Raw genomic sequence first — 57,671 nt, 5'->3', positions numbered from 1 at the left:
ACTTCCCTGGCCCGCGGGTCGACTGATCGCACGCTGGTGTCCAGGAGCAGATCCACTCCGTTCTCGGCATACCAGTCCTCGGGGTGCACGAAGATCGAGTCGCGCTCCTCCTCGCCCAGCAGGTACCCCTTGGAAAGGGGCGGGCGGATGTAGGGCCGTTCCCGTTCGTCGCCGATGACGAGAAGCGGACCGGTGTGGCCGTGCTCCCGTAGCGCCTGCGCCGCCCTGCCCGCGGCGAGGCCGCCTCCGACCATCACGAAGGTGTTCACTGGTGACACGGTGTTCCTCTTCTCGGAAGTCGCATGCTGAGAACAGCGGGCCCTCGCTCAACTGACCGGGAGTCCATGTCTTCTGTGACATCCGTAGGCCGCCCCGGTCGCCAGGGCCCGGACCGACCGCGCCCACCTGTCCCGCTCCGGGCGGCGGCGGGCTCGGCCGGTCCGGTCCTAAGGAGCCAGCGTCACGGTCGCCGGCGTTCCCTCACCGGCCATCCTGGCGTAGGGGCACAGCGAGTCCGCCTTCTCGATGAGCGGCTTGGCGACATCCGGTGCGACGCCGGGCCACTTGACCACCAGATCGACGCGGAGCAGATATCCGCCGTCTCCCGGATCCCGGCCGAACGCCACGGTCGCCTCGATGGAGATCACGGACGGATCCAGCGCCGCCTGCCTCGCCACAAGGCTCAAGGCCCCGTGCAGACAGGCCGCGAAGCCGGCGGCGAACAGTTGCTCGGGATTGGTCCCGTGCCCGTCACCACCGAGTTCAGCGGGCATCCGCAGGTCGAGGTCGAGTACCCCGTCGTCCGACCGCGCCCGTCCGGAAGCACGCCCGTGGGAAGCCACGCCGCCATCGACGGTCACCGTCGTTGTGTAGATGGCGGAGAAGGCCTCGCCGTCGAAGTCCTTGTCCGTGGACAGGTCGGGAAGCCTGATGCGCTCGGTCACCCGGAGACTCCCGTACCGAGAGTCCCGCCCTGCCCGGAACAGCCGTCCACGCGGTCGGGGTCGGGGCCGGGCGCATCACTCATCACTGTCGTCACGTCGCTTGTCCTTCTGATCTGAGGTTGCCGCGCACTTCGCACAACCAGCCGACCGACAAGGGGCCGCACTTGTGACACCGGGCCCCTGGAGGCTTTCCCCGGCGTCCCACGGGAGGCGTCCGACCGGACGGACCGCGGCGAGGAGCGTAGGACGGGCGCTGCTACGACCGCTCCCTGACCACCGCGAGGACGGCCGGATCCTTCCGAGGGGGCAAGGGGGCGAAGCCCTGCCGGGCCAGTTCACCGAGCACCGTGGCACGAGTGGCCGGCCACATCCAGAAGGTCTCCGTGTGCTGTGTGAGCAATTCTTCCGCTTCCCGCACCCAGTAGTGGCAGCGGGTGCGGATGCGGTCGTCGACGGCGGACATCACCATGTGCCCCCCGTAGACGTGCCTCCCGATCGTCTGCTCGGGGAAAGTCCGTACGACGTCACCGTCCGGAAGGCGGGAGGGTGGGAGCTCAAGGACCAGCGAACCGCCGGGAACGAGCGCCCGGGCGAGGGCCGGCCACAGTGCCCGCCGCGTCTCGGGTGGGAGACAGGCGATGGTGTTGTGGCAGATCGCAACGTCCGCCACCTCGTGCAGCGCCGCTTCCTCGAGCACATGGGGGTGCACGGTGACCCGCTCCCTCATGTCCCGTGACAGTGCGGTCAGACGCGTCATCAAGGACGCGCGCATGGCTCGCGCGGGCTCGACGGCGTGCACACCCACGTGGGACTCGCCCAGGCTCATCACCGTGACCCGTCCGGTCCCGGCCCCGACATCGAGTACTCCGACCCGTGCGTCGGCCACGTCGCGACCGTAGAGGCCTCGGACGCGTGTCTCGTCGTGCTCGGCCTGCAGCACGTCGTAGAACTCCGCGGTGACCGCGTAGTCGTCATGCAGCGGCCCGCGGGTCGGTGCTTCTGAAATGGCGGAGTGCATGTCCACCAGACCGACCACAAGCCGCGTCCGTGACACAAACGGACCGGTACGCGGTCGCAGTGGTCCGGTGCGGCGCACAGTACGTCCACCGGCGCTCGTCGCCGTCCTGCGACAAGGCTCGCTCCGCCGCCGAAGGGCGTCTGCGAGCAACCGGGCCGCCGGGGCCGAGTCCCGCTGCCGCACGTGGCCGTGGTCTCGGACTTCCGCCGGCCCCTGTCGGGGAGTAGCGGCCGGTGCCTGCGTGGCGGTGACGGTGGACACCACGCCCCCACCACCGGCACGCGTCCGCCCGCAGTGCTGCAGCGACCTTGTGCGTCCATGGCCGGGGGTGTCACAGATCAGCCCCGTGTCCGGTCAACGCGGAGGAACCCATTGGGAGAATGACGGAAGGTGCACCACAGTGTCCGAGAACCACGCAGCGCACACGCACGGAGCCGGTGATCACGAGGAGGGGGCGAGCTGGATGACCGCGGCCAGGATGCTGCAGGACGCCTCCCCGATCACCGTTCCCGAAGGCGCTTCGGCGATGACCATTGAGGTCGAGTGGGAGCCGGGCGACCCGGGCACCCCGCCGCACCGCCACTCGGGACCCGCTTTCGGGTACGTCATCGAGGGTGCGGTCCGCTTCGAACTCGAGGGCGAGCCCGAGCGCATCGTCGAGGCCGGCGGCACGTTCTGGGAGCCGGGCGGTGACGTCATCCACTACCAGGACGGCAACGCGCTGACGGACGCTCGCACCCGGTTCGTCGTGACCATGATGTGTGCGCCCGGCAAGCCCATGCTCGAGCTGGTCGATGAGGAGGAACTGGCCCGGCGCGCGCACCTGCGCGCACCTCGCCCCACCGCCTGACCCGCGGCCCCACCCGTACGGACCGGTCGAGGTGCGAGGTTCATGAGTGCCACTGACACCGTGTACGGCATGCTCAGCGTCCTGTTCGCGGCGGTGGCGGTCCGCGAACTGCGGCAGGCCGTCCGGTCCCGGTGCCCGGGGTGGCGCCTGTGCGTCGACCACCTTCTGCACGCCGCCATGGCCACGGCCATGGCGGCGATGCCGTGGAGCTGGGGTCGCGGACTCCTGGAGCCGCCGCAGGTGGTCTTCTTCGCGGCCGCCGCGCTGTGGTTTCCACTGTCCGAGGCCGCCGGCCGCCGGCCGTTCCGGCCGGGCGCGATCGCCGGACGGCTGCCCCCTGCGGCCGGGATGGCCGCGATGGCCTGGATGACCCACACCATGACGGCCTCGTCGTACGGGACACCGGCCGGTGGGGTCCCGGCGGTGCACCACGCCGCCCATCCCGGCCACCTCGCCGGGAAATCGGCAGCGGGGGAGGGCGTCGTCGCGGCGCTCGCACTGTTCCTGCTGGCGTACGCGCTGTGGCTACTGACCCGGGACATGCCCGGGCTGCGCGGTGCCGAGCCGACGTCACACGGCACCGGCGCCTCGGCCATGCGGCAGATCTACGCCCGCTTCTGGGAGGGCTCGATGGCTCTGGGCACGTTCGTCATGCTGCTGATGCCGCACTGAAGGCGCCTCCGGTGCCACGCCGCAGACGCCGGGCAAGGCCGTCATGGGGGACCGATGACGGCCTTGCTCCGCATCAGGAAGTCCGACAGATAGCCGTCGTGGGGCACGCCCGGGGCCATCCAGTAGGTCGGATGCCCGCCGAGATACACGTTGGTGATAGTGGGTTCCGCGAGCAGCCGGTCGACCAGAGTGCCGTCACCCGTCAGAGCCGACAGAACCAGCGTGTCACGCAGCGGGGCGATGCCGTCCGTGCGGCTCCAGGGAGCCACCCACACGCAGGGAAAGGGAAGTTCGGTCCTCAACTGGGGCGCGCGGGCGTGGGCGACCTGGTGAACGGCAGGGCGGAGCACCGCACTGCCGTCCCCGAGATCGTCGACGATCCCTTCCCCGCCGAGCAGTGCCCGGGTCCCCTCGGCCACCGCGCGCAGGTGGGCGTCGAGAGCGCGGGCCCGGTCCAGTGGCTGGACGGGCAGCACCGCGCGCTCGTCCTGCGGAGGCAGGCCGGGCAACGCGGACAGACGGGACGCCAGGGCCTCGGCCAGCGGCGCCGGGTCGCCCTCGACGAGCACCGCGGTGGCGTTGACGCACGCAGTGCCACCCTCGTCGGCGACCGACCCGGTGATCATGTCCAGATGATCACGCCAATCCGTGTCAGCGGTGACGAGGATCTTGGTCCGGCCCGGTCCCTGCGGAAGAACCCGTGGGTCGTGCGCGAACCGGGCCACGACGTCGTCGCCGCCGTACACCACGGCGCGGTCGGCTCCGCGCACCAGGGTCTCGGCGCCCCGGTGGTCCGTGGGCAGCAGCACGAGCCGGTCGTCGGGCACGCCCGCTCCGCGCAGCGCCGCGACCAGCCGGTGCGGGGTGAACGGCTCGCGCCGGGAGGGACGGACGGCGACACGGTAGCCGAGCGCCAACGCCTCCAACCACAACCGGTGGACGCCGGGGTGGTTGCCGGAGGCGTTCACGGCGAAGACGTCTCCGCGACGTGTCCAGACGGCACCGCCCTCCCGCACGGCCGGGTCACGGCGGTCGGCGGCGGCACCCACCGGCCTGCCCCGGCCGGCGGACCTACGGGCCTCCTGCACGAAACGAGCCGTTCCCCGGGTCGAGGCTCTCACCACCGGCAGGGGAGTGCCCGAGGTGCGGCTCACGAGCGACTCGTACTCCCGCACGCCCAGGCCGCCGACCGTGTCCGAGACGAACGCGTCGGCCGCCGCGGCCAGTATCGCGTCGAGGTCCGCGGCCGGGACCGGCCCGGCCTTGCGCAGGGCGGCCAGGCCACGCGTGACGAACACCGGGGGCACCGTGCTCAGCCGTGCCACCTCGGCGCCCGTCACGTCCGTCACCACGTCCGGCACGCGGGTGCGACAGGCACCCCGGGGCCCGAGCGCGTCCAGGTGCACCGTGCCGGAATCCGGTACGGCCGCCATCAGTACACGCCCTCGATCACCGCTTCGCCCGCGACCGTGGGAGCCGGAGCCACGTCCGCGACGGCGTCACCCGTCTGACCCTCGGCCGGCCGGACCCGCAGTGCGGTGTCCCGCTCCGCGTTGTTGGGGATCAGCATCGACCTGCTGACATGGCTGACCACGACCCGACCCCGCTCGCCCACCTCCACCCGCTCTCCGGTGACCGGGTCCACGACCGACAGGAAGACGTAGGGCGAGACCGGATCGAAGACACAGGGGTCGGACGCCGCCGAACCGACCCGCTCCAGCAGTGCGGTGAGCATCATGGTGTTGCCGTACATGCCGATCAGCCGCACGTCGGGGAAGACCTCGGTGCTCAGCAGGTCACGTGTGTCGGGATCCATGTGCGTACCGCCCCACACGATCGCCTCCACCTTGCCGTTGATGATCTCCAGCAGGTCGTCCTCGCGCGCGAACCGCTCCAGGAGCGGAGTGGTGGCCGCGAGGACGCGGATGTCCTGACTGAGCAGGACACGTCGGCACTGCTCGACGAGGTGGTCGGTGTAGGCCTCGGCCTCCTCGGTCCTCCCCGCCGCGATCAGGCTCCTCACCCACCGGGGGTCCATGTCGATGCTCAGTCCCGGGCCGCCCAGGCCGGCCGCCGCACGCTGAAGCACGTCGCCCACCAGGTGCGGACCGGTGGGGGCGACGGTCAGCCAGTGGGCACCGACGGGCAGGCCGTGTGCCCTGAGCCGGCCGGCGACCTGGTCCGAGCTGTGCCGCATCCAGTCATCGAGCTGGACGACCCGCTTGGGCGCTCCGGTCGTTCCGCCGCTCTCGAAGACGTTCAGCACCCGGGCCCGGGTGCCGTAGCCTCGCGGGACCAGGTCCGTGGCCCGTACGTCCCGCAGCTCGTGCGTCAGGTCGGGGAAGAGCGCCAGATCCGCCACCCCCCGGACGTCCCGACGCGGGTCGAAGCCGAGTCGCCCGGCCCGGTCCAGCCAGTACGGGGAACCGGTTTCGGGGTCGAAGTGCCACCGCACGGCGGCTCTGACGAACTCGTCCGGATCCACTCCGTCCGCGGGGCCGGCGTCAAGAACAGCGGCAATCTCATACGGCATGGACTCATGTCCCTTCTGACGAGTCGCCGGTCGGTCCCCGAAGCACGAGTCGTGCTCCTGCGGGAACTCGGCGCGTTCCTCGTCCGTGGCGTGGACCAGCCTCGTCCGTCCTGGAGACGGTGAGGCTAGGCTTCCTTCTGCGGGGACTCACCGGTCCGGGTTTCCGGACGGCCCGGCTCGCCCCAGTGGGTGTGGAACGTGCCGGGGCCGTCGACGCGCTCATAGGTGTGCGCGCCGAAGTAGTCCCGCTGGCCCTGGATGAGAGCCGTGGGCAGACGCTCGGCACGCAGGGTGTCGTACGCGGCCAGTGCCGCCGTGAAGGCCGGGGCGGGGACGCCGCGGCGGGTGGCGGTGACGATCGTCTCCCGCCAGGGCACCTGTGTCCGGGCGATCTCCTCGGCGAAGTCCTTCTGGACGAGCAGGCTGCTCATGCCCGGGTCGGCGGCGTAGGCGGAGCGGACCCGGTCGAGGAACGCCGCCCGGATGATGCAGCCGTCCCGCCAGATCCGGGCGACCGTCGAGAGGTCGATGTCCCAGCCGTACTCGGCGGCCGCGCTCTGGATCATCGTCCAGCCCTGGTCGTAGGCGATGACCTTCGAGGCGTACAGGGCGTTCTCGACCTTGGAGACGAACCGGGCGGCCTCGGTACGACTCAGCGGTACCCTGATCCCGCCGGGCAGGCCTCGGTAGGCCTCGCGCAGGGACTGCCGCCCGGACGCGGCGCGGGTGAAGGTGGCCTGCGCGATCGCGGTGACCGGTGCCGCCAGATCCAGCGCCGTCTGCACGGTCCAGCGGCCGGTGCCCTTCTGGCCCGCCTCGTCGACGACCACGTCCACGAACGGGCCGCCGGTGTACGTGTCGGTGTGCGCGAGGACCTCCGCGGTGATCTCGACCAGGTAGGAGTCGAGGCGGCCGCGGTTCCACGCCCGCAAGACGTCCGCGATCTCGTCCGGGGTGTAGTCCGCGACCTGGCGGAGGAGGTCGTAGGCCTCGGCCAGCAGCTGCATGTCGGCGTACTCGATGCCGTTGTGCACCATCTTCACGAAGTGCCCGGCGCCGTCGGTGCCGAGATGGGCGCAGCAGGGTTCGCCGTCGACCTTCGCGCTGATGTCCTCCAGCATCGGACCGAGGACGGCGTAGGCTTCCGCGGAGCCGCCCACCATGATCGACGGGCCGTTGAGAGCACCCTCCTCGCCGCCGGAGATGCCGGCGCCCACGAAGTGGACACCGCGTTCCCGCAGGGCCGCCTCGCGGCGGCGGGTTTCGGTGAAGTGGGCGTTGCCCCCGTCGATGATCATGTCTCCCGGATCCAGGAGCGGAGCGAACTCCTCGATCACGGCGTCCGTGGCCGCGCCGGCCTGGACCATGATCATCAGACGTCGGGGGCGCTCGAGCGCCGCGACGAACTCCTCGGCGGTCGAAGCCGGGACGAACGCCCCCTCGTGGCCGAAGTCGTCGATGAGTGCCCGCGTGCGGACCGCGGTGCGGTTGTGGACGGCCACGGTGTATCCGTGGCGTGCGAAGTTACGGGCCAGGTTGCGGCCCATCACGCCGAGTCCGGTCACGCCGATGTGTGCGGTTGCCTGCATGGTGGTGCTGGTCCTTGGGTTGTCGATGGAGGGGGGTTCCGGCCCGGACCGGTTCGTCAGCCGAACTGTCCGGGCCGGTAGCTGCCGGCGGGCTGCTGGTTGATCACGTTGATGCGGTTGTAGGCGTTGATGAGGGCGATGAGGGGGAGCAGTGCGATGAGTTGCTCCTCATCGTGGTGCTTGGCCGCGTTCGCCCAGGCCTCGTCGGTGACGCCGCCCGACGCGTCCGAGACGCGGGTGCCTTGCTCGGACAGTTCCAGCGCGGCACGTTCGGCACCGGTGAAGACCGTGGCCTCCCGCCACGCGGCGACGAGGTTGAGCCGCTGCCGGGTCTCACCCGCTGCGGCGGCGTCCTTGGTGTGCATGTCCGTGCAGAAACCGCAGCCGTTGATCTGGCTGGCGCGGATCCTCACGAGCTCCTGAGTCGCCGTGGGCACGCCTGACTCCGAGGCGGCCTTGCTCGCCGAGTTGATGTGCTTGAGTGTCTTTCTGCGAAAGGGCTGCCGAAGAAGTCGAGACGCGGTTCCATTACGTCCTCCTGGCCGAGTGACGGTCCCTCCAGGAGACCGAGCACTCGGCGGATATGTGACAACTACTACGCCGGGACGGGCCACATGGCGCCTCCGCCTCGGTGCCGCGCATCGGCAGTCCGGGCGAGTCCGGTGTCGCGCGCGGGCGCCGCCACCAGTCGCCGGTCCAGCCCCGCCCTTCACGGATCCCCAGGCGGTGGGCGACGCAACACAGTGTGACAGAGTGTCTTTCTTCGCAGTAGGGTCGAGTGCGACGCTTCGTCACTTGGTCGCCGCTGCTCCCGTGATCGATCAACGGTGAAGGAGTTCTCCCATGCCCGCAGTGCTCATCCACGGCGTCCCTGACACACACCGCCTGTGGGGCCCGGTCCGTCGGCACCTCTCCCGGACGGACGTGGAGGCCTGGGACCTGCCCGGCTTCGGCGCACCGAGACCTCAAGGTTTCGGCTCCACCAAGGAGGAGTACGTCGACTGGCTCGTCGAACGGCTGGAGCGGATCGGTGAGCCGGTCGACCTGGTCGGCCACGACTGGGGCTGCATCCTCACCGCCCGGGTGGCTTCCGTGCGACCGGATCTGGTCCGCACCTGGGCGGGGGGAAGCGGCCCCGTCAGTTCGGAGTACGTCTGGCATCCGCTCGCCGCGACATGGCAGGACCCGGTCGAGGGCGACCGCTACATGGACCGACTGGAGGCGGTGCCTCTCGCCCGTGACCTGACGCGGGGTTTCGACCTGCCCGCCGAGGAGGCGAGGGAGACGGCCGCGCGGATCGACGCTCCGATGAAGGACAGCATTCTCAGGCTCTATCGTTCCGCCCTGACCGTGGGCGCGGAATGGGAACCCGGGCTCGCTCGGGTCTCGGCGCCGTGCATGGTGTTCTGGGGGGTGCTCGACCCGGCCTGCCAGGTCGAGTTCGGCCGGAAGCTGGGTGAAGCACTGCACGCGGTCAAGGTCGTCGAACTGGACTGCAACCACTGGACCGTGCTCCAGCGGCCGGCTCATGTGGCGGCGGCCCTGGAGTCGCACTGGAGCGCGCACGCGGGCGTCTGAACCGTGCGACGGACTGCTGGTCACCGCCGGTCGTGTCCCCGCGGAAGAGCGGGCGCTTACGGGTGGCTGCGCTTCTCGTCGTCCCGGGCGGGGGCGGAGTTACGGAGCTTGTACAGACTGTCCGACACCACCCTGATACGGGTGTCGACCTCGTGCAGTGCCTCGCTCAGCATGCGCAGGCGGGCCTCGAGCAGGGCCGCCTCAGCGGCCAGGGAGACGCCGACGCCGGCTGGATCCGTATGGCCGTTGCGATCGTCACGAGCAGTTGACATGCCTGTTTCCCTCTCACTGAACAAGGTGCGCTCAGATGCCGTACGCACCACCGAGGAGCTGACAGGGCAGCCAAGGGATTTGTGACAGGTCCGCAGGAACAGCGATCGGCGGTCTCCGGGCGGCCCGTCGAGTGGAGCCCCCTCACGCCGCCTGTGGGATGCGAAGTCCGCCCGGAGAGCGTTCAGAGGTGATGGCCACGGGCGACACCCGTCGACGCCGTCGGCACGTCCCTCACCGATGTTTCCTCGTACGGGCAGCTCCGGTCACGGCGTGAAGAGTCAGATGTCACAACATCTTGTTCCATCCGGTCTAGCTGTCGAACCGACGGAGGAGACGACACCATGAGAACCCGTGCGGTGTGGAGGTTGCCGATGGGAGCGATGATGTGTTGGGGTCCTCGTACTCTGGATGTACACGGCGACGCATGCTCCGGCGCCAATGGGGGAGGACGCTGTCGGCTGCTGCGCTAGGACCGGATCGCCCGGAGGACTGCCGCGGGGGCGTGTGAGGCGGTACCGGACGAGAGGAGGGAAGCCACATGGAGGACCGCGCCGAGGACGCAGTTCCCATTTCGGAGTTGCTCGACGAGCGGAAACACCTGCTGAACATCGCCTACTGGATGCTGGGCAGCGGCGCTGCGGCGGAGAGCGTGGTCGATGAGACCTACCGGCAGTGGTACCGGTTGGCGGATGCCGAGCGGGCACGGATCCCCTCTCCGCGTTCATGGCTCGCCAAGGTGGCCGGTGGCATCTGTTTGGCCCGGTTGGCCGTGCCGGATCCATCCGCGACCGGTGACCCGGCGGCCGGGCTCGCGGATCACAGTCAACTGGAGGACGAGATCAGCGAGGTGCTGCTCAACGCCTTGGATTCCCTCTCTCCGGTGGAGCGGGCGGCGTTCGTACTCAACGGGGTCTTCGGTATGGAGCCCGGCACGGTCGCCGACGTCACGGGGCAGACGGAGCCGGAGATCGCCGAACTGACCCTTCGGGCCCGGGAGAGCCTGCGGGCCAGACGCGCCAGGCCCACTTCTCCGGCGGAGTACGACGCGGTGGCGCGCGCGGTGCGCCGGGCATGCGCGACGGAGGACGACGCGCTCCTGTCCTCCCTGATGGCGGCCGATGTCACGGCGTTCTTCGACGGCGGTGGCAAGGTCCGGGCGGCCATCAAACCAGTGCACGGCAGGGGAGAGGTGGCCCGCAGCCTGATGAGGCTGCTGGACCGGCGCTCACCTGCAACGTTGCTGACCCGGTCCGTGAACGGCCGGCCCGGTCTTGTGGTGCGCTACAACCGGCAAGTGGTCGCAGTCATCAGTCTCGATATCGCTGATCACCGCGTCGTCCAGGTCTGGGTCGTCCTCAATCCCGACAAACTTCGCTCCTGGAATCAGCCCAGCGCCACGCATCCGTGACCTGTCGAGTGTCGCAGCACCGGTGACACCTCGCCGGCCCTGGCGCGGGCCGATTCGTCCGTGGCGACGCCGGCGAACGCGTCGGTGAAGGCTCTCATCCCGTCGACACGCCGGGGGTGAGTACGGCCTCCAACTCGGAGGTGTTCCCCGTCCGGGCCGCGGAAAGGAAGGCGTCGAGGAGCTGCCGGTGTTCCTGCGTCTCCACGGCCGCCCCGTGGTCGGCGTAGACGTGTCTGCGGGCCCTGCTCACGATCTTCCGGACATTGACCGGAGTGAGCTGGAGAATGTCCGCGATGTCGGTGTAGGCGTAGTCGAACGCCTCACGCAGCACGTACGCGGCTCGCTCGGTCGGGGTCAGCTTCTGCAGGATCAGGAGGAGGGCGAACGCCAGATCCTCCGCACGCTCGGCACCCAGCGCGGGATCGTTGTTCGTGTCGATCGGTTCGGGAAGCCACGGCCCGATGTAGGTCTCTCGACGGAACCGGGCGGACTGCGCCACATTGAGGGCCAGTCGAGTGGTGGTGCTCGACAGAAAGGCCACAGGACTGTTCACCGTCGAGTGATCGGTCCTCTGCCATCTCAGCCAGACCTCCTGCATGACGTCTTCGGCCTCGACCACGCTGCCGAGCACGCGGTAGGCGATGCCGAAGAGGCGCGGACGGAGCTCGACGAAGACGGAAACAGCCTCGTCCAGGTTGCTGTTCGCGGGGGGCGTTGGGGGGTGCATGCGCCGCTGACTCCGTTCCTCCGGATACCGATGCTCAGTGGAGGTGATCACACGGTGCCTTCGCGGACAGTGTTCCATCGCAATGACGGAGGGCTTTGTCACCGAACGACACGTTTGCTTCGATCGCTTCCGCCCTCATAGACCCTGCAGCTTGTTGTTGTGTGACAGGTTTTGCTTACCGACTTCGGGGAATCGGGTGTTCGGTGTGTTGTCACAACAACACGCCGTCCGTCGTGGAGATCCTGTCGAACGGACCGGACCTGACGGGGAGTGACGGGGCGGTCCTGAAGCCGGTGAAGCCGGGCGGGGCGACGCATCGGCGGTCGGCCTCATCGTGCGAGTCGCGCTCGTCACACCCAGCGGTTCTGAACGGTCCTTGCCATGGAGGGCCTTTTTGGCCGGGCAGCCCAGAGGGACAGGGGACACTGTGCGTGAGATCTTGATCGTGGGTGGTGGTTACGCGGGCTTCTACACCGCGTGGGGCCTGGAGCGGAAGCTGCGGCCGGGCGAGGCGCGCGTCACCGTTGTCGACCCACGTCCCTACATGACGTACCAGCCGTTTTTGCCCGAGGTGGTCGCCGGATCGGTGGAGGCCCGGCACGCGGCGGTGTCGCTGCGGCGGCATCTGCACCGCACCCGGCTGATCGCGGGCTCGGTGACGGAGATCCGCAACGCCGCGCGCACGGTCACGGTCCGCCCGGATGCCGGGCCGGACTTCGACCTGCACTACGACGTACTGGTCGTGACGGCGGGTGCGGTCACCCGCACGTTTCCCATCCCGGGACTGAGCGAGGAGGCCTTCGGACTGAAGCACGTCGAGGAGGCCGTGGCGATCCGCGACCGGCTGCTCACGTCGTTCGACCGTGCGGCGACTCTCCCGCATGGCCCCGAACGCCGGAAGCTGCTGACCATCACGGTCGTCGGCGGCGGCTTCTCAGGGGTGGAGGGCTTCGGTGAACTGCTGGCCCTGGCGGGCGCGCTGCTGAAGCACTATCCGGAGATCGGTAGGCAGGAGCTCTCCTTCCACCTGGTCGAGGCGCGCGGACGGATCCTGCCCGAAGTCACCGACAAACCCGGCGAGTGGGTGGTGCGGTCACTGGAGGCGCGAGGTGCGTGGGTCCACCTGAACACCCAGCTCGTCTCCGCGAAGAACGGGCACGTCGAACTCTCCGACGGAGTCGCGTACGACTCGGGCCTGATCGTATGGACGGCGGGCAACGCGTCCAACCCGATCGTGCACAACCACACGGACCTCCCGGTGGACGAGCGGGGCCTGCTGACCGTCCGCGCGGACCTCCGCGTCGGCACGGACGCCGAAGTCGTGCCGGACGTCTGGGCGGCGGGCGACGACGCGTCGGTGCCCGACCTCGCGGCGAGACCGCCCGGCGCCCGCACGGTCCCCAATGCCCAGCACGCCGTCCGGCAGGGCAAGCGCCTGGCGAAGAACATCGTGGCCTCGCTGCGTGGTCGGCCGACGAAGGACTACGTGCACCACAGCCTGGGAGTGGTCGCGACTCTGGGCCTCGGCCGGGGCATCTTCCAGTACCGGCGCCTGGTGATCAAGGGCTTCCCCGCCTGGCTGATGCACCGGGGCTACCACGTCCTGGCCGTGCCGAGCTGGGAGCGCAAGGCCCGCGTCCTCGCCGTGTGGATCACCGCCTTCCTGTACGGCCGGGACATCGTCTCCCTCGCCTCGGTCGAGCACCCTCGGGAGGCCTTCGTCTCCGGTGGTGCCGTTCGACACGGAGAGGAGCCCTCGGCAGCCGTCGTCGAATGAGCCGGCCGACGCTGCTCGCTCGCCGCCGCTTCGCTCCCGTTGCGGGTGACGTGAGCGAAGCGGCGGTCTCCGCGAGCCCGCGCGTCATCCATCGGGCGCCCGGACAGCCGACCGAGGCCATCGACCCGGTGGTCACGTGGGCGGTGGAGTGTCGGTTCCCGTCACGGGCGCCACCTCCGGGGTACGGGCGGCACGCCCCTGCGCCGTGCGGACGGTACGGCCCTCGCGAACCGGGAGGCGACGCCCACCGTCGGGACCCGCGCCGGCACCTGCGCCATGTCACACATGCGTCGCCCGCCCGGTCGCTTTCTGTGTACCGTCACGTCCACGGCCCAGGAGGAAGAATGCCCCACCACACACACCCCGACGGCCGGCCGACGGCGATCGGCGCGGGACCGGACGACGCCCGCGGGGGCGGCCTCGTGGCGGAGTTGGCGGCTCTCGGCAGTGCTGCCCTGGTGGACGCCATGGGCCGCGTCCACCGTCACCCAGCCCATGTACTGCCGCTGGTCAGCCCGGATCCGGAGCGGGTCCTGTTCGGGCGGGCCGCGACCGTGTCCTTCATGCCCTGGCGCGACGACGTGGAAGAGGCGTCTAAGACCTTCGCCGACTTCTTCTACGAGGCGGTCGGCGCGGACCCGGCCGGAAAGGTGCTGGTGCTCTCCAGCGGTGGTCACCCGCAGGTGTCCCATGGAGGCGGTACGAAACTGTCCCGGGTCGCCAACCACCGTCTTGCCGGAGTGCTGGCCGACGGCCGGCTTCGGGACTTCCGGCAGCTACGCCGTTACGACTTCGCCACCTGGTGCAGGGGAGAGTCCACCCGCTGGGGCGGCGACACGGTGATGCCGTACGCCGCGAACAGCACCGTCGAGTTCGCGGGGGTGTCCGTGGTCCCGGGGGACTACGTGTTCTGTGACGCCGCCGGCGCCGTGGTCGTGCCGGCCGGGAGCTGGCAGGTCGTGCTCGAGGCGGCCCGCGCGGTCGACGCCGAGGACACCCGGTTCCTGCGGCGGATTCGAGAGGAACCCGTGCCTCGCACGGCACGGGTGCTCTGACCGTGGTCCGCCCTGTACCGCGCGGCGCGCGTACGGTGTCGTTCGTCCCTGAGCCGAGGTCTTGCCGGGCGAGGCGCGTACGACCTCCGAGTAGGCGCGGCCGACGACGCGTCACACCCGCGGCGTCTGTCCGGTCGTAGGGGAGACGGCAGCCCGCGAACTCCGCCCGGCGGTTCCGGAGAGCCGCTCGAGCGATGCACGAGAATGCGCACCGCAGCACCCCTCGACCGTGGCTCGCCACCACCACCGCCGGCGTCGGCTCAGCCCTGGGGATGCACCGGATCCGCGACGCCGTGCGACGCCTGCACGTGTCGCCAGGACTGCGCGCCCCTCCAAGTGCCACCCTCCTGGAGGACGGGCCGGACGCATCCGACGGCATCGAACGAGTGGGTCGGGGCCGCCTACCGGAAGGCATGGTCCCGGCCCGTGGGCGCGGAGACCGCGAGCGCACATCATCGAATCGATCAAGGTGATCATCATGGCATCCGAAAGCGTCCTGCACCCGAGCCTGATCGTGCCGGTCGGGCACGTCGAACCCGTACCGCGCCGCATCCGAGGGCTCATCCGCGGCCGTGTCGCCTTCGACACCCGTCGCGCACTGTACGTATGGGAATGGCAGGCCTACCCTCAGTACAGCATTCCGATCGAGGATCTGGTGGACGGTGTGCTCCACGACGACAAGCACACGGAGCAACTCGGAGCCGGTCCCGCGCACCGGCACACACTGCAGGTCGGTTCCGAGGTCCGCACGGGCGCGGCATGGGTGTGGGGTGAGCGCGCTCCGAGGCCCCTGCACGACACCGTGCGCTTCGAGTGGGAAGCGTTGGACTCCTGGTTCGAAGAGGACGAGCCGGTCTTCGTCCACCCGAGGAGCCCGTATTCACGCGTGGACGCCCTGCGCTCGGACAGCAGGATTCGAGTGGAGGTGGACGGTGTCGTGCTGGCGGAGGCCCCCGGCTGCGTGAAGCTGTTCGAGACCGGCCTTCCGACCCGCTACTACCTTGACCGCACGCACGTCGACTGGAGCTCGCTGCGGCACTCGGACACGGTGACCCGATGCCCGTACAAGGGGACGACGAGCAGCTACTGGTCCTTCGACGGTGACGTCGCCTCTCACGAGGACATCGCCTGGACCTACGATTTCCCGACCGTCCAAGCCAACCGCATCGCCGGGATGACCGCGTTCTACAACGAGCACGTCGATCTGTACGTCGACGGTGCCCTGCTGCCGAGGCCCGCGGACGACTGAAGCGGAGCGTGTGAATCCGCGGTGACGGTACCCACCCCCGCACCGGCCTGGTCGTCCCGCGCCGGGAACGGCCGGTCCGATCCCCCGTGAGGGGCGAGCAGGAGGAAGCGCGGTCCACGGCAACGGTCGCGCCCGCGCGGTACGCGTTCTCCCACAGGAAGAACAACGACACCCTCCACAGCCCCCGTTCCGCGCGGAGGTCATGTCGACGGCCGTCGGCCGTGCACCGACACGTCCCCTCGCGGGCGTCCCCCGGCACCGACGCGAGCAGGGACGACCGTCACCGGATGGCCGCTCCCTCGCCCTTCGGGCACCGACTCCGTCCCCGTGCGCGCCGACAGCCGGCCGGCGAGCCCGGCTGTTCGATGGCAGAGACCCCTTCAGTCCGGCCATTTGGCCGGTATACCTTAAGGGCCGACTGCCTGGCGAGTCATCCGAGAGTCACTCGACCGATGTCGCCGGGACACGACGCATGCTAGGGATCGCCGGAGTCTCGACGCTCTTGCACGTGGCGCGAGATGTGGTGCTATGGGGGACGTTGAACGTGATCGACTGGGAACACCCGGCCGGGTCAGTGCCTGCGCCGCCGGTGCGGATCCGTGATGCCGGGCGCCGTGCTCACGGCACGCGCCGGGGGCCCGCCAAGGACACGCACCTCGGACGCCGGTGGCACTCCGGGCCTGGTCGACGGGTGCCGAGCAGTGTGCGGGGACTGGTAGGGGAGTGCAGGCGGTGATCGGCCGCGACGGGGAAATGCGCGTCCTCCACGGGCTCCTGCGGAACACCGCGGGCGGGCAGGGCACCGCGCTGCTCGCGTACGGCTCCGCGGGGGTCGGCAAGTCGACTTTGTTGCGTGCCGTCGCGGACGAAGCCACACGGCGTGATTTCCGGGTGCTTCGCACCTCCGGGGTCGAGACCGAGCAGTGGTTGCCCTACGCCGCGTTGCAACTGCTGCTGCAGCCCGCCTCTCGTGGCATCCGGAACCTGCCGGACCCACATCAGCGGGCCCTGAACGGCGCCTTCGGCGCCACGGAGGCTGATCCACCCGTCCACCGGGTCGGACTCGCCGTACTGGAACTGTTGGCCGACGCGGCCGACCGGCAGCCCCTCCTGCTGCTCGCCGACGACCTGCAGTGGGTCGACTCCTCCAGCCGGGACGTGCTCCGGTTCGTCGCCCGGCGTACGAGCGACCTGCCGATCCTGCTCCTCGCCGCCGCCCGTGTCGACTCCGCTGCGGAGTACAGCATGGGTGTCCGTCCGGACATGCGTCTGGACCCACTGGGCCCCGAAGCCGCCGCCGAGCTGCTGGACGCGGAGGCGCCGGACCTGCCGGTCTCCTTGCGCACGCTCGTCCTGGACCGCGCCGTGGGGAACCCGCTCGCTCTGGTGGAGCTGCCCAAGGCGGTGCGACGCAGTCCGGGGCAGACGGGTGACCTGCCACTGACTCAGCGATTGGAAGCCGCGTTCGCGGCACGCACCGACTCGGCCAGCAGGGAGTGCCGGTCACTGCTGCTGACGCTGGCCAGCGAGCCGACGGCACCGCTCAGCACCCTTCTGGACGTCTCCAGCGGTCTTTGCGGCTCGCCGGTCACCCTGCACGCGCTTCAAGAAGCGATCGACGCCGGCCTTGTGGTCCTGAACGGGCGTACGCCTGAGTTCCGGCATCCGCTGATGCGCTCGGCGGTCTACACGCGGTCCCCGCTCGCCGACCGTCTGGGGACGCACAGCGCCCTCGCCGCAGCGCTGGACGACGCGCCGGACCGGCAGCTCGTCCACCAGGCGGCAGCAGCCATCGGGCCCGACGACGCGCTCGCCGGCCGACTCGAGCGTTTCGCCGACACCTCTCAGGCCCGAGGAAAGATAGCGGCCGCGGTTCCGGCCCTGCGCCAGGCGGCCGATCTCGTGCGGGACGCGCGTCGACGGACGGGCATCTTGATTCGAGCGGCGGAGCTGGCCGACGAGATCAACGACCGCATCACGGCCCATCTGCTCCTGGACCGCGCCGACATGGACGCGCTCGGGCCAGTGGAGCGGGCCCGGCTCATGGTGGTCACCGACAGTGCCGCGTTCGAGCCGGGCGCCCCCGAACGGCGCATCGAGGACATGGTCAAGGCCGCCGCGGGTGCCTTCGACGCCAAAGCCGAGGACGTCGCCAAGGACCTGCTGTGGCGTGCTGCGGCGCGGTGCTTCTTCCAGGACGGCGACGCGCGGGTACGGGCCCGGGTCACAGCCGAACTCGACCGCTGGGACTCCGAACCCGACGCCCCGCATGTGCTGACGGTACGGGCCTACGCGCAGCCTTACCGGTACGGGGCGGAGGTGCTGGCGCGGCTCGATGCCCTGGAGCCGGCTCACAAGGACGGCCGGAGCATGCATTTTCTCGGTAGCGGGGCCATGGGCCTGGGCGACGTCACCCGCGCCGTCGGTTATCTGTCCCCCGCGGTGACGGCCTGGCGGTCGCAGGGTCGGCTCGGACTGCTCGCCCGTTCCCTGGCCGCCAGTTACTCGAGGTCCTATCTCGGCCAGCTCAGTCAGGCGCGTGAGGAATCGGCCGAAGGTCTCGCTCTGGCCGAGGAAACAGGCGAATGGATCATGTGGCTCAGTCTCAAGGCGAACGTCGGTCTGGTGGCCGCCCTACGCGGCGAAACCGAGGACTCCGCGCGGACGATCCGCGAGATGCGCGCCCACCGCCTTTTTCCCAGTATGCCGTTCGCCGCCGCGAGAGCCCAGCAGGTCGACGGTCTGCTCGCGCTCTTCGACGGCCGTGTCACCGAGGCGTACGAGATCCTGGCAGCCGCGTTCGAACCCGGTGACCCGCATTATCACTCCGTCTGCCGCTGGCTGCTGGTCTCGGACCTGGCGGACGCCGCCGTCGCCGCCGGTACGGTCGAACAGGCCCGGGAGCTGCTCGCCGACCTGCCGGAGCTCGCCCGCGAGCTGCCCTCGGAGATGATGACGGTCGCACGGACCTACGCCGCCGCCGTGCTGAGCCCGGACGAGACCGCCGAGGAGAACTACGTCGCCGCGCTCGGCGCGCTCCCCGCCGGCTGGACGCTGACCAGGGCCAGACTGCAGCTCCATCACGGTCGCTGGCTGCGCCGTCGGCGACGCAGCGTGGAGGCCCGCAAGCCTTTGCGCCTGGCCCGGGACGAGTTCCAGCGGATCGGAGCCCGGCCCTGGCTGGAGATGGCAGGTGAACAACTGCGTGCCGCGGGTGAAACCGGCAGACAGCGGTCCGCGGACAGCAGTATCCACCTGTCGGCACAGGAGATGCAGATCGCGGTCATGGCCGCACAAGGACTGAGCAACCGGGAGATCGGACAGCGCTTGTTCATATCTCACCGCACCGTCGGGGCTCACCTGTACCGCATCTACCCACGTCTGGGGATCACCAGCCGCCGTGCACTGACGGCAGCGCTCGCCACGCTGGGAGAAGGCCCCGCACCTACCGGAGCCGGCCTTCCCGAGCGGAGCGGTCGCGCCGTTCCCGGAGCAGTCGATTGACTTAATATCCGCCACCCGGGTCTTCACGCATCGGCGCGTGCCTCGGAGACCGGCGCTTCGAGGCCGCCGCACCCCGGGGGGCTGCTCGCTTTCCGCCGTCGTATGACTGATGCGCACGGGACCCTTCCCGAACGACAGTGGGTCCGGGTCGGAAGCACGGCCCTGACGTTGTCCCCGGGAGTCTCCGGGACTCGGCGCCCGACGTCCTCTCGCCGGTCGGGGTGGCGGAGGGTGCGAGGCAGAGGCGGCCGGTGTTCCTGACCGGCGGGCTACCCGGACCTACGATGGAGGTAGACGCGTGTCCACCGGGTTCCAGCAGACGAGGCAGTCCCGCTCTCTTCGCCGGTCGAACCGCAGGTATGACGTGGTGAGTGCGCACCGACCGACCGACAGGCCCAGAGCCGGGGAGGCGGTTCTGGGCCGCCGCCGTGAGTGTGCCTTGCTGGACGGGCTGCTCGAGGCCGTGCGCGGCGGTGACAGCCGTGTGCTGGTACTCCGAGGTGAGCCGGGAGTGGGGAAGAGCAGGCTGCTCGAGTACCTCGTGTCCAGGTCACGGGGGTTTCACGTCGCCCGCGTCACGAGTGTGCAGTCGGAGATGGAGCTTCCGTACGCGGGGCTGCACCAGCTGTGCACCTCCATGACCGACCGTCTCGATCGACTTCCACCGGTCCAGCGCGATGCCGTCGGCGGAGCCCTGGGATTGGGCTCGGAACGGGCTCCCGACGGCTTTCTCGTCGCCCTCGGTGTCCTCGGACTGCTGTCCGAGGTGGCCCGGGACCGCCCGTTGCTGTGCGTCGTGGACGATGCTCAGTGGTTGGACCGCGCGTCCATGCAGGCTCTGGCGTTCACGGCGCGACGCCTCCACGCGGAGTCGGTGGCGATCGTCTTCGCGGCCCGGCCGCCGGACGGCGACCGCTCGCCCGTCCCCGAACCCGCCGGCCTTCCGGAGCTGCTGGTGCAGGGACTGTCCGATCGGGACGCGAACACGTTGTTGCGGTCCCTGCTGCCAGGCCCTTGGGACGAGCACGTACTCAGGCGCATCCTCGCCGAGTCGCGAGGCAATCCGCTGGCTCTGCTGGAACTGTCCAGGTCGTCGACGTCGGCGGCGCTGGCCGGCGGCTTCGGTCTGCCGAGCGTCCAGCCCGTCAGAGCTCGCATCCAGAACGCCTACGAGACCAGGATCGCCGGCCTCCCGACGGAGTCCCGTGTGTTTCTCCTCGCCGCGGCGGCGGACCCCACGGGTGAACCGGCTCTGCTGTGGCGTGCCGCGAGGAAGCTGAGGATCGATCCCGAGGCTGCCACGGATGCTGTGGGAGCCGAGCTTCTCAAGATCGGGGATCGGGTGCGCTTCTTCCACCCCATGGTGCGCTCGGCCGTCTACTGGGCGGCCTCGCCCGCCGAACGGCGCAGCATGCACCGCACGCTGGCCGATGTGACGGATCCCGCAGCCGATCCCGACCGCCGCGCCTGGCACGCGGCACACGGCGCGTACCGGCCCGACGAGTCCATCGCGGCGGAGCTCGAACGCTCGGCCGGGCGGGCCGAGACGCGTGGCGGGTCCGCCGCCGCGGCCGCCTTCCTGGTGCGTGCGGTGGAACTGACGCCGGAACCCGCCCGCCGACAGGACCGCGCGCTGTCGGCCGCGCGTGCGGCCTTCGAGGCGGGTGACCCCGACCGGGCACTGACGATGTTGTCCCTGGCCGAGACGGGCCTCGTCGACGAACGTCGACGCGGAGAGGTCGATCTGCTCCGTGCCAGGATCGCGTTCACCACGAACCGGGGCGGTGAAGCTCCCGGTCTCCTGCTCAAGGCTGCCGGTCAGCTTGCTGATCACGATGTCGCGCTGGCCCGGGAGACGTACCTGGAGGTGGTGAACGCCGCGATCTTCGCCGGCCCTCAGGCGTACGACAACGGTCAGTACGAAGCGGCCAGGGCGTCTCGCGCGCTCCCCGCACAGCGGCCACCTCGCCCCACGGATCTCCTGCTCGACGGCCTGGCGGTACGCGTCCTCGACGGTCATACCGCGGCCGTGCCGTACCTGCGTCGGGCCCTGCGTGCCTTCACGGAACCGGACCTCTCCCCAGAGGAGGGACTACGCTGGCTGTGGTTGATCTGTGTGACCGCCGTAGGGGTGTGGGACCACGCCACCATGTCCGTGCTGGCCGCTCGTCATCTCGAACTGGCGCGAGAGGCCGGACAGGCCACGGCGCTGCCCTTCGCGTTGACCATGCGCTGCGTGGTGCACGTCCTCGATGGTGAGCTCTCCGAGGGCGCGTCGCTGGCGGAGGAGGCGCAGACGGTCGCAGAGGCGGTGGGAACGGCTGCGCCCATCTACGGAGCACTCTTCGTCGCAGCCTGGAGGGGCCAGGAAACCGAGTGCCTCGAACTGAGCAGACGGGCCGACGACGGAGTGGAGCGTCGTGGTGAAGGAGTGGGTCCGGTAGTCAGCCGGTGGGCGCGCGCCCTGCTCTACAACGGTCTCGGTCGGTACGAGGAGGCGGCGGAGGCAGCCGACCTGGCGAACCGGGAGTACAACCAACTGGAAATGGGCATTCCGGTGTGGTCCCTCGTCGAGTACGTCGAGGCGACCGCCCGGGCCGGCGCACCGGGCCGTGCCGCTGACGCGCTGGCCCGTCTGACCGGTCTGACTCGGGCGAGCGGCACGGACTGGGCCGTGGGCGTCGAAGCCCGCTCGCGCGCTCTGCTGGCAGGGGAAGCAGATGCGGAGAGTCACTACCTGCGAGCGATCGACTCCCTCGGCCGCACCCGGCTCCGGGGAGAGTCGGCCCGCGCCCACCTCTTGTACGGTGAGTGGCTGCGTCGAAGGGGGCGACATGACGCGGCCGGGCAGGAACTGCGCCACGCCCACGAGCTGTTCGTGTCCATGGGCATGGAGGCTTTCGCGCAACGCGCCGCCGGCGAACTGTCCGCTGCCGGGGAGATCGTGCGTACGCGCGCCGGGAGCGCCGAGAGCGACCTGACGCCCAAGGAGGTGCAGATCGTCAGGCTGGTGCGTGAAGGGCTGACCAATCCTGAGATCGGCGCACGGTTGGTCGTGAGTCCGCGCACCGTGGAATGGCACCTGCGCAAGATCTTCGGGAAGCTGGGCGTCACCTCGCGCCGGCAACTGTGACGACTTACGACTGGCAACCTTGGCGCGCCTGGCCGACTCGGGCGGCAGTGCCGCCCGAGTAGGAGATGCCGGGCCCGACGCTTCCTCAGGTGGTGATCACGGTTCCCTCCCGTAGCGCGCCGCTGATCTGCTTGCGCGATGCGATGTCGAGCTTCGTGAAGACCTTGCGCAGGTGCCATTCCACGGTGTGCGGGCTGATGAAGAGCTGAGCACCGATCTCGGGGTTTGTCATGCCTGCACTCGCCAGGCGTGCGATCTGGGCTTCCTGGGCGGTGAGCGACGTACGAGACCCAGGGGTACGTCTGCCCACCGTCGCGCCGGTGGCGCGCAGTTCGTGCCAGGCGCGCTCCGCGAAACCGTTGACTCCGATCCCGCTGAGGATCCTGTACGCCCTTTCCAGATGCTCGCGGGCATCGACGCGGCGATTCTCCCGGCGCAGCCATTCCCCGTAGAGCAGATGCGAGCGCGCGTGGGTGATCTTGACGTCGGTACGGCCGAGTCGCTCGACGGCCTCACGGTACAGGGCTTCGGCCGCCTCTCCCTCGCTCACCTGCGCCCGCACCATGGCCGTGGTTCCGAGAGCCCAGCCGGTGCCACTGGCCTGTGCGAAGGTGTCGAGTCGCCGGGCGGCCTCGGCGGCCCGAGCCGGTCTTCCGCTGCGCACGGCCGCCTCGACCAGTTCGACCATCGACCTGATGGCCAGCCCGAGTTCCTCCAAGTTCTCGGCGCCCTGTTCCGCTGAGGCGTACGCCTCCTCGTAGCGGCCGAGCCCGTTGTAGAGCACCGCCTTCGCCCACTGGCTGGCACTGAGCACCTTGCCATGCCGGCCCTGATGCAGATCCGCGTCCCGGGTCATCGCGTCGATGGCTTGAAGCGTCGCGGCCTCCTGGCCCCTCCACGGTTCCGTCACCAACGACACGTAGTGAGCGAGATAGCGGCTGTTCGTCGCCTCACCGATGGTCTGCGCCTCCGCGATGAGCGTGTCCGCGTGGTCCAGTTCACCGGCCAGCACACGGTTCGACACCAGCTGAAGGAGGGCGGACGGCAACACGGACAGCGCCCCCCTCTCACGGGCGAGGTCGACCAACCGCGTCGAAAGGACCGTGTTGCTGTGGAAGTCCCAGACGTTGAAGGCCATGCGGGCGGCGAGCGGGAACCAGCCGAGGCTCTCCTCCGTGGAGATCTCCTCGGTGCAGAAGGCGTCCAAGGCGCGCAGCACCATGTTCGCCCCCGCGGCGTAACCGTCGACGGTCATGATGGACAGGCCCCGCAGGAGCAGGTCGTTGCGGTCCAGTGGCGGCTCGGACGGTGTGGCGAGAGTCGCCGTGGCGACGTCTCGGAGTTGGACACCTTTCGGTAGCCGGTCGACGATGAGCGCGGCGTTCAGTGCGTCACGGTACGTTTCCTGGGCCAGCCGGACGTCCAGTGGCTCCAGGCGCCTGGCCGCCTTGAGCAGGAGTGGCAGGGCGCTGCCGGCGTTCTTGGAGGCGAACGTGATCCGACCGCGGAGCAGGTCTGCCTCGGCGAGCTGACGCTCGTCCATGGGGCTCATGGTCGCGGCGTCCAGTAGTTCGTGTGCGGTGCCGTATGCACCGGCCTGGTACTTGGCACGGGCCGCCGCCAGTGTTCTTGTACCGCGAACGGCGGGGGCGGGGGTCAGCTCCGCGGCCCGTTGCAGGAACGCGGCCGCCGCCGCGATCCCGCCGCGTGCTTGTGCCCGGTCGGCAGAGCGCACCAGTTCCGCCGCCACCGTCTCGTCGGAACCGGCTGTGGCGTTGGCCAGGTGCCAGGCCCGGCGATCGGGGTCCGTGTGTGCGTCTGTCACGTCGGCCAGGGCCCGGTGGACCTGTTGGCGTGCCTCGGCCGACGCCACCCGGTAGGCAGCCGAGCGCACCACAGGATGCCGGAATCGCACCCGGGTATCGACGGTGATCAGCCCGGCGGCCTCGGCCGCCGCGGCAGATGACGTCTCGATCTCGAGCAGTGCAGCGGCCTTCGTCAGGAGCGTCACGTCTCCCACAGGCTCCGCTGCGGCGATGAGCAGCAGTTCGCGCGTCTGTGACGGAAGCGCCCGGACGCGTGCGATGAAGCTCTGTTCGATCTGGCTTGCAAGCGGCCGCGCGTCGGGGCGTCCGAACCCACCTGCCAGCTCCGCCGACGTCAGTCCTCGGGACAATTCAAGCAGGGCGAGAGGGTTTCCCTGAGTCTCGGCCACGATGCGGGTGCGGACCCGCTCGTCGAGCGGACCCGGGATCACAGAGTCCAACAGAGCGCGCGCGTCGCCGTCGTTCAGTGGCTTGACCAAGAGCTGCGGCAGTCCCGCCAGTTCGGCCTCGACGGACGGCTCGCGTACGGCGAGGACCAGTCCGATGCGCTCGGCCAGGAGACGTCGCGCGACAAAAGCAATCGTCTGCAGGGAGACCCTGTCCAGCCACTGAGCGTCATCGACGAAGCAGATCAAAGGTTCCTTCGTGGCCACATCGGCGAGCAGACTGAGCACCGCGAGACCGACGAGAAAGCGGTCCGGGGGCGTCCCCGAGCTCAGGCCGAAGGCCGTACCGAGTGCGTCGCGTTGCGGGCCTGGCAGGCGACCAAGATGGTCGAGGAAAGGAGCGCACAGCTGATGCAGGCCCCCGTAGGCCAGCTCCATCTCCGACTCGATGCCCACTGCCTTGGCGGTCCGGCAGCCTTCCGCATTGGTGCGCCCGAACTCGAGCAACGCCGTCTTGCCGATGCCTACCTCGCCACGCAGCACCAGAACGGAGCTGTGGCCGGCCTGTACGGTCGCGATGAGCTGGTCCAGCCTGGAGCACTCGGCATGCCGCCCCTTGAGACGTATCTGGGGACTCTCGCTTACCATGCTCTCCGTCCCCGCCGACCGTTCGTCCATGTCCGCTGACCACCGAGTGACACTGTTTGTCGGCGCCGCGCTGCAACGCTTCGCACATATTACCCTCCTCCTTCCGGCGCAGAACTCGGGAACGGCCGCCGCGGTGAAGAGGAGTAGGAGTGGCTGCCGCCGTGCAGAACGAGCCGGGGCTCATCGGCCGCGCAGTCACATTCGGGCCACTGAAGGCCTGACCATGCGTGCACCGTGCCGAGTGGGGCGACGAACCTCGATGCCGTCGGAAGGGCCGACGGTACGCCGAGAGAACAGTGTCTCCAGCGAAGTGAGATTTCCCGTTCGGGCAGCCCTGACGAAGGCCTGGAGCAGTCGGCGGTGCTCCACCGTGTCCGCGGTCGCCCGCTGGTCGGAAAGGAGGTGCTTGCGGGCCCTGCTCACGATCTTGCGTACGTTGACCACACTGAGGTGCAACATCTCGGCGATGTCGGCGTACGTGTAGTCGAAAGCCTCTCGGAGGACGTACGCCGCCCGCTCCTGGGGTGTCAGTTTCTCCAGCAGGAGGAGGAGGGCGAGCTCCAGGGCTTCGGCTCGTTGTGCGCCGTCCTCGGGGTCGTTGCTCGTGTCGATGGGTTCGGGCAGCCAGGGACCGATGTACGTCTCGCGTCGGACACGGGCGGACTGGGCCACGTTGATGGCCAAACGGGCAGTGGCACTCGACAGGAACGCCGTCGGGCTGACCACTGCCGAACGGTCGGTCTTCTGCCAGCGCAGCCAGACCTCCTGAACGACGTCCTCCGCCTCGACCTTGCTGCCGAGCATGCGGTAGGCGATACCGAAGAGACGTGGCCGGAGCTGTTCGAAGACGGAAAGAGCCTCGTCCAAAGCGCGTTCTCCGGGGGACGGGTCGGGATGCATGAGTCTGCTGTCTCCGTTCGTGCGGATCGGTGCCTGCGGGACGCGCTGTCACATGGGGCATCGGACACAGGCGACGACTCGGCCGCGTTCACTTGCGGCGATCTCCGGTGGGGTCAGGACCCACCGTCGCCTGGCGGACCGTTCCGTGACGCCCCGGGGAGTGCCTGGTTCACACCCTGGTCCCCCGGTAGGCACCCCCGTGGTTCGACAATCCGTGCCTGACTGACTACGGGGTGCGAGCGTCTTGGGGGGCGCTCCAGTCCCTCGACGGCTGTGTTCCTCACGTCGTCCTGGCCGAGTCCCTCAGATGCCCTCGGTCTGTTCCGGCGAGAACTTTCGGGCTGATTGGCTGGGCTCCGGACGGTGGTGCATGATAGGGGCGATTCGAGTCGAACGGGGTGTGCCCCTCTGACCTGCGCGGTGGTGGCGGATGTCGAGCAGTGCACCCCGGGGCGGCATGCTTGGCCGACACCACGAGCGGGGTGTACTGGACCAGGCCCTCGCTGATGCCCGAACGGGTCGGAGCCGGGTCGTGGTCCTCCGTGGCGAACCGGGGGTCGGCAAGTCGACCCTCGTGGATCACTTGGCGGAGAGTGCCTCAGGCTTCCGAACACTCCGAGCCGTGGGCGTGGAGTCCGAGATGGAGCTCGCTTTCGCGGGGCTGCACCAGTTGTGCATGCCGTTGATGGGGCACATCGACTGCCTTCCCGGCCCTCAGCGGGATGCCTTGGCTGTCGCGTTCGGTCTCCAGAGCGGGGGTGCTCCGGATCGGTTCATGGTGGGATTGGCCGTCCTCAGCATTCTTGCCGAGGCAGCGGAGGAGCGGCCGCTCCTCTGCGTGGTGGATGATGCCCAGTGGCTGGACCGGATCTCCGCGCAGAGCCTGGCCTTCGTCGCCCGCCGGCTGCTCGCGGAACGCGTGGTGATGGCCTTCGCCGTGCGCACCCCGCCCCTCGACTCGTACAACGATCTGTGGACGGCGCTGCCGGAACTCGAGGTCCGTGGGCTACGCGATGACGAAGCGCGTACACTGCTCGACTCGGTGGTTCCAGGGCGGTTGGACGAGCGGGTTCGGGAGCGCATCATCGCCGAGACCCGTGGAAATCCTCTGGCGCTGCTGGAGCTGACACGGGGGTTGAGCACGGCGGAGCTGGCCGGTGGGTTCGGGCGCCCGGACGCCCGACCGCTGGCGAGTCAGATCGAGCAGAACTTCGTCCGACGCATCGGGGGGTTGCCGGACGCGGCTCAGCGACTGCTCCTGGCGGCGGCGGCCGAGCCGGTGGGGGACGTGCCCCTGTTGCGGCGTGCCGCCGAGCAGCTTCACATCGGGGCGGACGCCGAGGGGGCGGCGGAGGAGTCGGGGCTCATCGAGTTCGGCGCGCGGGTGCGCTTTCGTCATCCGTTGGTTCGTTCGGCGGCCTACCGCGTGGCCCACCCCGGAGAACGCAGGACCGTGCATCGTGCCCTGGCCGAGGCGACGGCTCCGGAGTTCGACGCGGATCGCCGAGCCTGGCACCGTGCTCACGCGGCGGTCGAACCGGACGAGGCGGTTGCCGACGACTTGGAACGCTCCGCCGGCCGGGCTCAGGCTCGTGGCGGTATCGCGGCAGCCGCGGCCTTCCTGAGGCGCGCGACCGAATTGACGCCAGATGCGGGCAGACGGGGGGCGAGGGCGTTGGCCGCAGCGCGGGCCTCTTTCGAGGCCGGCGCCCCAGAGGTGGCGCTCGAACTCCTCGCCGCAGCGGAGACCCACCCGCTGGACAGGGCCCAGGAGACAGCACTTGCCAGGCTCCGCGCACAGATAGCTTTCGCCCGCAGACGCGGAGGTGAAGCCCTGCCGATGCTGCTAGAAGCGGCCGGTCGGCTGGAAGGCGTCGACGGGGAACAGGCGCGAGAGACCTATCTGGAAGCGGTCGGGGCGGCTGTGTTCGCCGGCCGTCTCGGCGGCCGTCTCGGACTGCGCGAGGTGGCCGAGGCAGCACTCGCCGCCCCTCGCGGACCGCAACCGCCACGGCTGGCGGACGGGTTGTTGGACGGCCTGGCGACGTGGTTCGCCGCAAGCCGCGATGAAGGCGTGTCGCTCCTGAAGCCCGTGCTGCTCGCTCTCCGCCGAAGAGCCTCGCACGAGGACGACGTCATGCGCTGGCTCTGGGTGACGTGGCTGGTTGCCGGCGACATGTGGGACGACGAGACGTGGCTTTCTCTCACCGATCACGCAGTGCGCGCGGCTCGCACCATCGGCGCGCTCAACGTGCTTCCCCTGGCGCTCTCCTATCGTGCGGCCGTCCACGTGCACGCGGGAGAGTTCGACCGAGCCTCCGCGTTGATCAACGAGTCCGGCAACCTCATCGAGGTGACCGGTAACTCGCCCCTCGGGTACGCCCCACTGCTCCTCCAGGCGTGGCGTGGCGAAGACCCCCACGCAGCGGAGCTCATAGAGGCCGGCGCCCGGGAGGCGGCCACGTGGGGCGAGGGTCGGGCGATCGGCCTGGCCCACTACCTGCTCGCTGTGCTGCACAACGGTCACGGTCGGCACAAGGAGGCCCTGGTCAGTGCCGAACGTGGGGCGGAGTACGAGGACTTGGCGGTCGTCGGCTTCTCCCTCATGGAACTCGTCGAGGCCGGCGCCCTCGGTGAGGGAGTGGAAGCCGCCGCGACAGCGCTGCGCCGGTTGGAGGAGCACGCCGGTACCAGCGGAACCGAGTGGGCGCTTGGCGTCCTGGCTCGGTCGCGAGCTCTGCTCAGCGACGGTCGGACCGCCGACCTGCTGTATCAGGAAGCCATCGAGCGTCTCAAACGCAGCCGGGTCACCGTACATCTCGCGCGCACCCACCTGGTGTACGGCGAATGGCTGCGACGCGAGAATCGACGCGGCGAGGCCCGCGAACACCTGCGCCTCGCCTTCGACATGCTGCACGGTTTCGGAGCGAGTGCCTTCGCGGAACGCGCTCGTCGTGGACTCGGTGGACTCGGCGAGTCCGTGCGACAGAACGAGACCGACGCCTACGAGGCTCTTACCGCTCAGGAAGCCCACATCGCCCGACTGGCCGCGATCGGGAAGACGAACGTGGAGATCGGTGCCGATCTGTTCATCAGCCCACGCACCGTCGAATGGCATTTGCGCAAGGTGTTCACCAAGCTCGATGTGGATTCACGCACCAGGCTCCGCGCCGCGCTGGGGCATCTCTGACGGCAGCGTTCCGGAGCTCGACGACGAGGAAGGCCGGCCCGGGGCGTCGGGCCGGCCTTCCTCCCCTGTGCCGGGGAGATCCGCACGGGCACTTGCAGGGCGCGTCGCAGGTGATGGGGTGTCAGGTGCTGAGCCAGAGGTCGGGACCGAACACTTCGTAGTGGATGGCCGCAGGGTTGAGGCCGTGGGCGAGCAGGTCCGCTCGGACGATCTGCATGAAGGACAAGGGGCCGCAGAGGAAGGCCAGGGTCTCCTTGGGGAGTGTCAGCCGCGTGATGTCCGCCCAACCCTCGTTGACGTGCGGCGCCGCGGACGCGGGGTGGTCGGTGGTGTCCTCGTACCAGAGGTGCAGCGAAGCGTGGGGCAGACGCTCCACCAGCGCGGACAGTTCGAGTCGGTGGGCGTGGTAGGTGGGGGAGCGGTCCGCGTGTACGACGATGACAGTGCGGTCGGGCGAGTCGACGACCAGGTGTTCCAGCATGGCGAGCACAGGGGTGATGCCGATGCCGGCGGAGGCCAGCAGCAGGGGGGCGTCGCCGTCGGGGAGCAGGAGATCGCCGAAGGGCAGGGAGACTTCCAAGGTGTCACCGGCGCGGGCATGTGCGTGCAGCCACGAGGAGACCTCGCCTTCGGGCACGCGTCCGTCGGCGGAACGTTCCCGCTTGACAGTGATGCGCCAGGCATCGCGTCCGGGAGCCGTGGACAGACTGTACTGACGTGTCTGGTGCGCTCCGTCGGGAAGTTCGACCCGCACACTGACGTACTGACCCGGGACGAACGGTTCGGTGGGCAGTCCGTCAGGGCGACGGAGGACGAAGGAAGCGGTGTCCGGAGTCTCCTCGCGGCGCCCGGCGATCTCCATCGTCCGCCATACGGCACCGTCGTCGACGTGGGCCTCGGCGTAGAGACGTGCCTCCATGGCTATCAGCGCGTTGGCCATGAGCCAGTAGACCTCGTCCCAGGCGGCAGCGACCGCCGGTGTGACGGCATCGCCGAGTACGTCGGCGACGGCGGCGAGGAGATGACGAGCGACGAGGGTGTACTGGTCGGCGGTGATGCCTAACGAGGCGTGCTTGTTGGCGATACGGCCGAGTACGGCGTCGGGGCGCTCATCGGGACGTTCGACCAGTGACGTCGCGAAGGCGGCGACCGCGCCGGCCAGCGCCTCGCGCTGCGAACCATTGGCCTGGTTCGCGCGGTTGAAGAGGTCACGCAGCAGTTCGGGACGCTCCTCGAACATGCGGCGGTAGAACAGCTCGGTGATGTCACCGAGAGACGTCGCTACGACCGGGAGTGTGCTGCGGACGATCTGCGCCGACTGGGTGGAGAGCACGCTGACTCCTGACTGGCATCGGTTCCGGATGCGCTGGTTGCCGTCGAAGCCGGTTCCCTGCCTCCGGCTCCACACTCTTGACAGGGTGTCGGGAGAACTTGTGACGCCTGTTCCGGCACATGGGGAGTGGTGTGCGCCACAGGAGAGGGGCATGTCTCGCCGAGAGATGACTGAGCGTTTGTTCGACAAGCGCTTGCGTCGTCCATCGGGCAGTAGTACCGCGACTCTCGGAGACTTCGAGTCGCTGCAGTCACTGCGACACGGGCTGGGACCGAACCGGGGCGAGGTTGAGTGCGGCCTGACGGGGCGCTGCGGGGCGACGAGGAGGAGTTTCGTCATGACCTGACTCGTCCGCGCACAGGGTCCGACACACTTCCGCGGCTGTGACCAGCCTGTCGGATGCTTCCCCGGGCGCGGGTCGATCCCTCGAGGGCGGGCGATGGAGAACGTTGCTGCCCACCGCTGCCGTGACGTTGTTCAGCGTTTGGCGTGGTAAAGGCCGCGACCGGCCCGTTCGATGCGCGAGGTGGCGACGAGACGGTCGAGCGTGCTGCGAACCGCGTTGATGCTGCCACTGTCGGTGTCGCGTCCGAGCGCCGCCGCCACATCGCGGGCCCGCACGTCGGCGTCGCCGGCCTCCGCGAAGTAGCCGAGGATCTGCTCGGTGAGCCTGCCGTAGGTCGTCTGCTGCTCCTGAGCCTGGGCACGAGCCGTCGAATTCTTCGCCGCCGACCGCTTCCCGGTCTGCCGATGCGCTCGACGGTCCTCGCTTGATGAGAGGATGCGTCCCCCCGTACCGGTTGCCTCGGCGGCGGTACTGTCCCGCTCTCCCGCGGGCTTCGCGGCGGAGGCCTGGTCAGCCTCGGCGGCGGCACTGGGGACGGCTGTCGGCGAGGACGTGTGCGACTCTCCGGCCATCAGGACCGACAGGGCGCTCAATGCCCGCTGTACCGAGTCGAGGTGAGCGACAACGGCGGCCAGTTCCCTCTCCAGCGCGTGCTTTTGCACCTCCAAGCGGGCCAGGTCATCCTGAAGGCTTTCAGCGGTGATCTCGATGTTGTGCGTGGCGCGAGTTGCCGGCACCGTGTCTTCCTCTCGTCTCACCCTTTGAGCGGCGACCAGACCGACTCATCCCGTGGTGCCCCAGCAAGGCCACCTGAATGGGTACCTCGGGACATTCTATGCTGGAGCATACTCCCCGTGGTAGACGCCCCGAGCTGACCACACGTGTTCTTCGGTGCCGAAGAACGTCGCAGTCACTGTGAAGAAGGCGCAACAGGCCTTTCCGGACACCACGCACGACCATCCTTGCCACTGTCACCATCAAGTGCGACGGGCCTGCGGGTTCCGGCTGCCGGTCGGGTCTCGCGCCACCCGGAACCGCGTCGCGCCCCGTGCCTTCGCCGGTGACCGGCACCGTCCCCCCATGTGGCCGACGACTGAGGCCTCCCCGTTCCATGGACCTGGTCGGACAGTCCCAGGATGCCGCCCGTTCGCCGACGGTGCTTGCTCTGGTCGCGCTTCTGCCAATGAATTGATGAAAGTGTGGAAGGTGACGTGGTCGAGTCCCGGATCGATCGGCAGAGCGGCATCCCCGCCCACGTACAGATCGCGCGGCAGACCGAACAGGCACCCCGGACGGGTGTGCTGCGGATCAGGGGGCAAAGTGGGGCCCTACCACTCGGCCGTCGTACAACTCCGTCAAGCGGCGGGCCGCATCTTCCGCGATGACGTGTACCTCACCCAGGCTGCCCCTCCGGGGCTGATCGCGCTGCGACTCGGCGACGGTGGTGGCAGCGAACTCGTGAGTCTCTACTTCAACCCGGCGAACCTGTACATCGGAGGGTTCCGCCCCAGCAACGGAAAGCTGTACGCGTTCAATGACGCGTCGGAGAACGTGCGTACCGAGATGGCTCGTGGCGGCCACGCAACACGTTGAACTTCGGTGGCAACTACGGTTCGCTCATCGACGCCGCCGGCGGGGAGCCGGAGATCGCGAACCTCGACGGCCTCAGAGGGGCGGTCCGCGGCCTCGCTTCGATCCCGGACCTGGCGACAGCCAACGGAAGCCAGCGACAGAGTGCGGCTCGGGCGCTTCTCCTGTTCGTCGGGGCGTTCTCCGAGGCGGCACGGTTCACCGACTTCCGTGATGCCTGGGATCCGGTGTTCGCCGGGCGATCCGGTGGCTCCTTCTACACCGTGTCCTCCCCCTACCTGCGGTCCCTCCGGAACGCCTGGGGACCGATCTCCAGATTCGCCGTGGCCATCACGGACAATCCGTCGACCTTCCCCTTGCTGGTCGACGGTGTGGGGCAGTTCTCCTTCCGGCAGGACGTGAGGGACCACCTGCGCGTCATCCGGCGTTGAGCCCGCGAGGCGCGGCGATCTCCCAGCACACGCGAACAGCGACGCACCCGATCATTCCGATCGGGTGCGTCGCTGTTCGGCGTGTCAGTCCTTGGCGGCCTTCGACCGCTGTCCGATCACTCCGGCGCCTCCTTCCACAGCCATGTCTCGGCGGTCGAGCTGTCCTTGGTCAGGGTGAGTTTCGCACCGTTGACCCCGCTGAAGGTGAGGTTCGGTGGCTCACCGCCGGGTGAATACTGGGTCAGGAGCACCGAGCACAGATATCTGTCGGCGATGTCCATGCACCACGCGAACGAGTCGTGATTGGGCAGGAAGGTGTTGAGCCGAACGGTGTCGCCCTCGCTCGGCTCCGACTGCGACGTGGACGAGTTGACGTACTTCCCGTTGTGCACGAGGTAGTAGCAGCTTCCGTCGCCGATGCCTTCCGCGGGGATCGTCGTGAACCGCTCGTGGTCGTCATGGTTGTAGAAGGCGGTGGTCAGCTCCGTGTTCTCCGCGCTGCCGTCCAGGGCGCTGAGCGCCCATTGTGCGGTGCCGTCGTCGTGTCGAACGATCTCGTCGACGTCGAGCGCCTCGGTTGCGGCGTCCTGGAGGAACCAGCGCTGAGCACCGTCCGACGGGTCGTAGTCACGACCCACCAGTTCCTCGTCACCGCCCGCTGTGCCGGCGGTGGAGAGCACTTGGCCGGTTGCGGCGTTCCGCAGGACCCAGGTGCCATCGCGCATGTCGACGGCACTCCAGAGCTGCGCGGGACCGTCGTACTCGGGATGCAGCACCGCCGACGCGTTGTCCACGCCGTTCTCCAGTCCCACGAAGGTGTACGTCATCTGATGGACCAGGAGGAAGTTCCCGGGTGATTCCTGCACCGGATCCGGCACGAAGCGTTGCTGACCCACGTTGCTCCGCTCGACGCCTCGCAAGGAGAGTCTGCTGCTGCCGCCGCTACTACTGCTGCCGGACGGATACGGCGCCTTGGTGCTTCTCGCGTTGCGAAGGACCCTCGACTTCTTCAGCGGTGGATTTCTCGACTGGCTCGGTGGCCGAGGCGGCTCGGAGTCATCCGGCGTGTTGAGGCCGAACGCGACGGGATAGTGATCCGAGATGTCGATGTCGCTGAGACGGACCGTACCCTGGATGTCGACTCGAAGATTCTCGTCGGACACGGACGGCACCACTGCGTAGTCGTAGTGAACGTTCCGCTGCTCCCTAATCGGCGCGACCGGGTAGGTGTGTTCGCGCGAGCTGTACACGGTGTGCCGCCCTCTCAGCTCCGTACTCAACTCACTCGCTCGGCGGTTCCAGTCGCCCATGATCACGGAGCCCGGGCCGGCCTCCTGCAGTGCGATGACATCGACGATGCGGGTCGAGTCGATCATCTGCCGCACGCCCAGGTTCCACTTGTTGGCGCCGTTGGCCGCGTGGGTGATACCCGCTCCGCGCATGTTCCAGGTGATGCCCACGCGCGGGTTCCGGGTCCGGGGATCGAGTTCGCCGCCGGTGTCGCCGAGGCGGAGCGAGTGCCGTTTGCCGAGGTCCAGGGTGGCAATTCCCTCGCCCTGGTAGTCCGAGGTCTCACGGCCGGTCCAGTCCGCGATCGCCTGTCCGCCCTGACTCAGCGGTGCGAACCTGCGGGGTTCTTTCCTGTCGGGGTCGAACTGGGACGCTGTGCCTGCTCGGGTCCCGTAGGGCGCGTACGGTTCGAAGGGCCCGCCGGGGCTGGTCTGCTTGATCAGCGTGTTGTTGTAGAAGACGTTCTGGGGGCCGGACGAGCCGGACCGCCTCCCCGCCTTGGGGCCCGCGGCCTACCAGATCGGGTACCACGTCCCGTCGTCGATCTCGCCGCCTTCGCCGCCGCAGTTGGACGCGCAGTTGGCCGACCGGTGCTCGTAGGGAACACGCACGGTGTTCTGCTCGAAGAGGTTGTTGTGCTCCCAGCCACCGTGCAGGTTGAGGTCCGAGTCGAGGTCGTTCCGGAAGGCGACGTTGCCGCTGGCCGACCACTGGAAGGTGAAGTGACGCAAGTTGCGGACCTTGTTGTGGGCTTACAGGGAGTTCCACACCCGACTGCCGCGGAGGTAGCCGTTTCCGGCCTTGCCCTTGTTCCAGGCGCCGTCGAAGCTGTTGCGCTCGATCTGCAGGTTGCGGGCGTTCTCCGTGACGATCGGGTGCGAGCCGGTCATCGTGGCCTTCAGCCCGCGCGCCCAGCTGTTGGCGGCCCACTTGAACACGATGCCGTGCATCGCGTACTCGGGGGCCATGTTGCCGTAATTGTTCCTGGCCTGCTCGGGAGTCAGCGAGTAGGTCTCCTCCCCGCCGAGCTTCGGCAGACCGTTCATGTCCTGCGTGAAGGCGAAGTTCTCGAACCCGACCCCCTCGACCACCTTCAGCGGGGTCACTTTGCCGGCATAGGGGGTTCCGCTGGCGTTGAGCGGTTCCGAACCGTCCGACTCGGAGTTGACGGGCAGGTCCCACGACAGCGGCTCGTCCAGTGTGATCGTCTTGGCCGTGGCGTCGATCCGGGTCACCCGGAACGTCCGCTGACGCATGTGGAGGGCTTCCATCATGCTGGGGTCGGTGATGCCCTGTTGCGCGTAGAACTTCTTGCTGTTGGCCACACCCACCCAGACATAGCGGCCCGTCCTGAACTTCGCCATGTCGGCCTTGGGATCCAGCCTGATGACGTTGGCACCCTCCCGCGCCGAACAGCCCGGATCGTTCGCCGCGGCTGTCACCTTGACGCCGGAAACCCAGTGCTGGTTGACACTGCCCTCGAAGAGGTCCTTGCGCATGGGCAGGCTGGAGGCCTGCTCCCAGTCGTCCTTGTACCGGGCCGCCACCTCGCGGGTCTGGACTCGGAACAAGCCGCGACCGGGTCATATCTATTTGCCGTTGCCGTTGCCGTTGCCGTTGCCGATGTCCGAGCCGGTGCCGGCCTTCATCGACTCCTGGTCCCAGCGCCCGTTGACCACCTGGTCGTAGCGGGTGCGGAGGTCGGGCCGGAACACCAGCCGGGTGCCGCCGTCGCCGCTGCCCTTGCCTCTGATCGTGAGGAAGCTGGCGTCGGTGTAGATCTGGCGGGAGACGTCGATGCGCCCGGTCGGCAGTTCGATGCGCGACAGCCGTTTCGGGTTGGCCTTGGGTGAACAGTCGGACTTGATGAAGTCGATCGCTTCTTGAAGCCCCGAGGTGTCATCGGCTCCGTCGTCGGCGATCACTCCGTATCTGGAGGCAAGCACTCCGGGAGAGATGCGGCAGGCGCCGACATCGGTCGAGTCAGCGTCACCCTCGGGCAACGCCAAGCCGCCCCGATAGCCCGCGCGTGACCAGTCCGGCAGTCCGGGAGCCGGACCGGGACGGTTCTCGTAGGTGAGGTCCCATCCGGGGCGCTCCCGGGCCCTCCTCCGACACTGCCGCCGTCGACACCGCCGTCGACGTCGACGCGGTCACGGGCATCGCAGAGGTGACGGACGGCAGGGTGGCGGAGAGCAACAGGCCGGTGAGAAGTGCGGCCACGGGCCGTGTGATTCTCATGTTCCCTCGTCCTCGTGTGTCATCGTCTCGTTCTTGTAGGGGAGGGGGAAACAGCCCCGCTCCGAAAGTTGCTGATGCACCGTCGGCAATGACCACGACGAGCGGTCGGGTGTGACATGAGGTGAGTCGCTCCACTGCTTGCGTCGTGGAGCGAATCCTGTTCACGGCCGCCCGCGTGCCCAGTGCGGCGAAGTGGGCCGCCGCGTGGACGCGTCGATGAAGCGTTCAGCCCGTTCCTCTTCCGACCCGTCCTCCTCGCCGGTACGGGGTGTCGCAGAACACGCGCGTGCCGGTGTCACGTCGCGTCAGCGTCCTCGGTCATGGATGTCGTAACCGCTGCATCAGACTCCGGACAGCCCTCGAGCGCCCTCGCCGTGTCCGGCCGCGTAAGGAAGAGCCCATGCACCGCGAACCGCGGATCACCCCGACCGGCCCGGAGGACCTCGCTGCCGTCGTGGCCCTGCACGGTCGCTGCTCGGCACATGCGCTATGGAGCCGCTACCACCGGGCGATGGCTGATCCCCGCGACTACCTGCCCGTTCTCCTGAAGCGCCCCGGTTCGGTCCATCTGGCCGCACAGGACGCCGGGGGGCGCATCGTCGCTGTGGGCCATCTGGTCCCGGACGGCTCCGCCGCGGAGGTCGCCCTCCTCGTCGAGGACGTCTGGCAGGACAACGGCCTCGGCACCCGGCTGCTGCACCGGCTGGGGTGTCAAGCCGCGCAGGGGGACTGGACGACGGTCTACGGCCTCGCCCTCGCCGGCGATGGCCGGATCGCCTCGATCCTGCGTCGCTCACCCGTCACCGTGCATCAGCGCAACGAGGCCGGTGTGATCACCGCCTGGGCCCGTACCCGGGATCTGGCGGCCGGTCTGCCCGTCCTCGACCGGCGATCGGCCCGGTGGAACGTGGGACGGCGGGCGTCCAGCGTCCTGCGGTCGATGTCACGCGCGTGACGAGTGACCGGTCTCCTGTACACAAGGATCCAGCCAGGAAGCACGGACGTCGGAAGGTGCCGCGCACAGCCCTCGTCCGCCCCATGAAAGCCGAGAAATGATCAGTCCTCTTCGGCCGTCGGAGATGACCGACAGCGATTCGCCCCGAGGCGGGTCCGTGCCGGACGTCCGTTCGTGGGCTCCGTCAGCACTGTGCGGGGACCTCGCGTTGCTCTTGCTGTCGCAGCACGAGAACGCGTGGGACCACGCCTCGCTGCAGCGTGGTCTGCTCCCCGATCTCGCCCTGGAGGGTGACGGCTTCGTCACCGCCTCCCACTACGCGCCCTGCCGGTCGCACTCCCTGCTGGGCGGCGACTTCTACGACGTGGTGCGCACCGAGGACTCCACCGTCCACGTCATCATGGGGGACGTGTCCGGTCACGGTGCGGCCGAGGCCGCCCTGGCCGTCCATCTGCGCCTGTCCTGGCGCACTGCCGTTCTGTGCGGGCAGACCCAGGTGGAACAGGCGCACCTGCTCGAGAAGATCCTGGTGAAGGAGCGGCGGGACGACGAGACGTACGCCACCACGGTATCCCTGGTCTTCCCACCCCACGGGCGATCCGTCCGGGTGGTCAGCGCCGGTCACCCGGGGCTGCTGCACCGGCATCCGGGTGGGGTCGGCTGGGTGGAGCCGCAGCGAGGTATCCCGCTCGGCCTCTTTCCCGGACACGGGGACTGGTCCGAGAGCGAGGTCGTTCTCGGGGACGGGGACAGCCTGGTGCTCTTCACCGACGGTCTCTACGAGGGCCGGACCCCCGCCGGACGGCTCGGCGAGCAAGGTCTGCTGCGGCTCGCGGCCCGGCACGCCCAGCTCCCCTCCCAGGACTTCGTCGACGCTCTGGTGAGCGGAGCGGCGATGCTTGCCGAGCCCTGCGGCGGTCTGAGGGACGACGTGGCCGTTCTCCACCTCGGTTGGAACCGCTCCGTGCGTGCCTGAGCCACATGGGCCGGAGTGGTGGCCCGGGAGGCGCGCAGGGCACAGCCGGTCCCGCTTCCCCTCCGGGAACCGGGACCGGCGGACGGGGCGGGTCGCCCTCACCGCCCCTGGAGGACCGGCGTGATCCGCCCATCGCACCGGCACGTTCTCATCTCTCGACGTCCGGGTACAGATCGGCCCCGAACGCGGCCGCTTCCACCATCTCCCTCACCGTGGTCAGATAGCGTGCGGCATCCGCACCGTCCACCAGCCTGTGGTCGTAGGACAGCGACAGATGCACCAGGTCGCGTACGCCGATGACCTCCTCGTCGCCGATCCGGACCACCCCGGGCCGTCTGACCGTGGCCCCCACGCCCAGGATCGCGGCCTGGTTCGGCGGCACGATGACCGTGTCGAACAGGGCGCCGCGCGATCCGGTGTTCGAGATCGTGAAGGTGGCGCCCGAGACGTCGTCCGGGGTGAGGTGTCCGCTGCGGGCCCGGTCAGCCAGGTCATGGACGGCCCGCGCGATGCCGGCGACGGTGAGGTCACCGGCGGCCTTGACGACCGGCGTCATGAGCCCGTACTGGGTGTCCACCGCGATGCCCACGTTCTCGGTGTCGAAGTAGGTGATGGTCCCTTCGGCCTCGTTGATCCTGGCATTGACGACCGGGTGGGACTTCAGGGCCTGGGCGGCTGCCTTGACGAAGAACGGCATCGGGGACAACTTGAGACCCTCGCGGGCCAGGAATCCGGCCTTCGCCTGATCGCGTAGCCTCATGAGCCGGGTGACATCCGCCTCCACGGTAGTGGTCAGCTGAGCCTGTTCGAGCAGAGCTCTTCTCAGGTTGTCCCCGATGGCCTTGCGGATACGGCTCATGCCGACTGTCCGTCCGCGCAGCGAGGAAGCCTCCGCCGGCGGGCCCGCGGGCCGAGCCTCGGCTCGGTCGGGGACGGAGGCGTCCGGAACCGGGGCGGAGGCCGGGGTCGGCGGGGCCGCGGCGGGGGCCGGCGGGGCCGAGGGCGCCGGCGCGGTGTGCCGTGAGGGCGTTTCCGCCACCGGCGCCGGGGCTGTGACAGGGGCGTCGTTCGGAGTCCCGGGCGCCGGTGCGTCCGTGGCCTCGGGAGCGGGCACCGCAGATGCGGGCACCGGACCGTCGTCCGGTTCGGCGATGACCGCCAGCTCGGCGCCGATCGCAGCGGTCTCGTCCTCGGCGACGGTGATCGTCAGCAGGACGCCGGAAGCGGGGGAGGGGATTTCGGTGTCGACCTTGTCGGTGGAGATCTCCAGCAGCGGTTCGTCGCTCTCGACGCGCTCGCCGACTTCCTTCAGCCAACGGGTCACGGTGCCCTCGGTGACTGACTCGCCGAGGGCCGGCAGGGTCACGGAAACCGTCATGATGTCGTTTCAGCTCCTTGAGGATCGGTGGGCCTGCGCGGCCCTCGGTGCCTGTCGTCCCCGGCCTGCGGCGTGCTGGTCGGGATCCGGCGCGTTCCCGCTCACTGATCGAGGCCGTAGCGTGCGCGGGCCTTTGCGACGGTCTCCGGGGCGATCCGACCGGCTCGGGCCAGCCGGTCCAGCGCCGTCACGACGATCGACTCGGCGTCGACACGGAAGTGGCGGCGCACTGCCTCGCGGGTGTCGGACAGACCGAAGCCGTCGGTGCCCAACGAGTAGTAGTCCTGCTCCACCCACTGGCTGATCTGGTCCGGTACCTGCCGCATCCAGTCGCTGACGGCCAGCACGGGGCCCTGCGCACCGGCGAGCGCCTGCGTGACATGGGGAGTGCGCTCCACCCCCCGCGTCCGGGCGGCGTCGGCGTCCATCGCGTCCCGGCGCAGTTCCGTCCAGGACGTCACCGACCACACGTCGGCGAGCACGCTCCACTGGTCGGCGAGGATTTCCTGGGCTCGGAGCGCCCAGTGAACGGCCGTACCGGAGGACAGCAGCTGGATCCGGGGCCCGGTCGTGGCGGGTGCGGCGGGCCGGTACCGGTACATGCCCCGGACGATGCCCTCCTCCACCCCCGGCACCGCCGGCATGGGAGGCTGCCGCTTCGGCTCGTTGTACACGGTCAGGTAGTAGAAGACATCCTCAGGTGCCGTGCCGTACATGCGCCGCAGCCCGTCACGGACGATCACCGCGATCTCGAAGGCGAAAGCCGGGTCGTAACTGACGGCCGCCGGATTGGTGGCGGCCAGCAGATGCGAGTGTCCGTCTCCGTGCTGCAGGCCCTCGCCGGTCATCGTGGTGCGCCCCGCGGTGCCGCCGACGACGAAGCCGCGGCCCATCTGGTCGCCCAGTGCCCAGAACTGGTCACCGGTGCGCTGGAATCCGAACATGGAGTAGAAGATGTAGAGCGGAATCATCGGCTCGCCGTGGGTGGCGTACGACGTCGCCGCAGCGGTGAGCTCGGCCACGGAGCCGGCCTCGGTGATGCCCTCGATGATGAGTTGCCCGGTCTCGCTCTCCTTGTAGTGGAGGAGCTGGTCGGCGTCGACGGGGTCGTAGTTCTGGCCCTGGGGTGAGTAGATGCCGGCGGTGGGAAACATCGACTCCATGCCGAAGGTACGTGCCTCGTCGGGGATGATCGGCACCCAGCGACGCCCGGTCTCCTTCTCCCGCATCAGATCCTTGACCAGGCGGACGAGCGCCATGGTCGTGGCGACCTCCTGGTTGCCGAACCCCTTCTCCAACACCTCGAACGGCTTCGCCGTGGGTTCCGGCAGCGGCTTGGCGATCACCTCGCGGGAGGGGACGGGTCCGCCCAGCGCAGCTCGACGCTCACGCAGGTACTGCACCTCCGGGGAGTGCTCCCCGGGGTGCCAGTACGGGACCTGGTCGCCCGCCAGGGCGCTGTCGGGGATGGGCAGTCCCAACAGGTCCCGCAACTCGCGGAACTGAGCAGTCGTCAGTTTCTTCATCTGGTGGTTGGCGTTTCTCGACTCGAAGGCAGAACCGAGGGTGTGACCCTTCACGGTCTGGGCGAGAACCACCGTCGGCACGCCCCTGTGCTCCACCGCTGCCCGATAGGCGGCGTACACCTTCACAGGCTCGTGCCCGCCGCGGGACTTCTCGAACAGCTCCACCACCTGTGCGTCGCTCAAGGAGGCGGACAGGGCGGAGAGGGCGTCCCCGGTGAAGAACTTCTGACGTATGTAGCCGGCGTCCCGAGCGGCGAAGGTCTGCATCTGCGCGTCGGGCACCGCGCCCAGGCGCCGTACCAGTTCGCCTGTGGTGTCCTGTGACAGCAGCGGGTCCCAGGCCTCGCCCCACAGGGTCTTGACCACGTTCCACCCCGCGCCGCGGAAGCGGGCCTCCAGCTCCTGAACGATCTTCGAGTTGGACCGTACCGGCCCGTCCAGGCGCTGCAGGTTGCAGTTGATGACGAAAGTGAGGTTGTCGAGGCCCTCGCGGGAGGCGAGTGTCAGGGCGGCGGTCGACTCCGGCTCGTCCATCTCCCCGTCGCCCAGGAAGGCCCACACCCGCGAGGCCGAGGTGTCCTTGATGCCGCGGGCCAGCAAGTAGCGGTTGAAGCGGGCCTGATAGACGGCACCGAGCGGCCCGAGCCCCATGGACACGGTCGGGAATTCCCACAGCCAGGGCAACCGCCGCGGATGGGGGTAGGACGGGAGGCCGCGGCCACCGGCCTCCCGCCGGAAGCCGTCCAGCTGTTCCGTGCTCAGACGCCCTTCGAGGTAGACCCGGGCGTAGATCCCCGGTGAGGCGTGTCCCTGGAGGAACAACTGGTCCCCCGAGCCGCCGCCGTGCTTGCCTCGGAAGAAGTGGTTGAAACCGATCTCGTAGAGCCAGGCGGCCGAGGCATACGTGGAGATGTGCCCGCCCAGCCCCGAAGGGGCTCCCCGGGTGACCATCGCCGCTGCGTTCCAACGGTTGAGCGCCGTGATCCGGGACTCCATCTCCACATCGCCGTCGAACACCGGCTGTGCGGTGGCCGGGACGGTGTTGATGTAGTCGGAGGACAGCAGTCCGGGCAGGGACATGCCGGACCGTGCCGCGAACTCGTGCACCCGTCGCATCAGGTACACCGCCCGCTCCGGACCGGCGTTGCGTACGACCGCGTCGAGGGAGGCCTGCCATTCGGCGGTCTCCTCGCGGTCGCGGTCGGGCAACTGGTCGAGCTCACTGACGTCGGAGGACTCAGTGTGCGCGGACGGATCACTCATGGCGGCCTTTCTGTCACGGCAGGGTGGGGGAGGGGTGCGGACACGGGCAGGTGCCGCGGGGACGGCCGGCGGGCGGCCACGCGGGCCGCCGTTCCGGGCTGACTAGGGCTGTTCGAGCCATTGGGCGAACGTGTGATGTCCCACGTGGACGTCCGGCCCGGGACGCAGCGACCGCTCCGAGAGCGGTGCGCCGAAGAACGGAGCACGTGCGTCGGCGACGACCGGGTCGGTACGGCCTGTGGCCGTCAGGAAGTCGGCGGCGAAGTCCACGAGCCCGCGTTCTTCGGGGCCGGCGACCTCGAGCACGCCGAAGAGCGGCACTCCCACGGCGACATGGGCGACCGTCGTGGCGACGTCGTCCGTCGACACCGGCCGTATGGTCAGCGGTGGGACGAGAACCCCGTCCGGCCGGGTGCCGACGGTGACCGCGGCCTCGACGGACTCGAAGAACGGGGTGGCGCGCACCAGGGAGTGCGGGATGGTGGATCGGGTCGCCAGCGCCTCCTGCGAGGCCTTGCCGCGGAAGTACCCGGAGTCGACGCGGTCCGCGCCCACCACCGACAGCGCCACGTAGTGCTCGACGCCCGCCGCGCCGGCGGCCCCGAGCAGGTTGCCCGTCGCGGTACTGAAGAACTCCGTGCTCACCTGCTGCCCCCGAGACGGCGCGTCGGTGACGTCCACGACCACCGTGGCACCGCGCAACGCCTCCGCGAGGCCCTGACCGCTGACGAGGTCGACACCACTCGTGCGGGACAAGGACACGACCTCCACTCCGTGGTCCCTGAGCCCCGCGACGGTCCTGGAACCGATCCGGCCGGTGGCGCCTGCGACGACGACTCTCATGTTGCTCTCTTCCGTCGAGGGGCCGTGGCCCCGCTGGGTGTCCGCGAAGGCGGTGAGGGATGGCCGCTGGGCCGGGCGCCGGGTGACGGAGCGGCGGGGCGTCGGCCTGGCGGCGTCGTGGTGCCCGAGAACGGGGCAGGGTGCCCACTGCGGGCCCGTGCCCTGCGGTGCCTACTCCACGAAGTAGGAGTCGTGCCTGTCGAAGAAGGCGGCACGTTCCTCCTCCGCGGCGTGCCCGAGCTGCGACACCTGCTCGAAGTACTCCTCGCGCGGCGCTCCCGGAGTGAACAGCAGCAGCATGTCGGCCGGCGCGTCCGAATCGTTGCGGAAGGCGTGCAGCCCACCCTGCGGAACGTGCAGGAAGTCTCCCTTGCGCGCGTCCATCCACTGCACGCCGTCGAATACGCGCACCGTGCCGTCAAGGATGTAGAACGACTCCGAGATGCGCCGGTGGAAGTGCGCCTTGGGGCCGCCCGCCCGCGGCTTCATCTCCACCCGGTAGAGCCCGAACTCGCCGCGTGTGGTCTCGGTGGTCGCCAGATAGTGGGTGGCGTTGTGTCCGGTTCCGCTCTCACCGATGGCCGGTGGGGTCGCGGCCGGGCGGAAGACGGCGCTGACCTCACCGTCCTCTCCCCAGTACTTCTGTTCCGGGTACGGGTACGACATGATGGCGTCCTTTCCTGCCGGGGTTCGCGACGCCCCGGCGATGGCCCGAGGAGCAGCGGTCTCTCACAACGTGACCGACGAGCGCCCACCGGTGTGACATCCGACGCCACTCACCCGGCCCCGAAGCCGGTCGACCGTGGGCTGAGGGGCACGACGCGTCGAGGGCCGTGTCCGCAGTGATTCAGCAGACCGCGCACGTTCCGCGCGGGACCTCGCAACCGGCTGAAACCGGACGTGGCTCTCCCGCCCGTTCCTGACCAAGGGACGGGCGGGAGAGCCGCAGGTGCCTATGACGCGCTGTTCGAGCCGGGGTCAGCGGGTCTGGTCGGTCGGACGGATCAAGATCTCGTTGACGGCGACGTGATCGGGCTGGGTCACCGCGTAGAGGACGGAAGCGGCGATGTCGTCCGGGTCGAGGGTTCGCATGGACTCGGCCATGCTCTGTGCTGCGGCCTGCATGGTCGGATCGGTGATGTGGCTGGTCAACTCGGTCGAGACGAAGCCGGGTTCGATGACGACGACGCGTACGCCCTGCTCGGTGACCTCCTGGCGCAACGCCTCCGAGAAGGCCGCGATGCCGAACTTGGTGGCCGCGTAGGCACCGCTCGCCGCCGATGAGATGCGTCCCGAAGTGGAGGATATCTGTACGACGGAGCCCTTGGACGCGAGCAGATGCGGCAAGGCCGCGTGCACCGTGTACATCGACCCCAACAGGTTCGTCTCGATCATCCGGGTCCACTCGGTGATGTCCGCGCCCAGGATGGGCCCACTGAGCATGACGCCCGCGTTGTTCACCACGATGTCCAGTGCACCGAAGCGCTGGACCGTCGCCGCGACGGCATCCTGCACCGAGCGCGGGTCGGTGACGTCCATCCTCAGCGCGACCATCTCGCCGGAGGCCTCCTGGGCCAGTGCGGCCAGTCGGTCCGTTCTGCGGGCGCCGACGACCACCTTCGCTCCGGCCTCGGAGAGCGCGAGTGCCGTCGCCTGGCCTATGCCTGAAGAGGCACCGGTCACCAGGGCGACCTTGTGGTGAAGGGGAGTGCTCATGTGTTCCTCCGAAGGTTGCGGCCATCGGGCGACCTCGCCTCGGGCAGGCGTGTCACGCCGGGCCTAAAATGACCGACCGGTCATTTTCTACGAGCCTAGCACTGAAGATGACCCAGCGGTCATCTTCAGTGCTAGGCTCGCGGTGAGAAGAGGTGGCATGACTGACAGAACGGCCGCTCCGGGGCCCAGAGCGGACATGGTCCGCAATCGACGTCTCCTGCTCACGGCGGCGACCGAGGCCTTCGCCGAGTGCGGGGTCGACGTGTCGATGAGCGAGATCGCTCAGCGGGCCGGTGTCGCCAAGGGCACGGTCTTCCGGCATTTCGCGTCGAAGGACGATCTGCTCGGCGCCATCATGCTGCAACTGCTCGACCGGCTGACCGACTCGGCGGCACGGCTTCTGAAGGCCGATGACGCCGGTGCGGCGCTGCGGGAGTTCATGACCGTGGGCGTCGAGGCGCTCGCCGCCGACCAGGCGTTCTGTGAAGTGATCGGACGGCCTTCTCTGCAGCACACTGAGGTGCGGGACGCGATCGGCCGGCTCGGGGACATCGTGGAGGACCTCACGGCCCGCGCGAAGGAGCAGGGGGCCGTCCGCGTAGACGTCACGGGGACGGACATCATGCTGCTTCTCGGCGGAATCCATCAGACAGCCGTTCCCCTGCTGGACACGGACCCGCAGGCCTGGAGGCGCTACCTGGAACTGGTCCTCGACGGACTCCGCAATCCCGGTGTTCGCACTCTGCCCCACCCGCCGCCCGCTCGACTGCGTCTGTCGGCTCCTCCCGCACCGAGCTGACCCGTCCCACCGCACCGCTGACACCGTCCCATGCTTACTGAACAGGCCACAGCCATGGGAAACCGAAATGGTGTCACACCTTCTTCGCCGCCCGGACGGTCTGACAAGCCGACCGGTGCACATGGACGCCGGTCCTTCCCATGGGAACCGGGAGCGTTGATCACGCACGACGGGTACCGTTCCCATGCGTATGCCCGCCGCAGTGACCGTGGTGCCGGAGCACCATCCGGAAGAAGGAATCGGTATGGATCACGACGGTGACGGTGCGCCGATCGGTGAGCTGTTCGACGAGCGGCGGCATCTTCTGGAGGTCGCTCACTGGATGCTGGGCGACCGTTCCGCCGCGGAGAGCGTGGTCAACGACGCCTACCGGCAGTGGTACGGACTTCCCGACCCCGAGCGGGTGCGCGTAGTGACCCCCAGGGTCTGGCTGACACGGACCGTCGGAAGGAGCTGTGTGAACAGACTGGCCGCGTCCGACAGGACGGGACCGGCGCAGGGCACAGAGGACCCCGGCGGTACGAGACCGCAGGGTGAGGCCGGCGAGGAGCTGAGGCGAGCTCTCGACACCCTGCCGCCGGCCGAGAGGGCGGCGTTCGTGCTCGACGACGTACTCGGAAGGGGACCGCGCACGGTCGCGGGTGCCGTCGGACGATCCGACCTCCCGCGCACCGAACTGATGGACCGTGCGCGTCGGAGTCTTCGGGCCTGCCGCGCGGAGCCCCCACCGTCTCATCGGCAGGACGAGCTCGCCGAGTCCGTACGGCAGGCGTGCGTCGACGAGGACGCCGAGAAGCTGGCGTCGCTGCTCGCTCCCGACGCGACGGTCTTCTACGACGGCGGCGGCAGGATCCGTGCACTGACACGACCGGTCACTGGCGGCGAACACGTCGCCCGCAGCCTGCTGACGCTGCTCGCTCGTCACGCCCGCACCACCTTGGACACGCACTCCGTCAACGGGCGCACCGGACTCGTCGTCCGCTACGACGACCAGGTCGTCGCCGTCATCACGCTCGACGTCGCGGGCTCCCGGGTCGTTCAGGTCTGGGCGGTGCTCAATCCGGACAAGTTGCGGGCTTGGAACCAAGCCCGCAACTGACGCCCGATGACCGGCCGGCTCATGCCGTCAGAGACCGACGACGGCTTCATGGCGGAACGGGACTCGAACGTGCCTCCTGCGCGCGGTGGGCGATGCCGAAGGGGCGGGCTCGGGTCCCGCGATCGGCTCAGATGTCACACTCGCGGCGCCGGTCCGGTCTCAATATGCAACGAGTGGTGATGTTATCCATCGGGCCATTTCGCACATCATGCTCCGTCCCCACTCGATCGGATGGCCCCCGGCACGGAAGGCGATCCATGGACTGGCGCGAAGCGGCGCTGTGCAGGTACGAAGACCCTGATCTCTTCTTTCCGATCGGCACGCTCAACAGTGGGGCGACGCTCATACAGACGGACGAGGCCAAGGCGGTGTGCCGGCGGTGCCCCGTGAGCGAGCGGTGCCTGGCGTGGGCCCTCACCGCCGGACCCGTCGAGGGGATCTGGGGCGGCACGACCGAGGGGGAACGTCGCGCCATGCGGCGGCGCATGGCACGCGAGCCCCGGGCCGCGGCCGAGCCGGCAGCGTGAGCCCTGCTTGCTGTCCGAGCGGGCGCTTCAGAGCGGCCCCGTCTCGCGTCGGGCCACGGCGAGGGAAGTACCGACGAGGAGCGACGCCACGATGCCCGTGCACAGCACCGCGGCGGGGGTGAACGTGCCGGCGAGTACGGCAAGCGCGGCGACGGGCGGCAGCACGTTGGCCGCAACGGACAGGCGAGCGGACCGACCGTGCAGAAGCCACACGCACATGATGAAGGCTGCTACGGGCACGGTGTACGAGGCCGATGCCTGGAGATCGGTCAGGGTGCTGTGACCGGTGACTCGGGCGACGTTGACCGCCAGACCGGCTCCCACGGCTGCCGCGGTGGCGAAAACCGGATAATGGCCGTATCCCCATAGCATGGCTGTCGAGAACGTGGTCAGACGACGCGGTGCGTCCTGGGCGAAGTACAGCCACCACAAGGCGAAGACGGTGATGACGCCACCGATCCCGATGGTCAGGACGCCCTGTGGATCCGTGCCGGTGTCCAGGGCGGTGCGGACGGCGAGAGTGGCGGCGGTGACGGACTCACCGAGCACGATCAGTGTGAACAGGCCGTAACGCTCGGCGATGTGGTGCGGATGCCAGGTCGTCCGGGCGGCGCCTTCGGCCCAGACCGGCACCGCGAGTTCAAGAAGGACGAGGACGGCGAACGAGGCGAGGTCACCGTCGTCGAGCACGATGAGGCGGGCCAGCCAGCCGATCTGCAGCAGGAAGATACCCAAGGCGTACCGCAGGGCGGACCGGCGGCGTTGCCCATCGGAGTGGGCGGCGCGCAGCCATTGACTGACCATGGCCAACCGCATGACGACATAGCCCCAAGTGATGATCGTGAAGTCGCCGTGCTCCAAGGCCTCGTTGACTCCAGCGGCCATGACCAGAGCACCAGTGATTTGAACCAGCGTCAGCAGTCGGTAGGGAACGTCGTCGGTGTCGTAGGCGGAGGCGAACCAGGTGAAGTTCATCCACGCCCACCAGATCGCGAAGAACACGAGAGCGTAGCCCAGCAGACCGTGCCCCGCCCGGCCGGCGGCGACTTCGTGTTCGAAGGTCGCCGCCGCCTGTGCTACGGCGGCGACGAAACAGAGGTCGAAGAACAGCTCCAGTGCGGTGGCGGTGCGGTGTTCTTCACCGGCATGGCGGGCGATCATCGGCCGATACCAGGCGCTGGATGCGAACGGCGACTGAGTCATGTGATCCTCACCCGTGATTGCGGCACGTTGGGGCCATGTGAGCGGAAGGTCATCGGGAGGGGAGCTGCGGAGTCGAAGAAGCACGTCCTCCTCGGACGCTCGCCCGGTCTGCAACCGCTGCGCGAGCCGGTTGGCGGAGCGGACCCGACGCGCGTCCGGCCCGGACGGCAGTGCGTACGCAGTGGCCATCCCCTTGACCGGACCCTCGCCGGTCGGCGCGCCGCCTCGTGTCTCGCGCAGCGTCGCGAAGGCGACTGGCACCCGGCTATTCGACGAGTTTGCCCTCGGTGGACACGTTCTCCATGAGGGCGGCGATCTCGTCCGGGATGGGAGGGATGCTCTCGCGGGAGATGCCAGTGGTGGGGGACCAGACGAGGTTGACCCGCAGAGCGGGATCCGTGTCGGGGTAGTCGCTACGGTTGTGACAACCGCGGGTCTCGCGGCGTTCGAGTGCCGCTTCGAGGGTGGCGCGGGCGGCGAGTGCCGATGACTTGAGGTCGAAGGCGTGCGCGAGGTCCTGGTAGCCGGCGATGTCGGGGTGGACCCCGATGTTCTCCATACGCTTCTCGATGGTGCTGAGTTCCTCCAGCCCGGTGCGCAGACCCGCTTCATCGCGCACGACGCCGGCGTGTTCGGTCATGGTGTCACGAATGGCGCGCTGAAGAGCGCGTACGTTCTCGGGCCCGTCGGCGGCGAGCAGGTCGTCGATCTCGGCGCGGGCCTGGGCCACCGCGGCCGCGGAGCGGGGCTGGGCAGTGAGCGAGTCGGAGTAGGCGGCGGCAGCCTGTGCGGTGATCCGACCGTAGACGAGTAGTTCGATAAGGCTGTTACCGCCGAGACGGTTGGCTCCGTGCAGTCCGCTGGCTGCTTCGCCGATGGCGTAGAGGCCGCGCACGTCCGTGCTGTGGTCCTCGGGGCGGACCCAGACACCGCCCATGGAGTAATGGGCAGTGGGGGCGACCTCGATCGGCTCACGAGTGATGTCGAGCATCTGCAGATCGAGGAGAGTCTGGTAGACACGGGGGAGGCGACTCATGATGGTCTGGCGGAGCAGGTGCGAAACGTCCAGCCAGACACCGCCGTTGGGGGTGCCGCGACCTTCCTTGATCTCGGTGTAGGAGGCCAGGGCGACACGGTCGCGGGTCGAGAGTTCCATACGCTGCGGGTCGTAGCGGTTCATGTAGCGCTCGCCGAGGGCGTTGCGCAGGATGCCGCCCTCACCGCGGGCGGCTTCGCTGACGAGAGTGCCGGCGGCGTTCTCCGGCTCGATGATGCCAGAGGGATGGAACTGCACGAGTTCGGGGTCGCGCAGGCGGGCCCCGGCCTCCGCGGCCAGACGGAACGAGTCGCCGGTGTTCTCGTCACGTCGGGAAGAGGTACGCCGCCAGATGCGGGTGTGGCCGCCCGCCGCGAGGATGACGGCGTCGGCGTGGATCAGGTGGCGGGTGCCGTTGGCGAGGTCGAAGCCATAAGCACCGAAGACGGCGCCGTCCTGGACCAGCAGGCGGGTGATGTAGACGCTGTCCAGCACGGGTATGTTCAGTTGGCTCGCCCGCCGGATGAGGGTGCGCTGGATTTCCAGGCCTGTGTAGTCGCCGGTGAAGGCGGTGCGGCGGAACTTGTGGGCGCCGAAGAAGCGCTGCGAGATGCGGCCGTCCTCCTCTCGGGCGAAGTCCATGCCGTAGCGCTCCAGGTCGTCGATTCCCCGGGCGGCTCCCTGGGTGACGATCTCGGTCGTGCGAGGGTCGCCGAGGAGGTAGCTCTCCTTGAGGGTGTCGGCGGCGTGCTGCTGCCAGCTGTCCTCGGGGTCCATCGTGGCCAGAGCCGCGTTGATCCCGCCGGCGGCCAGAGAGGTGTGGGTGTCCTCCTTGGGGCGTTTGCCGACGGCGAGGACGTCGACGCCCGCCTCGGCCAGCTCGATCGCCGCCCGTAGGCCGGCGCCGCCGGTACCGATCACCAGCACCATGGTGGAAAGACGTTGTTCGGTTGCAACCACGACTGCTCCGATCGTTGTGGGGTGTACACCGATTACGACCAGGCCACACAGCGTTTTGTGACACGCACACGAGCGGCACGCGCATCGTCGCTGAACGGTCACCGGCCGCGGAACGTCACAATCTCGCGCTCGGCCCGGTCATAGGGAGGAACCGGATCGCTCTCGAGAATCGGTGACGTCTTCCACGACGGCCAAGGAGGAGAGAATGGCGTACGTCATCGCGGAACCCTGCGTCGACGTCAAGGACCGGGCCTGTGTGGCCGAATGCCCGGTGGACTGCATCTACGAGGGCAAGCGAACGCTTTACATCAATCCCTCGGAGTGCGTCGACTGCCACGCCTGCGAACCCGTCTGCCCCGTGGAGGCCATCTTCTTCGAGGAGGACCTCCCCCAGCCCTGGGCACACTACGTGTCCGTCAACGCGGAGTACTTCGAGCCCTCCTCCCAGGAAGGACCCGCGGGCGCCCCCCGCGGTGACCACCCCCTGGTCGTCGCACTGCCTCCGCAGAGCCACCCCAAGAAGCGGATCTCCGTCTTCACGGCCCGCAAGGAGGAGGCCGCCGACGCCGACCTGTGGTTCCCCTTCTGATCAACCGCCGCGCCACCGGCCCAGGAAGAGCGGTCGTCGCACGCAGCGTTCAGAGGCGGCCGTCACGCACCCGAGCGTTCGGGAGACGAGCGTGATGGTGGTCTGCCCTCCCACGCCAGGCCACTTCACTACCGGATCGGTGCTCAGCAGGTGGCCCCGACTCCCGGGCCCCTGCCGCCCCTGCCGGCGGAAGAGAACACTCAGCAGTGGGTCAGGTGCCGAGGGCCGCGACATAGGGAGACAGCTTCTCCGGATTCATCACCCACATGATCCGGTCGATGCCCTCCGTCGAGACATCGACCGACAGCAGGGTCACGGCGTTCCCCTCCGACGAGACGAGCACCGCCGGCCGGCCATTGGCCTCGACCCACCGCACATCCGTCGACGGCCAGAAACGAGGCGCGAAGGCTGCGAGGTACCGGGTGACATGGGTACGTCCGACGACCGGAATCCGGGAGGCGCCGCGGATTCCGCCTCCGTCGGTGTAGCTGACGACATCTGCGGTCAGCACCTCCTCCAGCGTCGAGAGGTCACCCGTCTGCGCTGCGGACAGGAACACTTCCAGCAGGCGCCGGTGGGCAGCCGGGCTGACCCGCTCCCTGCGCTCGGTGGCCAGGTGCTTGCGCGCCCGGCTCACCAGCTGACGGGCGTTCGCCTCGCTCGTCTCCAGCATTCCGGCGACCAGTCCGTAGGGGTAGTCGAAGGCTTCCCTCAGCACGTAAGCGGCGCGCTCCACGGGGTTCAACTTCTCCAGAAGCAGCAGCACCGCCGTCTCCAGGGCCTCCGCACGCTCCGCTCCCAGCTGTGGATCCTGCCGGGTGTCGACCGGCTCGGGAAGCCATGGTCCGACATAGGTCTCCCGGCGCACGCGTGCGGACTGGGCGAGGTTGATCGCCAGTCGCGTAGTCACCGTGGCGAGGAAGGCAGTCGGCTCCTGCACCTTTGTCCGGTCGGTGCTCTGCCACCGCAGCCAGGTCTCCTGTACGACGTCCTCCGCCTCGGCCGCGCTGCCCAGGATGCGGTAGGCGACGCCGAAGAGCCGCGGACGCGCGGAGACGAAGTCCCGCGTTGCTTGAGCGAGCGGGTCGCGAGGGGCGCCGGCGTGCAATGGAGCGGTCCCTTCTGGCTGTGTCACTCACCATGCTACGAGTGCCTGGAGGGTGACACGCGGGGACAGATGGACCACCAAGTCTTGACACGAAGTCCGTGGGCCCGGACCGATGGCGCCGGACATGCCCGGCCGTCCCGCGTCATTCACGTGCCGCGTCCGGGCCGAGGATCCCCGCAAGGAAACCGTCCAGGTCGCACCTGGCCATCTCCGAGCCGGCCGGAACGATTCGATACGTGTGGTCGAGCCACTCCTCCAACGGCCGGGCAGACATCTCGAAGAGGACCGTGGCCTCCTCCGAAGTGAGCTGCATCCAGACCGTCGTCTGTTCACCGACGTACGTCGGCCAGACCTGGACGTCGCCGGTGCCGCTCACGGTGCGGAGACCCTGGTGCAGGACGTCCCGGCCCACGTACCAGGTCACCTGAGGGCCATGCGTCACGAGGAAAGTGAGACCGACGAGCAGAGGAGAGTCCGGATCGTACCGGAATTCGGCCCGGACGTCTTCCCACACCAGGCCGCCCAGCATTCGGTGCAGAGTGAGGAAAAGGTTCTGTGAACCCGTGTGCGGTGATTGCACGTTTCTGTAGTCGCTGTTCATTGCGGGACTCCTTCGATCTGGCTTCGAACCGCCTCATCTGTCACCCGAAGCGCCGTACCCGCAGGGTCCGAGGATCTCCGAGGTGACGTTACGGGGGCGGTCACACGTGTGCTTCGGGTCGCTCCGGATTCGACCAGTCAGTGTGATAGGTGCCGGGTAGATCGATCCGGTGATAGGCGTGTGCGCCGAAGTGGTCACGCTGTCCCTGGACCAGGGCTGTGGGGAGGCGAGGGGCGCGCAGGGTGTCGTAGGACGCCAGCGCCGCGGCCATGGCAGGAACGGGAATTCCTCGACGGGTGGCGGACGCGATCGTTTCCCGCCAAGGTACTTGGGCTTGGGCGATCTCCTCGGCGAAGAACGGATCGGCGAGCAGACTGTTCAGGTACGGGTTGACCGTGTAGGCCTCGCGCATGCGGTCGAGAAGGGCGGACCGCATGATGCCGTCGGTACGCCAGGCATGCGCGATCGCGGCGAGATCGATCTTCCAGCCGTACTGCGCTGCGGCATCCTGGACCATCGTCCAGGCCTGGTCGTAGGCGATGATCCTGGAGGCGTACAGGGCGTGCTCGACACGCGCGCAGAAGCGCTCGGCCTCTGCGGGACCGAGTTGCCCGGTGTCACCACCGGGCAGACCCCGGTAGGCGGAGCGCAGTCTCAGGTGCCCCGAGGACGAGTGGGCGAAGACGGTCTGAGCGAGGACGGTGGCCGGCGAGGCGAGATCCAGGGCGGTCCGAACGGTCCGGTGGCCGGTTCCCGAGCGGTCCGCGGTATCGGCTACGACATCGACGAACGGGGAACCGGTGCGGGCGTCGACGTGGTCCAGTACCTCGGCGGTGATGCCGAGCAGGTCGGAGTTGAGCCGCCCACTGGCGTAGGTGCGGAAGATCGCCGCGATGTCCCCCGGAGAACAACCGGCCGTCTTGCGCAGCATGTCGTACGCTTCGGCGAGGAACTGGCTGTCAGTACGCGCAATGCCGTCATGGACCATTTTCACGTAGTGCCCTGCGCCGTCGCCACCGACGTGGGCGCAGCACGCTTTGCCGTCGAATCGCGCACTGATGGTCTCGAGCATCGGTCCGAGAACCGCGTAGGCCTTCTCCGAACCGCCGACCGTGATGGACGGACCGTGCAGAACCCCGTCCGCGCCGCCCGATATGCCGACTCCGACGAAGTGGACACCACGTTCACGCGAGGCGGCCTCGCGACGCCGAGTGTCCGCGAAGTGCGCACGGCTGCCGTCGACGACGATGTCTCCGGGCGCGAGGAGCGGAGTGAACCGGTCTGTCACGGCGTCGGTGGCATCCCTCTCCTGCTCCATGATCATCAAGCGGCGAGGAGACCGGAGCCGCGCCACGAGTTGCTCGGGGTTCTCCGCGGGGACGAAGGTTCCCTCATGACCGAACTCCTTGATCAGAGCGTGCGTACGAGACGGTATGCGGTCATGAACTGCGACGTCATAGCCATGGCGAGCGAAATTGCGGGCCAGATTGCGTCCCATCACACCGAGTCCGACGACGGCAATGTGTGCGGTTGCTTCCATGCTGTCCGTCCTGGGTGCGAGCTGGTGGAGAGGTCCGTGGCCGAGTCGTGGTGGCACAACAGAGACCAGCCGGCACGGCTGGGTGTGACAGAGACCCGCGGTCGTCCCGGACACCGGGCGGGCCGCAGCAGCCCTCACGACGTGTATCTCCGTAGCGACGGTGACCTGCGCACGAGCCGGGCACAGGCAAGGCGACGGGCCTCGAAGGCGCTGTCCGGAGCGGGGCCACCGGACGCGACGACGTCCGTCGTGCCCGCGTCCCGCCCGGGATCGTGCGCCGAGTGACACAAAGACCGCAGCGATCCCTCGAATAGCCGCTGCCTCGAGTTCTTCGCCGGCACTTCGCTCGGTGCGTCACACTCCGACTCCCGGCTCGGTCTCATGAGGTGAAATCTTCTGATTCCATCTCCCGGAAGGACCAGCATGAGCGACTTCATTCTCGAACCCGCCGCGCAGGATTTCGCCGATGCGACCGCCAAGCCGCCGCTGCTGTACGAGCTCGGAGTCGAGGGCGCCCGAAAGCTCCTCGACGACGTGCAGGCGGAACCCGTCGAGAAGCTCGACGTGGACGAGAAGTGGATCACTGTGCCCGCTCGGGCCGGAGACGTGCGGGTCCGCATCGTCAAGCCCGTGGGCAGTACCGGTGTTCTCCCGGTGATCCTTTACGTCCACGGCGGCGGCTGGATTCTCGGTAACGCCGGCACCCATGACCGCCTGGTGCGCGAACTGGCCGTCGGAGCCGGGGCGGCTCTCGTCTTCGTCGAGTACGACCGCTCCCCGGAGGCGAAGTACCCCGTCGCCATCGAGCAGGCGTACGCCACGGCCCAGTGGATCACCACTCGGGGAACGGAGGAGGGTCTCGACGGTTCCCGCCTGGCGGTCGCGGGTGACTCCGTCGGAGGCAACATGAGCGCCGCGCTCACGCACATGGCCAAGCGGCGCGGCGACGTCACCTTCCTGCACCAGTCGCTGTACTACCCGGTCACCGACGCGGGCCAGGACACCGAGAGCTACCGGACCTTCGCCCACGGACCGCACCTGACGGCCAAGGCCATGGAGTGGTTCTGGGACGCCTACACCACCGACCCCGCCGAGCGCGCCGAGGTCACCGCGTCCCCGCTGCGCGCCACGACGGAAGACCTTCGCGGTCTGCCGCCGGCGTTCGTCGTGGTCGACGAGAACGACGTCCTGCGCGACGAGGGCGAGGCGTACGCCCGGAAGCTGATCGAGGCCGGCGTGCCGACCACCAGCATCCGCTACAACGCCACTCTGCACGACTTCATGATGCTGAACCCGGTGCGAGGAACGCAGGCCTCGACCGCGGCGATCGAGCAGGCCGTCCACGTTCTGCGCAAGGCACTCGGAACCGACTGATCCCTCGCGGAGCCGCAGTCCCGGGAGTTCCGGAACGGGTCGTGACGCCGGCCGAGCAGAGACGTGTCGGAAAACCTCACGGTCCGTTCGCGGAATTCCGGAAGCCGGAAGCCGAACCGCGGTATGGGATCCACTTTCCATACCGTTTGTTTCATCAGTAAATGAAAGGTAATCCGTCATGAAGCCGCAGAGTCCGACCATCGTTCTCGTCCACGGCGCGTTCGCCGACTCCTCCAGTTGGAACGGCGTCGTCGGGAAACTGCAGTCCCACGACTACTCGGTGATCGCCGCGAGCAATCCACTGCGCGGACTGGCCGACGACGCCGAGTACGTCAGGCAGTTGGTGGCCTCGATCGACGGCCCCGTGGTCCTCGTCGGTCACTCCTACGGTGGCTCGGTCATCAGCACGGCCGCGAAAGGCCTCGACAACGTCAGGGCACTGGTCTTCGTCGCCGCCTTCCTGCCCGACGAGGGAGAGAGCGCGATCACGCTGTCCGGCAAGTTCCCCGGCAGCACCCTCGGCGAGGCGCTCCGTCCGGTACCGGTCACGCTGCCCGACGGGAGTCAGGTCACGGACCTCTACATCGACAAAAGCAAGTTCCACCAGCAGTTCGCCGCCGACGTTCCCGCGGAGACCGCCGAGATCATGGCCGCCACGCAGCGGCCCGTGACCGACGCGGCGCTGGCGGAGGGGAGCGGCACGCCTGCATGGAGGGACGTCCGATCGTGGGTTCTCGTGGCCACTGAAGACCAGAACATCCCGCCGCAGGCCCAGGTCTTCATGGCCGAGCGCGCGGAGGCCGCCGTCATCAGTGTCGCGGCATCCCACGCGGTCAGCGTCTCCCGTCCCGGGGACGTCGCGCGCCTGATCGACGAGGCGGCCCGGGGCACCGTCTGACGGGACGGCACTCGTGCTGCGTCAGGGGCGCACATCGCGCGGTTTCCTGTGGAACCCCGCGGTGTGCGCCTTGGTGCGCAGCGGACGTTGTTCACCTCGCAGGCGGTCGGAGGAGCCATGATGCTCCGCGACAGTCACACCGTTCTTCGGTGCGGCCCGTCGGCGTGTGGGGTTCGTTCTCCGGCACGGTGTCCGTGTGCGCACGGCTTCGCCGCCGACCCTCCAGTCGACCGCGCCGACGCCGGCCGAGTGCTGCTGAACGTGCGCCCGGAGCCGGTCCGCCCTTTCGGTCGATCAGCGACGGAGGCGTTCGCGGAGCGTCCTTCGTGGCCCGTGGCGTTCGGGCAGGCACCGCCATGCGGTGTTTGCGGGTAGCTTCCACCGGATCTCGTTGACCTCCTCGTGCCTCTGGCCCGCACCGCCTCGTCCGTCCCCGACCGAGCAACGGCAAATACCCCTCGATGCGGCCCCGTGCAGGCGAGCTGTTTCCAGGTCGGCGACGGCTGGTGTCCGCAGGCGCCCTTGGCGGACCGTGGGCAAGTCCCTGGTCGTACCGTGGTGGCGCCCCGGGGCCACGCCCGACCTGTGTGCGTGGACACGGGCGCGGCCTCGCCGAATCGGACCACGGCCGCGTCACCGCGCTGTTCGCTCGGAGGTGCGGTCGAGGCGCCGTTGGAAGCGGTGTGTCCGCGGGTCCTCCAGGATCATGAGGGCACCAACGACAGATGTGCCGCTGCTCCCGTTGGGACGGGAGCAGCGGCACGGTTCGGGGAGAGGGGCAGCGGGGAC

The 57,671-nt window shown here is 68.9% G+C and carries 43 protein-coding genes and 4 pseudogenes (1 of these 47 running past the window's edge); 20 read left to right on the top strand and 27 right to left on the bottom strand.

The features are described from left to right. From AMK33_RS23460 to AMK33_RS23450, 3 genes are all read right to left on the bottom strand, one after another. Nucleotides 1-254, bottom strand: the start of a protein-coding gene (locus AMK33_RS23460; RefSeq protein WP_073935112.1) for an NAD(P)/FAD-dependent oxidoreductase. The gene continues 955 nt to the left of window position 1, outside the view; 254 of the gene's 1,209 nt are visible here — the first part of the coding sequence; the start codon lies at nt 252-254; the stop codon falls past the left edge of the window. Between the two features lie 192 nt (nt 255-446). Next, complete coding sequence (locus tag AMK33_RS23455; protein WP_073934908.1) at nt 447-944, bottom strand: Ohr family peroxiredoxin; 498 nt, start codon at nt 942-944, stop codon at nt 447-449. Nucleotides 945-1,200: 256 nt separating this feature from the next. Continuing rightward, nucleotides 1,201-1,962 carry a class I SAM-dependent methyltransferase gene (locus AMK33_RS23450; protein WP_073935111.1) on the bottom strand — a complete coding sequence of 254 codons (762 nt, stop codon included), beginning with the start codon at nt 1,960-1,962 and terminating at the stop codon, nt 1,201-1,203. 400 nt (nt 1,963-2,362) lie between these two features. Here AMK33_RS23450 and AMK33_RS23445 point away from each other — a divergent pair, with 400 nt between their 5' ends. Next, a complete protein-coding gene (locus tag AMK33_RS23445) occupies nt 2,363-2,812 on the top strand; it encodes a cupin domain-containing protein (RefSeq protein WP_073934907.1) in 450 nt (149 codons plus the stop codon). 42 nt (nt 2,813-2,854) lie between these two features. Further along, the gene (locus AMK33_RS23440; RefSeq protein WP_073934906.1) at nt 2,855-3,484 is read left to right on the top strand and encodes a DUF5134 domain-containing protein; all 630 of its coding nucleotides are present in this window, start codon (nt 2,855-2,857) and stop codon (nt 3,482-3,484) included. 41 nt (nt 3,485-3,525) lie between these two features. Here AMK33_RS23440 and AMK33_RS23435 read toward each other — a convergent pair whose 3' ends face one another. The 4 genes and pseudogenes from AMK33_RS23435 to AMK33_RS23420 all read right to left on the bottom strand — a co-directional run bounded on the left by AMK33_RS23435 (nt 3,526) and on the right by AMK33_RS23420 (nt 8,135). Further along, on the bottom strand, nt 3,526-4,917 hold the full coding sequence (locus tag AMK33_RS23435; RefSeq protein ID WP_073934905.1) for an aldehyde dehydrogenase family protein: 1,392 nt from the start codon (nt 4,915-4,917) through the stop codon (nt 3,526-3,528). Then, nucleotides 4,917-6,017, bottom strand: a complete 1,101-nt coding sequence (locus tag AMK33_RS23430; RefSeq protein WP_073934904.1) for a phenazine antibiotic biosynthesis protein — start codon at nt 6,015-6,017, stop codon at nt 4,917-4,919. Before AMK33_RS23430 ends, AMK33_RS23435 begins: the two co-directional genes overlap by 1 nt. A 125-nt stretch (nt 6,018-6,142) precedes the next feature. Continuing rightward, nucleotides 6,143-7,606, bottom strand: coding sequence for an NADP-dependent phosphogluconate dehydrogenase (gene gndA / locus AMK33_RS23425; RefSeq protein ID WP_073934903.1), 1,464 nt, complete (start codon nt 7,604-7,606; stop codon nt 6,143-6,145). Nucleotides 7,607-7,662: 56 nt separating this feature from the next. Further along, nucleotides 7,663-8,135 (bottom strand): annotated as a pseudogene (locus tag AMK33_RS23420) (carboxymuconolactone decarboxylase family protein). Between the two features lie 314 nt (nt 8,136-8,449). On the opposite strand from AMK33_RS23420, the gene AMK33_RS23415 reads away from it, so the two are divergent. Further along, on the top strand, nt 8,450-9,184 hold the full coding sequence (locus tag AMK33_RS23415; protein WP_073934902.1) for an alpha/beta fold hydrolase: 735 nt from the start codon (nt 8,450-8,452) through the stop codon (nt 9,182-9,184). Nucleotides 9,185-9,240: 56 nt separating this feature from the next. Here AMK33_RS23415 and AMK33_RS23410 read toward each other — a convergent pair whose 3' ends face one another. Then, the gene (locus tag AMK33_RS23410; protein ID WP_073934901.1) at nt 9,241-9,456 is read right to left on the bottom strand and encodes a hypothetical protein; all 216 of its coding nucleotides are present in this window, start codon (nt 9,454-9,456) and stop codon (nt 9,241-9,243) included. A gap of 539 nt (nt 9,457-9,995) precedes the next feature. Here AMK33_RS23410 and AMK33_RS23405 point away from each other — a divergent pair. Further along, complete coding sequence (locus AMK33_RS23405; protein WP_073934900.1) at nt 9,996-10,865, top strand: sigma factor; 870 nt, start codon at nt 9,996-9,998, stop codon at nt 10,863-10,865. Nucleotides 10,866-10,977: 112 nt separating this feature from the next. Here the strand turns inward: AMK33_RS23405 and AMK33_RS23400 are convergent. Continuing rightward, a pseudogene (locus tag AMK33_RS23400) lies at nt 10,978-11,592 on the bottom strand (sigma-70 family RNA polymerase sigma factor); the annotation flags it as partial. 427 nt (nt 11,593-12,019) lie between these two features. On the opposite strand from AMK33_RS23400, the gene AMK33_RS23395 reads away from it, so the two are divergent. The 5 genes from AMK33_RS23395 (at nt 12,020) to AMK33_RS23375 (ending at nt 22,310) form a co-directional block, all read left to right on the top strand. Further along, entirely contained in the window at nt 12,020-13,369 is a 1,350-nt protein-coding gene (locus AMK33_RS23395; protein ID WP_073934899.1) for an NAD(P)/FAD-dependent oxidoreductase, read from the top strand. A gap of 344 nt (nt 13,370-13,713) precedes the next feature. After that, nucleotides 13,714-14,424, top strand: a complete 711-nt coding sequence (locus AMK33_RS23390) for an RraA family protein (protein ID WP_079194936.1) — start codon at nt 13,714-13,716, stop codon at nt 14,422-14,424. Between the two features lie 478 nt (nt 14,425-14,902). Next, entirely contained in the window at nt 14,903-15,673 is a 771-nt protein-coding gene (locus tag AMK33_RS23385) for a DUF427 domain-containing protein (protein ID WP_073935109.1), read from the top strand. A 732-nt stretch (nt 15,674-16,405) separates the two neighbouring features. Beyond that, entirely contained in the window at nt 16,406-19,177 is a 2,772-nt protein-coding gene (locus AMK33_RS23380; protein WP_079194941.1) for an AAA family ATPase, read from the top strand. Between the two features lie 364 nt (nt 19,178-19,541). Further along, nucleotides 19,542-22,310, top strand: a complete 2,769-nt coding sequence (locus AMK33_RS23375) for an ATP-binding protein (RefSeq protein WP_327379635.1) — start codon at nt 19,542-19,544, stop codon at nt 22,308-22,310. Nucleotides 22,311-22,395: 85 nt separating this feature from the next. On the opposite strand, the gene AMK33_RS23370 is transcribed toward AMK33_RS23375, so the two are convergent. Together AMK33_RS23370 and AMK33_RS23365 are read right to left on the bottom strand one after the other, a co-directional pair. Continuing rightward, nucleotides 22,396-25,170 (bottom strand): helix-turn-helix transcriptional regulator, encoded by a 2,775-nt coding sequence (locus AMK33_RS23370; RefSeq protein WP_073935106.1) that lies wholly within the window; start codon nt 25,168-25,170, stop codon nt 22,396-22,398. Nucleotides 25,171-25,407: 237 nt separating this feature from the next. After that, nucleotides 25,408-26,070 (bottom strand): annotated as a pseudogene (locus tag AMK33_RS23365) (sigma-70 family RNA polymerase sigma factor); the annotation flags it as partial. 430 nt (nt 26,071-26,500) lie between these two features. Here AMK33_RS23365 and AMK33_RS23360 point away from each other — a divergent pair. Then, nucleotides 26,501-29,260 carry a helix-turn-helix transcriptional regulator gene (locus tag AMK33_RS23360; protein WP_073934898.1) on the top strand — a complete coding sequence of 920 codons (2,760 nt, stop codon included), beginning with the start codon at nt 26,501-26,503 and terminating at the stop codon, nt 29,258-29,260. A 121-nt stretch (nt 29,261-29,381) separates the two neighbouring features. Here AMK33_RS23360 and AMK33_RS23355 read toward each other — a convergent pair whose 3' ends face one another. Next, on the bottom strand, nt 29,382-30,593 hold the full coding sequence (locus AMK33_RS23355) for a globin domain-containing protein (RefSeq protein ID WP_073934897.1): 1,212 nt from the start codon (nt 30,591-30,593) through the stop codon (nt 29,382-29,384). Between the two features lie 477 nt (nt 30,594-31,070). Further along, on the bottom strand, nt 31,071-31,676 hold the full coding sequence (locus AMK33_RS23350) for a hypothetical protein (RefSeq protein ID WP_201263068.1): 606 nt from the start codon (nt 31,674-31,676) through the stop codon (nt 31,071-31,073). Between the two features lie 583 nt (nt 31,677-32,259). Between AMK33_RS23350 and AMK33_RS42480 the strand changes: the two genes are divergently transcribed. Continuing rightward, nucleotides 32,260-32,532 (top strand): ribosome-inactivating family protein, encoded by a 273-nt coding sequence (locus tag AMK33_RS42480; protein ID WP_167748584.1) that lies wholly within the window; start codon nt 32,260-32,262, stop codon nt 32,530-32,532. Beyond that, nucleotides 32,529-32,960 (top strand): ribosome-inactivating family protein, encoded by a 432-nt coding sequence (locus tag AMK33_RS23335; RefSeq protein ID WP_073934894.1) that lies wholly within the window; start codon nt 32,529-32,531, stop codon nt 32,958-32,960. Before AMK33_RS42480 ends, AMK33_RS23335 begins: the two co-directional genes overlap by 4 nt. A gap of 116 nt (nt 32,961-33,076) precedes the next feature. Here the strand turns inward: AMK33_RS23335 and AMK33_RS23330 are convergent, their stop codons facing one another. The 4 genes from AMK33_RS23330 to AMK33_RS23315 all read right to left on the bottom strand — a co-directional run bounded on the left by AMK33_RS23330 (nt 33,077) and on the right by AMK33_RS23315 (nt 36,196). Further along, entirely contained in the window at nt 33,077-34,402 is a 1,326-nt protein-coding gene (locus AMK33_RS23330) for an RICIN domain-containing protein (protein ID WP_143203854.1), read from the bottom strand. Between the two features lie 360 nt (nt 34,403-34,762). Next, on the bottom strand, nt 34,763-34,981 hold the full coding sequence (locus AMK33_RS23325; RefSeq protein ID WP_073934891.1) for a hypothetical protein: 219 nt from the start codon (nt 34,979-34,981) through the stop codon (nt 34,763-34,765). Nucleotides 34,982-35,002: 21 nt separating this feature from the next. Next, a complete protein-coding gene (locus AMK33_RS23320; protein WP_073934890.1) occupies nt 35,003-35,821 on the bottom strand; it encodes a hypothetical protein in 819 nt (272 codons plus the stop codon). Between the two features lie 18 nt (nt 35,822-35,839). Continuing rightward, nucleotides 35,840-36,196 (bottom strand): hypothetical protein, encoded by a 357-nt coding sequence (locus tag AMK33_RS23315; RefSeq protein WP_143203853.1) that lies wholly within the window; start codon nt 36,194-36,196, stop codon nt 35,840-35,842. A gap of 695 nt (nt 36,197-36,891) precedes the next feature. On the opposite strand from AMK33_RS23315, the gene AMK33_RS23310 reads away from it, so the two are divergent. Then, nucleotides 36,892-37,446 carry a GNAT family N-acetyltransferase gene (locus AMK33_RS23310; RefSeq protein ID WP_073934888.1) on the top strand — a complete coding sequence of 185 codons (555 nt, stop codon included), beginning with the start codon at nt 36,892-36,894 and terminating at the stop codon, nt 37,444-37,446. Nucleotides 37,447-37,654: 208 nt separating this feature from the next. Beyond that, a complete protein-coding gene (locus tag AMK33_RS23305; RefSeq protein WP_073934887.1) occupies nt 37,655-38,422 on the top strand; it encodes a PP2C family protein-serine/threonine phosphatase in 768 nt (255 codons plus the stop codon). 148 nt (nt 38,423-38,570) lie between these two features. On the opposite strand, the gene AMK33_RS23300 is transcribed toward AMK33_RS23305, so the two are convergent. The 5 genes from AMK33_RS23300 to AMK33_RS23280 form a co-directional block, all read right to left on the bottom strand. Further along, nucleotides 38,571-39,800: a 2-oxo acid dehydrogenase subunit E2 gene (locus AMK33_RS23300; protein ID WP_073934886.1), complete on the bottom strand. Its 1,230-nt coding sequence runs from the start codon at nt 39,798-39,800 to the stop codon at nt 38,571-38,573. A gap of 101 nt (nt 39,801-39,901) precedes the next feature. Next, nucleotides 39,902-42,589, bottom strand: a complete 2,688-nt coding sequence (aceE, locus tag AMK33_RS23295; RefSeq protein ID WP_073934885.1) for a pyruvate dehydrogenase (acetyl-transferring), homodimeric type — start codon at nt 42,587-42,589, stop codon at nt 39,902-39,904. Nucleotides 42,590-42,691: 102 nt separating this feature from the next. Then, nucleotides 42,692-43,432 (bottom strand): SDR family oxidoreductase, encoded by a 741-nt coding sequence (locus AMK33_RS23290; RefSeq protein WP_073934884.1) that lies wholly within the window; start codon nt 43,430-43,432, stop codon nt 42,692-42,694. A 171-nt stretch (nt 43,433-43,603) separates the two neighbouring features. Beyond that, nucleotides 43,604-44,098 (bottom strand): cupin domain-containing protein, encoded by a 495-nt coding sequence (locus AMK33_RS23285; protein ID WP_073934883.1) that lies wholly within the window; start codon nt 44,096-44,098, stop codon nt 43,604-43,606. A gap of 312 nt (nt 44,099-44,410) precedes the next feature. Further along, the gene (locus tag AMK33_RS23280; protein WP_073934882.1) at nt 44,411-45,148 is read right to left on the bottom strand and encodes an SDR family NAD(P)-dependent oxidoreductase; all 738 of its coding nucleotides are present in this window, start codon (nt 45,146-45,148) and stop codon (nt 44,411-44,413) included. 157 nt (nt 45,149-45,305) lie between these two features. Between AMK33_RS23280 and AMK33_RS23275 the strand changes: the two genes are divergently transcribed. The 3 genes from AMK33_RS23275 (at nt 45,306) to AMK33_RS23265 (ending at nt 47,573) form a co-directional block, all read left to right on the top strand. Next, a complete protein-coding gene (locus tag AMK33_RS23275) occupies nt 45,306-45,947 on the top strand; it encodes a TetR/AcrR family transcriptional regulator (RefSeq protein ID WP_073934880.1) in 642 nt (213 codons plus the stop codon). Between the two features lie 244 nt (nt 45,948-46,191). Beyond that, nucleotides 46,192-47,046, top strand: a complete 855-nt coding sequence (locus tag AMK33_RS23270) for an RNA polymerase subunit sigma (protein WP_073934879.1) — start codon at nt 46,192-46,194, stop codon at nt 47,044-47,046. Between the two features lie 257 nt (nt 47,047-47,303). Then, a complete protein-coding gene (locus tag AMK33_RS23265; protein WP_073934878.1) occupies nt 47,304-47,573 on the top strand; it encodes a WhiB family transcriptional regulator in 270 nt (89 codons plus the stop codon). 27 nt (nt 47,574-47,600) lie between these two features. On the opposite strand, the gene AMK33_RS23260 is transcribed toward AMK33_RS23265, so the two are convergent. Together AMK33_RS23260 and AMK33_RS23255 are read right to left on the bottom strand one after the other, a co-directional pair. Continuing rightward, a complete protein-coding gene (locus AMK33_RS23260) occupies nt 47,601-48,776 on the bottom strand; it encodes a low temperature requirement protein A (protein WP_073934877.1) in 1,176 nt (391 codons plus the stop codon). Nucleotides 48,777-49,041: 265 nt separating this feature from the next. Next, nucleotides 49,042-50,742 (bottom strand): L-aspartate oxidase, encoded by a 1,701-nt coding sequence (locus AMK33_RS23255; protein ID WP_073934876.1) that lies wholly within the window; start codon nt 50,740-50,742, stop codon nt 49,042-49,044. A gap of 235 nt (nt 50,743-50,977) precedes the next feature. Between AMK33_RS23255 and fdxA the strand changes: the two are divergent. Then, a pseudogene (gene fdxA / locus AMK33_RS23250) lies at nt 50,978-51,283 on the top strand (ferredoxin); the annotation flags it as partial. A gap of 289 nt (nt 51,284-51,572) precedes the next feature. Here the strand turns inward: fdxA and AMK33_RS23245 are convergent. The 3 genes from AMK33_RS23245 to gndA (AMK33_RS23235) all read right to left on the bottom strand — a co-directional run bounded on the left by AMK33_RS23245 (nt 51,573) and on the right by gndA (AMK33_RS23235) (nt 54,610). Further along, nucleotides 51,573-52,469, bottom strand: a complete 897-nt coding sequence (locus tag AMK33_RS23245) for an RNA polymerase sigma-70 factor (RefSeq protein WP_073934874.1) — start codon at nt 52,467-52,469, stop codon at nt 51,573-51,575. A 142-nt stretch (nt 52,470-52,611) separates the two neighbouring features. Further along, the gene (locus AMK33_RS23240) at nt 52,612-53,070 is read right to left on the bottom strand and encodes an SsgA family sporulation/cell division regulator (RefSeq protein WP_073934873.1); all 459 of its coding nucleotides are present in this window, start codon (nt 53,068-53,070) and stop codon (nt 52,612-52,614) included. 100 nt (nt 53,071-53,170) lie between these two features. Then, nucleotides 53,171-54,610, bottom strand: coding sequence for an NADP-dependent phosphogluconate dehydrogenase (gndA, locus tag AMK33_RS23235; RefSeq protein WP_073934872.1), 1,440 nt, complete (start codon nt 54,608-54,610; stop codon nt 53,171-53,173). A gap of 423 nt (nt 54,611-55,033) precedes the next feature. Between gndA (AMK33_RS23235) and AMK33_RS23230 the strand changes: the two genes are divergently transcribed. Together AMK33_RS23230 and AMK33_RS23225 are read left to right on the top strand one after the other, a co-directional pair. Then, nucleotides 55,034-55,984 carry an alpha/beta hydrolase gene (locus AMK33_RS23230; RefSeq protein ID WP_073934871.1) on the top strand — a complete coding sequence of 317 codons (951 nt, stop codon included), beginning with the start codon at nt 55,034-55,036 and terminating at the stop codon, nt 55,982-55,984. A gap of 178 nt (nt 55,985-56,162) precedes the next feature. Continuing rightward, nucleotides 56,163-56,882: an alpha/beta fold hydrolase gene (locus AMK33_RS23225; RefSeq protein ID WP_073934870.1), complete on the top strand. Its 720-nt coding sequence runs from the start codon at nt 56,163-56,165 to the stop codon at nt 56,880-56,882. Nucleotides 56,883-57,671 lie beyond the last annotated feature (789 nt).

The sequence above is a fragment of the Streptomyces sp. CB02400 genome (assembly GCF_001905725.1).
GTDB lineage: Bacteria > Actinomycetota > Actinomycetes > Streptomycetales > Streptomycetaceae > Streptomyces > Streptomyces atrovirens.
This window is presented reverse-complemented; position numbering and strand designations above follow the sequence as displayed.

Bases quoted from the DNA above. Each gene is read 5' to 3' on its own strand.
- AMK33_RS23265 (WP_073934878.1), top strand. From the start codon at position 47,304: ATGGACTGGCGCGAAGCGGCGCTGTGCAGGTACGAAGACCCTGATCTC.
- AMK33_RS23360 (WP_073934898.1), top strand. From the start codon at position 26,501: ATGTCGAGCAGTGCACCCCGGGGCGGCATGCTTGGCCGACACCACGAG.
- AMK33_RS23430 (WP_073934904.1), bottom strand. From the start codon at position 6,017: ATGCCGTATGAGATTGCCGCTGTTCTTGACGCCGGCCCCGCGGACGGA.
- AMK33_RS23405 (WP_073934900.1), top strand. From the start codon at position 9,996: ATGGAGGACCGCGCCGAGGACGCAGTTCCCATTTCGGAGTTGCTCGAC.
- gndA (WP_073934903.1), bottom strand. From the start codon at position 7,606: ATGCAGGCAACCGCACACATCGGCGTGACCGGACTCGGCGTGATGGGC.
- AMK33_RS23440 (WP_073934906.1), top strand. From the start codon at position 2,855: ATGAGTGCCACTGACACCGTGTACGGCATGCTCAGCGTCCTGTTCGCG.
- AMK33_RS23260 (WP_073934877.1), bottom strand. From the start codon at position 48,776: ATGACTCAGTCGCCGTTCGCATCCAGCGCCTGGTATCGGCCGATGATC.
- AMK33_RS23310 (WP_073934888.1), top strand. From the start codon at position 36,892: ATGCACCGCGAACCGCGGATCACCCCGACCGGCCCGGAGGACCTCGCT.
- AMK33_RS23450 (WP_073935111.1), bottom strand. From the start codon at position 1,962: ATGCACTCCGCCATTTCAGAAGCACCGACCCGCGGGCCGCTGCATGAC.
- AMK33_RS23290 (WP_073934884.1), bottom strand. From the start codon at position 43,432: ATGAGAGTCGTCGTCGCAGGCGCCACCGGCCGGATCGGTTCCAGGACC.
- AMK33_RS23415 (WP_073934902.1), top strand. From the start codon at position 8,450: ATGCCCGCAGTGCTCATCCACGGCGTCCCTGACACACACCGCCTGTGG.
- AMK33_RS23435 (WP_073934905.1), bottom strand. From the start codon at position 4,917: ATGGCGGCCGTACCGGATTCCGGCACGGTGCACCTGGACGCGCTCGGG.
- AMK33_RS23390 (WP_079194936.1), top strand. From the start codon at position 13,714: ATGCCCCACCACACACACCCCGACGGCCGGCCGACGGCGATCGGCGCG.
- AMK33_RS23385 (WP_073935109.1), top strand. From the start codon at position 14,903: ATGGCATCCGAAAGCGTCCTGCACCCGAGCCTGATCGTGCCGGTCGGG.
- AMK33_RS23225 (WP_073934870.1), top strand. From the start codon at position 56,163: ATGAAGCCGCAGAGTCCGACCATCGTTCTCGTCCACGGCGCGTTCGCC.
- gndA (WP_073934872.1), bottom strand. From the start codon at position 54,610: ATGGAAGCAACCGCACACATTGCCGTCGTCGGACTCGGTGTGATGGGA.
- AMK33_RS23410 (WP_073934901.1), bottom strand. From the start codon at position 9,456: ATGTCAACTGCTCGTGACGATCGCAACGGCCATACGGATCCAGCCGGC.
- AMK33_RS23280 (WP_073934882.1), bottom strand. From the start codon at position 45,148: ATGAGCACTCCCCTTCACCACAAGGTCGCCCTGGTGACCGGTGCCTCT.
- AMK33_RS23370 (WP_073935106.1), bottom strand. From the start codon at position 25,170: ATGGTAAGCGAGAGTCCCCAGATACGTCTCAAGGGGCGGCATGCCGAG.
- AMK33_RS23300 (WP_073934886.1), bottom strand. From the start codon at position 39,800: ATGACGGTTTCCGTGACCCTGCCGGCCCTCGGCGAGTCAGTCACCGAG.
- aceE (WP_073934885.1), bottom strand. From the start codon at position 42,589: ATGAGTGATCCGTCCGCGCACACTGAGTCCTCCGACGTCAGTGAGCTC.
- AMK33_RS23275 (WP_073934880.1), top strand. From the start codon at position 45,306: ATGACTGACAGAACGGCCGCTCCGGGGCCCAGAGCGGACATGGTCCGC.
- AMK33_RS23230 (WP_073934871.1), top strand. From the start codon at position 55,034: ATGAGCGACTTCATTCTCGAACCCGCCGCGCAGGATTTCGCCGATGCG.
- AMK33_RS23240 (WP_073934873.1), bottom strand. From the start codon at position 53,070: ATGAACAGCGACTACAGAAACGTGCAATCACCGCACACGGGTTCACAG.
- AMK33_RS23330 (WP_143203854.1), bottom strand. From the start codon at position 34,402: ATGCGCGGAGCGGGTATCACCCACGCGGCCAACGGCGCCAACAAGTGG.
- AMK33_RS23270 (WP_073934879.1), top strand. From the start codon at position 46,192: ATGGATCACGACGGTGACGGTGCGCCGATCGGTGAGCTGTTCGACGAG.
- AMK33_RS23255 (WP_073934876.1), bottom strand. From the start codon at position 50,742: ATGGTGCTGGTGATCGGTACCGGCGGCGCCGGCCTACGGGCGGCGATC.
- AMK33_RS23285 (WP_073934883.1), bottom strand. From the start codon at position 44,098: ATGTCGTACCCGTACCCGGAACAGAAGTACTGGGGAGAGGACGGTGAG.